Here is a 57,671-nt window from a genome sequence, read left to right as displayed (position 1 = left end):
GCGATGACTGTTGGGCTTAATAGCGCTTGCGATAGCTTTTGGCGCGCTGAACTCTTACGAGCGTGGCTGTTTGTTAAGTGGCAGTCTGTTACGTGACAGGCAGTTAAGTCGCTGCGAGTGAACTGAATAGGGTTCGTCTTGATGAACATTCCTTGATCCTTGTTTTTATAATGAATGTGACTCACAGCATACTAGTGGCGATGGCTTTTTAACCGCAACGGCCTGCATACGTATTCACCCCATTAAGGCATGGTGTGACAAAAGTGACGTGAAGCTCTGCGAGGGAATGAACAAAAGGTGTGGTTTGGTTTTGACTCGGGTAAAATGCGCGCTTTCTTTTTGCTTAAAAATGCAATTTAGCGCGGGATTCACAGCATTAAAAGCCGTAGCAGTAAGGTCAAACCGTGAAAATTAGCCAACGTTTACAACAGATAAACAACATGATCAGTGGTCATTACGATCATATTTGGGATTGCTGCTGCGATCATGGTTTACTCGGTATGCTGTTGTTAGAAAGGAGCGCTGCCCGCCACGTACACTTTGTCGATTGTGTGCCTTCGCTAATGCAGGCGCTTGAACTGCGTTTGCAGCGTTTCTTCCCCGCTGACGTATCAGGCCTTAATCCACACTTAGACCCACACTTAAACCCAGACATAGACCCCAATTTATGTCGTCATACTCAGTGGCAAGTCCATTGCCTTGATGTTGTGGCGTTACCACTCGCGCAAACCAGTGACAAAGATAAGCAGTTGATTATCATCGCTGGTGTGGGTGGTGAACTGCTGGTGGAACTAGTGCGGGCAATTGTCGTTAAGCATCCAGAGAGGCGTCTTGAGTTTATTTTGTGCCCCGTTCATCATAATTACTATGTTCGCCGATCCCTTGCCCAGCTAGGGCTGATACTTCAAGCTGAAATGCTACTAGAAGAAAATCAACGTTTTTACGAAATTCTCCATGTTATCAATAACCGCAATGACGATGGCCCTAGTATCAGTCCAACGGGATCGTTAATGTGGGAGGATCTTCGGGGAGAGGAACTCGCTTTAGCTAAGCGTTATCTGCAGAAAGTGATCAACCATTACCAACGTATACCCGAAGATAAACGCCCCCACAGCATTATCAACGCCTATCAACACCAGCTTGGGTGTGTCACTGGCACCATTCTTTCCTAGGTGTGATTTATTCGGATCTTTATACTTTGTTATCGCTCGCGTTTTCATCAAAAAATGCTAAGTTTAGCTTGGTTAATAAGACTAAATATGTCGCCACCCGTTTAGTGGTCTCCCTCGTTTAGATGGATAAATTAGCACAGAATATACAGAATATGAGGAGACTACTGGATTTCACGCTCCCTTAATTAGATTTGGGCAGCAACTCGATTAGTCGTACAGACGATGAAGGAATCATCAATAATAGTTGAGTTGGGGGATATCTAAACGATGCATAATTTTTCTCGATTCCAGTTCGTTGTACTTGCGGTTGCAAGCTATGCTCTATTAGCCTTAGGTTGGATTTATTTCTCCGATCAACTTCTGCTATTTATGACCGATCAGGAAACGGTGTTCCGTTTTTCCCTCGCTAAGGGGATATTTTTTGTTTTCACATCGGCATTAGTATTTACTTATGTGTTAAATGCGGTACCCGATCGCCATATCGCTCCGTCCCACAGCGCCATCGAACTGACCTTTTCCCATTCAATACTGTTAGGACAAAGCCTGTGGTTTAGTTATTGTGTTGCAGTTTTACTCCCATTGCTCACCCTATGGTTTGTTCAGTATTTACCCCTTGAATTGCAGACGCGGTTGCTCCTGTTGATTTTTACGTTACCTATCTCCTTAAGTGCCATTATCGGTGGCTTTGGCCCTGGCCTATTGACGACATTTATATCGACATTGAGTGTGTATCTATTAACTATCAATGCAGATAAACCCCAGAACGAGATGATCTTCACTTGGCTTCCTATTGTGAGCCTGAGTATTAATGGCATTATCATCAGTGGGTTAAGTGGTTATTTAAGGGCGTCCTTACGTAAATCCGATTTAAATCATCAGTTGCTGGAATCTATGGTATCCCAGACGACAGATGCCATTTTTGTGAAAGATTTGCAGGGGCGTTATGTAATGGCGAACCAAAGAGCTGCGGCGTTTGTAGGCAAGTCGACAAAGGAAATGATTGGCCAGAATGATGAGGCGTTATTTGAACCCGCATCGGCGGCCTTGATCCGTGTTAAAGATGAACGAGTGCTTAAAGATAAGGGGGTGACAACCCATAAAGAGCACTTACTCCTTAGCACTGGACCGGCGGTATTTCAGGTGACAAAGGGTCCTGTGATGGATTCAAAAGGACTGGTCCGGGGCCTCTTTGGTATCGCGCGCGATATTACTGCGCAGGAACAAAGTGCCGAGCGTCTGCGCCAGAGTGAGACCAGCCTGAAGCAGGCACAACAATTGTCCGGTATCGGCAGTTGGGAGTGGGATACAGTGACTAACACCCATACTTGGTCAGAACAAGTTTTTGCCATTTATGGATTAACCCCAAAAAAAGCCTTAGATTTTGAGCAACTCCAGTCACTCTTTACGCCCGAAAGCTGGCAAAAATTGAACCAAGCGGCCATGCGCTGTTTAGAAACGGGCGATCCCTATGAATGCGAGGCCGAGCTAGTTGAGACTGAAACTTCCGTTTCTGCATGGATTATGGTCCGTGGTCAAGCGACGCTGGATGAGCAGGGTAAAGTGATAAAACTCCATGGCACAGTGCAGGACATTACTCAATCTCGTATGTTGCAACAGCAAATTGCCGCCCAAACGGCGCTATTACAACGGGTGATCCAGGGCTCGGAGCAGGGATACTGGGACTGGAATGTCGCAACGGGTGAGGTGCAGGTCAGCCAAAAATTTGAAGCGATTTTAGGTTACTCAGCGGGTGAGATCCAACTGACTGTGCATAACTGGACCCATTTTGTGCATGAAGATGATTGGGCGGATGTGAAAAGGATCGTGCGACAACATTTACGACACCGGAGTGCGAGCATAGAACTGGAAGTGCGTTGCAAGAAAAAGTCCGGGAATTTTTGCTGGGTACTCTGTAAGGGGCGCGTGGTAGAGGTGGATGGTCGTGGTCGCCCCTTGATGATTTCGGGGACTCAAGCGGATATCACGCAGTTAAAAAATCACGAGGCAGAACTCGATAGGGTGGCAAACTATGATGTGCTCACCGGGTTGCCTAATCGGCGGCTATTACTCGACAGATTTAACCAGGCGATTTCACGGGTAAACCGTAATGGCAGCCTTTGCGCTGTGTGCTTCCTCGATCTCGATGGTTTTAAAGTGGTTAACGATCAATATGGCCATGATGTGGGCGATCAATTGCTGATCGCGATAGTCGAGCACCTTTCCTACATCATGCGCGAGCAAGATACCTTGGCGCGGGTGGGGGGCGACGAATTTGTTGCATTATTTGAAATTGATTCAGAAACCGAAGGTACACAAGTCCTAGAACGAATGCTGGGGGCGATAAATCAAACGATTTATATTGGGGATAAGCCGTTGCGCTTAACGGCGAGCATTGGCGTGAGTTTATATCCTGAGGACAATGTTGATCCCGATATTCTGCTGCGCCATGCCGATCACGCCATGTATATGGCCAAAGCGGCGGGTAAGAACTGTTTTCAAATGTTTGACCATGATGTTGAGCGAAAAGTGATCGCGAAAAGACAATGGTTAGAAGAGTTAAAAGCAGCCTTTGCTAAGCGGGAGTTTGTTCTTTTCTATCAACCTAAGGTCAATCTTGCCACGGGAGAAGTCATAGGGGCGGAAGCATTAATACGCTGGTTACATCCACAACGGGGTATCTTGCTGCCGAGTGCCTTTTTACCCGATATCGAGGGCAGTGAACTTGAAATTCCCTTAGGGGAATGGGTCATTAATACGGCGCTTGCACAACTACAAGCTTGGCATAAAGAGGGGCGAAATATTAAAGTCAGCGTCAATGTGAGCGCGCGGCAACTCCTTGCCGATCACTTCTATGATTTTTTGAAACAAACCTTGACTGATCACCCCGATGTGCCAGCATCAGCCCTTGAACTCGAGATCCTCGAAAGTGCAGCCATTAAAGATATGGCCCTTGCTATTGCGATTTTAAATGAGTGTGTCAGCCTAGGTGTGCATTTCTCCCTCGATGATTTTGGTACGGGTTATTCCTCCTTGACTTACCTGCGAAAACTACCTATTTCAACTCTTAAGATAGATCAGAGCTTTGTCCGTGACATGCTGGAGGATCAGGATGATCTACGGATTGTCGAAGGCGTAGTTAGGCTTGCGACTGTGTTCAATTTAGCCGCGATTGCCGAAGGGGTTGAGAGCATTGCCCATGGCATAAAATTGGCCGAACTTGGCTGCCAGATGTGTCAGGGCTATGGTATTGCACACCCTATGTATGCCGATGACTTTATAAACTGGTATGAAAATTGGCCCTTACAGCATGCACAAATGCAGCTGGGTTTAATGCATATAGCTGAGCCAATCTCTGTAAATAGCCGTTTCAAATGAGAGATTATTTGATCTGCTTTTAAGAGAATTTCATTTATGCTTCGACTCTTTTAGATAATGGATTAGCTATGCGCCTGCTGAAATCGACCCAAAACCCCACCGTAAATTTACTCACGGCTCGCGTGTTTTACCGCCGAGCTGCCCGCGCGATTGTGTTATCGGGTGAAGATATTTTGCTGCTCTATACCCAAAAATACCGTGACTATAGCTTACCCGGTGGTGGAATTGATGAAGGTGAGAACTTAGAAGACGGGCTGATCCGGGAATTACGGGAAGAAACGGGGGCAATTAAGGTTCAAGTGGGCGCGCCATTTGGCCGTTATGAAGAGTTTCGTCCTTGGTATCGGCAGGGGGCAAATGTCGTGCATATGGAGTCTTATTGCTATCAATGTGAAATTGACACTGACTTAGGAATAAGAGGGCTGGGTGAACCTAGCTTTGAGGACCATGAAATTAAAAATGGCATGAGACCAGAATGGATTAATATTCATCGGGCCATTGCCCATAACGAAGATATTCTGCGCCATTTCCCAAACAAGGGGCAATCGATAGAGCGGGAAACATTCCTGTTGAAACTGATCGTTGAAGAACTGCTATAGAAGTGTTGAACCTAATGGCCTTAGCCTCCCATGAAGCGATGCACTCTCGCATCGCTTCAGTTAAGGACAGAGGTAAAGCGTGCTAAATGACAGTGAGATAGATGCAGATAAAATGGCTCACCGCCCCAGCGAGTACAAATAAATGCCAGATCGCATGATTGAAGGGGATGCGTTTGCCCACATAGAAAATCACCCCTAAAGTGTAAAATAGTCCACCTAAAATCAATAAGTTAAACCCCAGTTCTGTCATCGATGCCGTCAAATCGCCTATCACAGTGACACATAACCAGCCCATGATCAGATAAAGCCCGAGGCTGAGTTTTTTAAACTTATGAATAAAAAGGGTTTTAAATAAAATGCCCCCAATCGCCAGTGACCAAATCGCCGTGAGAATAACGGTTGATTGCGTCCCCTGTAGGCTAATTAGCATCAGAGGCGTATAAGTGCCCGCGATTAAGCAATAGATGGCACAGTGATCGGCAATCTTAAGTTTATGTTTCCATCTACTATTGGTCACACTATGGTATAAGGTTGAGCATAAAAATAGCACTATGATACTGGCGCCATAAATAATAACGCCTGTAAGTTGAATGCTGGAAAGATGCCCCGCACCTTTTAACAGCATTAAGATTAAACCGACTACACCTGCAATAACGCCAAGAGAGTGACTAATACTATTGGCAATTTCTTCATTTAGGCTGTATTCATTGATATGTAATGGTTTTTTTCTGTTGACCTGGTGTTCGGTTATACCCTGACTTGACATAGTAAATATTCACTCAATAGCGATAATGACCCAGTCTAACAGCTGATCAAATTGAAAGCCATAATTAGCTTACACGTGTAAGCTAAAATGATTTTTGTCCGCAAGCATTTTGATGAAAACATCCATTCAGTGACTATTGTTCAACGCCAAAGTGTTACCACAGTGGCTTGTTAGCTATGTCAATTAAAGCAAAAACCTACGTCAATTAAAGCAAAACCCTTGGAACTTTGCCCGAGTCATTTTCTCTAATTTGCGTTAGAGATAAATGGAATAGTTCAGTTCTAGGGGATGGATGTTGCCTTTTCAATCTTATTTAGCACCAAGTGATGCCACGAAATCCAAAGCAGATAACATATCCGCGGCGGAGGGCTTCAAGCCCATTATAGGCTTTTCCCACAGCGCCTCAGGAATGCCATTCAATACGCTATTGCCACTCGATTTGATTGATAAGCAAGATAATGGAGGGATGACTGTATTTGAGGGAAAACAGAGTCTTGGTTGGGGATATCGACTTAGCGCTTCGAATATAACCCTATTACTTGGGGTGCTACTCGGCCACGGTTTATTGTTATTCCTTTTGGTTTTTTATGGCGCAGTCAACAGAGTGAATCAGGTTTATCCCAAGCCGATCGGGGCCCAAAGGTGAGCGCACTCAAGGCTTACTTTATATACGCCCCTTCAACGCAGCCAAACCTTAGTAATAGTGCGACTTTCAGGGCAGAAGCGTCCACACAGACTGTGACTATTCAGCCAGTCAAGGTGTTGCAGGATAAAATAGTCGAGTCAGCGGTTATACAATCTAAACTTGCACCTAAGCCAGTGCTTAAGCCTGCAACAACCACTGAAACCGAAGCTGTGCAGGAGCCTCAGTCTGCAGATGCAACAGCGGTTAAATCGGTTAGCACGACAAAGGCGTCTGCTCGGCCAGCGCAATCGCAAATACTAGAGTCCAACCAGGAAGGAATAGGTGCTCAAGGGAAAAGTGATCAGGGATTTGAAGCGTCAAGCGCGAGTGTTGGCCTATTCACCCAGCAATATTTTGAACGTCAGCGTGAGCAAGCGCTCGATGATCTCGTCATTGAGCAGGCCGATAAATTCACCCGGAAATCGAACATGAGCGAAATGAGCCCAGAGATGGAGGTGTTATTTGTCCCTAACGCCGATGATTTTGGTGGCACAACGAGTCTAGATTTACCCTTAGATCCAAATCGTATTGTGCGTAAAGGGGACACTTGTTATCGCGTCGTACAAGTCGGCACTCAAGTTAATCCTTACGCCGAAAATTTAGGCTTCCCATTTGATTGTAGTGGCAAGAAAATCAATCAAGCTATTGATGATGCCATCCAATCTCGATTAAATAAAATGATGCTCAAACCCCATCAATAGTGACTTTGTTTGATGATTTGTTTTCACACTAATTATAATTTAATTGGTTTAATTTAATTTATTTAATTAAAAACAATAAATTATGAATCTTTATTTTGGATTGGTAGTTAAGATTTTTAATTGCTTTTTTCCTTGTTTGTTGCTGCCGCTTCTGTCTATACTGCGCACTCATCTTGTCGGAGTGCCTCTTGGCTGAGACCGTTTATTCGGGATCCGTTGAACCTGATCAGGTTAAAACCTGCGAAGGAAACAAGCGTAATAACACACATTAAATCGCGAAAATAGCCGGCTTTAACACCTATTTACTCAGCAGTGTTTTAAGCCTTAATGTTTAGATTTAATTGTTATTGAGCAGGGTAACTCAATTTTTGAAGCCAGTGTTGGCCACAAAAATTGATTGCCATGTCCAGCTATCAACAACGCAATTCTCCAGACAAGCAACTCCATTTTTTAACGTGAGATTGCTTATGTCCAGTTCAAACCAAAACCCAGCTGTAGCTGCCAATGCGATAGACATCACAGCGCCTAAGGCGCCGAGTCGCCGCGAAACCCGCGCGCAGGCCCAAGCCTTTATCGATACGTTAGCACCACTGCAACGTCCTAATTCACAAAAGATTTATCTCGAAGGTTCCAGTGCCGATATTCGCGTTGGCATGCGGCAAATTCTGCAGACTGACACCCTTGTCGGCGGTACAGATGATGCGCCTATCATGGAAAAAAATCCGCCAATCCGCGTGTATGATTGCGCCGGCCCCTATTCCGATCCCGAGGCTAACATCAATGTGCGTCTCGGCCTTGGTAAATTAAGACAAAACTGGATTCTAGCCCGTAACGATACGGAGCAATTACCCTGTGCCACCTCGGATTTCACCCAACAAAGACTCGCCGACGACGGTTTAGACCATCTGCGTTTTGAGGCGGGGTCGAGTGCCATTGTCCGCCCACGCAGAGCGCTGCAGGGCAAGCGAGTCAGTCAATTACACTATGCCCGTCAAGGGATTATCACTCCCGAAATGGAATATGTGGCGATCCGCGAGAATATGGCACTCGCCAAAGTACAGGATGAAATCCTCAATCGTAAAGCCAAGGGCGAGGCCTTTGGTGCCCTAGTTGGCGAGCCGATTACCGCCGAATTTGTCCGCGCCGAAGTCGCCCGTGGCCGCGCGATTATTCCGCTGAATATTAACCATCCCGAAGCCGAACCTATGATCATTGGGCGTAACTTTCTGGTAAAAGTGAACGCCAATATTGGTAACTCGGCGGTGACGTCTTCCATCGAGGAAGAAGTGGAAAAGCTCGTCTGGTCAACCCGTTGGGGCGCAGATACGGTCATGGATTTATCCACGGGGCGTTATATCCACGAAACCCGCGAATGGATCATCCGTAACTCGCCAGTGCCCATTGGCACAGTGCCGATTTATCAAGCGCTGGAGAAAGTGAACGGCGTGGCAGAGGATTTAACCTGGGAAGTGTTCCGCGATACCTTGATTGAACAAGCGGAACAAGGTGTTGATTACTTTACGATTCATGCTGGTGTGCTGCTTCGTTACGTGCCGATGACGGCTAAACGCGTTACTGGGATCGTTTCCCGCGGCGGTTCAATTATGGCGAAATGGTGCCTGAGTCACCATAAGGAAAATTTCCTCTACAGCCATTTCCGTGAGATCTGTGAGCTTTGCGTCGCCTACGATGTATCCCTGTCTTTAGGTGATGGTATGCGTCCAGGTTCGATTGCCGATGCCAATGATGCAGCCCAATTTGCAGAGCTTGAAACCTTAGGCGAGCTAGTCAAAATCGCGTGGGAATACGATGTACAAACCATTATCGAAGGGCCGGGACATATCCCGATGCAGCTCATTAAAGAGAATATGGACAAGCAGTTAGTTCACTGCGACGAGGCGCCGTTTTACACCCTTGGCCCACAAATTACCGATATTGCCCCTGGGTATGATCATTTCACCTCCGGCATAGGTGCGGCCATGATCGCTTGGTACGGCTGCGCTATGCTGTGTTACGTCACGCCAAAGGAACACTTAGGATTACCGAATAAACAAGATGTTAAGCAAGGCTTGATCGCTTACAAGATTGCCGCCCACGCCGCAGATGTGGCAAAAGGCCATCCGAGTGCACAAATTCGTGATAATGCGCTGGCAAAGGCGCGGTTCGAATTCCGCTGGGAAGATCAATATAACTTAGGGCTCGATCCTGAAACCGCCCGTGCTTATCACGATGAATCTTTACCGCAGGAATCGGCTAAGGTCGCGCATTTTTGCTCTATGTGCGGCCCTAAATTTTGTTCGATGAAAATCACCCAAGATGTGCGCGCCTATGCCGCTGACTTAGAGGCGGCACAAGCGAAGACCGAGCAAGTTGAAGCGACTGCGCAAGCGATGCAAGTCACAGTCAAGACGCCGCAGGAGTTGGAAGCGGCAATGGCGCTAAAATCGGCACAATTTGCTGCCTCGGGCGCCGAGATCTATCACGTGAAAGACAAGCTTGTCGCCGAAGCTGAGGAAGCCTAATTATGCAGGATATTCATGGGGATAAATTGCCCATGAATACCGAGCGCCCCGCGCTTGTTTGGACCATAGCCGGTTCAGACTGCGGCGGCGGTGCCGGTATTCAGGCGGACTTAGCGACAATTCAAGATTTGGGTTGTCATGGTTGCAGTGTGATCACCACAGTGACGGCGCAAAGCTCAGTGGCGGTCACCTTAGTCGAACCCGTATCAGCGGCGATGCTATTGGCGCAGCTGACGACTTTACTTTCCGATTTGCCGCCCAAAGCGATCAAAATCGGCTTACTGGCGGATCAAACTCAAGTGGGATTGCTGGCAGATTGGATCGCGAGTTTTAAAATCCACTATCCAACTGTGCCTGTGATTGTCGATCCTGTGATGGTCGCCAGCTGTGGTGACGCGTTAGCAGCAGATAACCGTCTGGATATAAAAAATACGGCTAAATCAGCTTTAGATTTCAAACCCTTCAGAGGTTTAATCGACCTTATCACACCCAATGTGCTCGAACTTGGACGGTTAACTCACAGTGATGTTTCGACTAAAGCGCAATTCGCAGCCGCGGCATTGGCTTTATCCCAGAGTCTTGATTGCAGCGTGCTCGCCAAGGGAGGGGATGTGAGCTTTCAGGCTAACGCTCACAATATCGCTCACGATATCGCTCACAAGAGTAACAGCTGGGATAGTGAGCTTGCCGAGGATTATCTGGTTTGCCATCAAGTGCGCGCGAGCTCAGAGCTTCATCAAAATGGGCGTTTCTGGTTAGCAAGTCAGCGGGTTAATACCCGTCATAACCATGGTAGCGGCTGTACTTTGTCATCGGCCATTGCCGCCGTGTTAGCGCAGGATTTTGTATTACAAGATGCGGTGGTTGTTGCGAAAGCCTATGTGAGTCAAGGCTTAAGCGCGGCGATTGGCCTAGGGCAAGGTCCAGGGCCGCTGGCCCGTACGGGTTGGCCTAATGATTTATCCCGCTATGCCAAGATAAATCAGTGTGATGGCAATTTTATCAATAATCACCTCAACCAACACCTTGATATTGTGAGTGATTTATCTGCAACAGATCAGGCAACCGCTCAGGTAAGAATAACCTCGACGCCACCTCAAGATATTTCATCCCTCGGCTTTAAAGTGCTCGAGACCGATCTCGGTGTTTATCCCGTGGTGAGTGACTTAGTCATGCTGGAAAGTTTGTTAGCTGCCGGCGTTAAAACCGTGCAGTTACGGATAAAAACCGATTCCAGCGAGTCAACCGCTGCAGAACTCGCTGAATCTGATTTAGGCAAGTCTGCGCTAGTTGGTTCTGATTTAGACGCAAAAATTCAAACGGCCATTGCCTTAGGTAAGCATTTTAATGCGCAGCTTTTTATCAATGATCACTGGCAGTTAGCGATAAAGCACCATGCCTTTGGAGTGCATTTAGGCCAAGAAGATCTCGCCGCTACTGACTTAGCGGCTATTCAAGCGGCGGGACTCGCGCTTGGTATATCTAGCCACAGTTATTTCGAGTTGCTATTGGCGCATCAATACTCGCCATCCTACATCGCCCTTGGGCACATATTTCCAACTACGACGAAGCAGATGCCTTCTACGCCCCAAGGTTTAGTCAAACTTAAACACTATGTGGCGTTGCTCCAAGACCATTATCCCTTGGTCGCCATTGGTGGCATTGATCTAGACAATCTGGCAGGCGTGAAAGCCACTGGCGTTGGCAATATTGCTGTGGTGCGTGCAATAACGAAAGCTAAGGATCCGTTCGCCGCCTTTGCAGAGCTTAGCCAAGCTTGGGCGCAACGCTGCGTGTCTGAGGTATTGGGTGCAAAACATGAGTTGGGTGCAAAGCATGGGTAAAAATCAATCGCTTGCTCACGCTGAAGTTCTCAGTGCTCATACAAACAGTGCTCATACAAACAGTGCTCATACAAACAGTGCTCATACAAACAGTGCTCATACAAACAGCGCTCATACACTCAGCGATGCTGATTTTATGCGCTATTCACGGCAAGTCTTATTGCCAGAAGTGGGGGAGGTCGGGCAATTGCAACTGGCCGACGCCAGTGTCGCGATTATCGGTCTTGGCGGTTTAGGGCAATTGGCTGCGCAGTATCTAGCCTGCGCAGGTATTGGCAACTTGACCTTAATCGATATGGACAAGGTTGAAGTCTCGAATCTGCCAAGACAATTGTTATTCAGCGATGGCGATATTGGGCTCAATAAGGCGAGAGTTGCCAAGCAAAAGCTCAATCGTTTAGCGCCGCAGTGTACTGTGACTGCCCATGAAACAGCATTTAATACAGAAACTGTGGCTCATCACTTGGCTAGTATTTTACAGGCAAAGCAACAGGGTAAAAGAGTGCTTGTGCTTGACTGCACCGATAACTTTGCGACTCGCCAAGCCATTAATCGTAGTTGTATCGAAGCTGCTTTGCCTTTAGTCAGTGCATCAATCACGGCATTTAGCGGCCAGTTGTTCGCTGTTGATCAAATGCAGTTCCCCTCAGGTGGTTGTTATCACTGTATTTTCCCCGCACAGACTCGAGTGTCGCAGAGCTGCAGTACACAAGGTGTACTCGGCCCGAGCGTGGGCGTGATGGCATCAATGCAATCCTTGGTAGCTATGCAACTCTTGCTGAGTGTGGATAGCCGTTGTGATGAACCTAAAAACGCCCTGTTGGGGCGTTTTTGGCGTTTCGACGCTAAATCACTTTCATGGACTGCTGCTGCGTTAACGCGGGATCCCCATTGTGATGTGTGTGGTCCAAAAGAGGTTACCCCATCAACCAAGATGCATTGGTTTGAGGTTTGATATGATTTTAATTCACATAAATAATGTCCCACAGTCGTTAACTGAACCGACGTCACTCGCGGCGGTGATCCTCGCGCAAGATATCGCCCTCGATTCGGTTGCTATCGTGCTCAATGCAGAGGTGGTTCCGCGTAATCGCTGGCAATCGATTCTCTGCCAACATGAAGATAAATTAGAGCTTTTTTCAGCTGTAGCGGGAGGTTAGTATGTTAACGATTGCCGATGTGGAGTTTGAATCTCGGTTATTTACCGGAACGGGAAAATTCAGCAACAGCCAAGTGATGCTCGAGGCGATAACGGCTTCAAAATCGCAGTTAGTGACAGTTGCGATGAAAAGAATTGATTTTAAAATGGGGCTTGATGATTTACTCACGCCGTTACGCCAAACGGGAGTAAGGCTATTGCCTAACACCTCGGGGGCGAGAAACGCCAAGGAAGCGGTGTTTGCGGCCGAGCTTGCCCGTGAAATGCTGGGCACTTCGTGGATTAAGCTCGAAATCCACCCGGATCCTAAGTATCTGATGCCCGATGCGATAGAAACCTTAGAGGCGGCCAGAATCCTCTGTGAGAAAGGCTTTATCGTGATGCCCTACGTGCATGCCGATCCTGTGCTGTGTCGTCGCTTGGAAGACGTGGGCTGCGCTGCGGTTATGCCACTGGCGAGTCCGATTGGCAGTAATCAAGGTTTAGTCACTGAAAGCTTTTTAAAAATCATCATAGAGCAGGCGCGGGTGCCAGTGGTGATCGACGCAGGCATTGGCGCACCTTCGCAGGCTGCGCGGGCAATGGAGTTGGGCGCCGATGCGGTGCTCGTCAACACCGCCATCGCCAGCAGTGCGTCGCCGATAGTGATGGCCGAGTGCTTTAAAAACGCGGTGCAATGCGGTAGACGGGCCTTTGAAGCGGGGCTTGGCCGAGTGCAAATGGGCGCGGTACATACTAGTCCTCTGACAGGATTTTTAAACCAATGAGTTTTGTAGCGGAATTTGTCAACATCCCACGGGATAAATTGTTACTCGATTTGTATTCTTGTACAGCCCAAGATGTTGAGCGGGCGTTAGTCAGTCCAGCAGGGGATTTACGCAGCTTAATGGCCTTGTTATCACCTGCGGCTGAACCTTATATCGAAACCATGGCGCAGCATTCTGCGGCGCTTACGCGGCAGCGATTTGGTGCGAATCTGGGCATGTATTTACCGCTATACGTCTCGAACCTCTGCGCTAATGAGTGTGATTACTGTGGTTTTAGCATGAGTAACAAACTCAAACGCAAAACCTTGAATGAACAGGAGTTGATGGCCGAGATGGCCATTATCAAAGATAGGGGGTTCGATTCTATTTTACTGGTGTCGGGTGAGCATGAAACTAAGGTCGGCATCGATTATTTCAAGCAAATGTTGCCGCTGGTGAAGCAGCAATTTAGCCATGTGGCGATGGAGGTCCAGCCCATGAGTGAGGACCATTATCGCCAGTTAGTCACACTAGGTTTAGATGCTGTGATGATTTATCAAGAGACCTATCAGCCAGAGACGTATGCAAGTCATCATTCCCGAGGTAAAAAAAGGGATTTTGCCTATCGTTTAGCAACACCGGACAGAATCGCGGCGGCGGGCGTCGATAAAATTGGTCTTGGGGTATTACTGGGGCTGGATGATTGGCGTTTAGATGCGTTAATGATGGGTTATCATCTCGACTATTTAGAGCGCCGCTATTGGCGCACCCGCTTTAGTATTTCGCTGCCCAGACTAAGGCCTTGTACTGGCGGGATCACCCCAAAAGTGATGTTATCGGATCTAGGTTTAGTGCAAATGATTTGTGCATTTAGACTTTTTAATCAACAGCTTGATATCAGCATGTCCACAAGGGAAAGTCCTGAGCTGAGGGATAATCTTATGCCACTTGGAATAACTCAAATCAGTGCGGGCAGTTCGACGCAACCGGGTGGCTATCAAGCGCCTGACAGTCAACTCGATCAATTTGAGATAAGCGATGATCGCAGTGTCGAGCAAGTTATAAAACAGATGCGACTACAGGGTTTTAATCCCGTATTTAAGGATTGGGAAGCCAATTGGATCACAGGATAAATCAGGTCGTAAATAAATGGTTAGAATGCGGATAAAACCTGTACTTTTACTGGCGGCTGGTCAATAATTGACCCATTAATCACCGCGTGCAGGATACCGTCATGCAAATTCAATCTGCTTATTCATCCGGTCTGCAGGGTTTGCAAAGTGCTCAATCTGGGTTGACTCAAGCGACGATCGATGTGGCTAAACCGACACCGACTCAGAGTTCGACACCTACAGAACCCAGCCAAGAGGTGGCTCAAACCGATAAAACCTCGGCATTGCTCGCCGCAAATGAGTCATTAAGGCAAGGTGAAGCATCAGCCGAAGTGCTTGAAACCGATTCAGAAACTATAGGCTCGATCATTGATATCAAGGTATAAGTACTATGTCTGTCGTGGCGCTATCATCCAAGGTTGGAGCGCCATCCTCTTCGTTTTTAGGGCATGATAAGCCGCAGCATCAAACTAAGGTTTATCAAGGAACGAGTGATCAGACGGTATTAACACAAACCGCTGTAACCTCACTATCCAGCTCCCCTAGAATTGAAGCGAGTGGGCCGATTGAACCCCTTTTGTTCAGTGCCGCTGGAGAAGTTAGCGCTGCCTCTCTTTTTGCATCTAAATCAGTTACTTCGATTCATCCCACTGTTTTAGCGACTGAGAATAGCTCTGTTGTCAGTAAGTCATCGGGCGTTGGCACTGGAATAACGACGTTTTCTACTTTAGCTTCATCTGATTTGACTGTTCTCCCCAGCCCAAATGGCCCGAGTTTCGATTCCCTACGTAGTGCGGCCTTACATTCTGATAGCGCGAGTTTCAGTTTACTGACGGGCCCGCGTTCGATTGCTGGCATGCGCGATGGGCAGATTGCCGCGCCGATGTCGACATCTGTGGCACTTGGGGCGCAATATTCCCCATCAATTGATACTGCGGCCTTAGAGCCTTTAATCACCGCCTTCACTGGTATCGGGGGAAATTCCTCCGCGATAGGTGTTCCTCCTTTGCCACTCAGCCCAATGGACGGCGCCTCTTCCCAAATGAGCGGGCCAATCGTTTCAGACATAGTGCCCGCACCGGATGTCTTCGCTGATATTTCTAGGGAGGAGATAAAGAGGAATGATGTCGCTTTCTCTGGAATTAATCCTTCCGTACAGAATGAACCTCCTTTGACTCCTGTTGAACAAAAGCCACATAGCAAAGAACAAAAGACGGTGCAGGAGCAATTTAACTCATTGTTTGGCCAGTCTTTAATCGATGAAAAAGACGTTAAGACACAAAAGGATAAAGCCGCGCAAGCGGAAGCCGCCCGTGAGCAGGAGGAAAAACAGCAAGCATTAGCTGCGATATTTGCGGCGCAGAACAGCCAAGCCAGGGTGAACGCACAGGGGGAAGAAGAACCTAAAAATGCAACACAAGCGCAATCCTCCGAAATAGCTAAAGAGAAACAACAGCAAGTCGAAGAGCAAGAGGCAATTAAACAGCAAGAAACACAAGTAGCAACGCTTAAGTCAAGGGATTTAGAAGTAAAAGCCCATGAACACGCCCATGCGACCGTCGGTGGACAGTATGCCCAGAGTCCCAGTTTTAAATACCAAAAGGGCGCGGATGGGCAACGTTATGCGATCGATGGCGAAGTTCAAATTGATGTGTCCGCTGTGCCTGGTGATCCCCAAGCAACAATCAATAAAATGAAGCAAGTCTATGCGGCGGCAATGGCACCAGTGGATCCCTCTAGTGCAGATATTCGTGTTGCCACAGAAGCATTAAAGAAAATGGATGAAGCTAAGGCATTATTGGCCAAGGAGCGTCAGAAGCAAATTGTGGATCAAGAAACAGTCCAAACTTTGATAGGTGCCGATGCCCAAATTGATGAGTTGCCCCCCCTTAAGGAACATACTATTAGCATAGCGGGAGAAGTGGATGCATCGGGCAATATTATCCAGCCCCAAGAGTCGTCTTCAACACCAGTAACAGACGTGATTGATAAGATAAAACAAACAATAGCGAAGCAGATATCTTCACATTCGACAACCGAAGATGAGGCTATTACTGATAGCGCTGAACCTCCAATGGCGACATTAGCCTTTAATACTTTGCAAGCACCAAATAGCCAGGACCTATCTATGGCGGCATTACATCGTCAGGAGGCGCCTTCAACACAGATGGACAGCGGCGCAATGCGTTTTTACACTTCTGTTGGTCATCAAAAAGCCCATTTCCTTGATGTCAGTGTGTAGCGCTCAAATACTGACATACTGAGCGGGTTAAGCCTCATTCCACCGTTGTTATTCCGTGGTGCTTTAAGATCAATGCGGCGAGTAATTTTGATGCTGGCCCCTGTTGATCACGATTGGGGATCACTAGACTCAAGATGATCCGGCGTTTTTGGCTGCCCTGCAAATGCAAGCGGACTAATCCACCAGAGGCCAATTCCTCTTGAATTAGGAATGAAGGTATCCAGCAAAAACCAATTCCCTGCTTTAATATCACTTTTGCCTCATGGAAATTGGAGACAGTCCAGCGCTGCTCAGCCTTAAGCCAGCCGATATCGATATTGGATTGCACCCCTGTATCTTTGATGACGAGCTGTAGGTGTTGCGCCAGAAGTTTATCATCATCGAGGCTGCCTATTTCGGCGAGTGGGTGGCTTGGATGACAAACGAGGTGAAGTTCGTGTTCACACAAAGGCTCAGATAAATAGCCTTTGGGGGGAATACCGGCACAGATCGCAATATCCACTTTATTCTGTTGGATCAACTCTTGGGTTCCGGTGATGACAGAGTCCAACACTATGATACGAGTACCGCGACTATGGGGAAGAAAATCATTGAGGGCGCAGACTAGGCTCTCCATTGGATATACAATTTCGCGGGCGATAGTGAGTGTGGGTTCCCAGCCCTGCTCAAGATTGCTGGCAAGTTGTTCTAACTCGCTAACGGCTTGGGTCACATGGCGTGAACGGCGTAATAGCACTTCACCTTGCGGGGTGAGATAGGCTTTACGTCCCCTGACTTCGAGCAGTTCTATCCCAAGCTGATGCTGCAATTTGGCCACGGCATGATTGAGGGATGACTGGCTCTTGTTAAGTTTTTCTGCCGCTTGGGCATACCCGCCAAAATCGACGACGGCTTGCAAAATACGCCACTGTTCTAGGGTAGATTTAGCCCGAGTCATAATTGTCTCAAAAAAACGATAGATAGGGGCTTATAGTGGCGGGTAATTATCATTTTTTCAATTAAATCTGCATATTTACCGCTGGCAAAACACTGACTTATTGCGTTTGGTTTTCCCTTCACCTATGGCTCTGGTCATTCTCTGAATGAGAGACGCGGGATCGATGGGATCACCAAGGCAAGCGCTTAACTGGCCGCTCAAGGTGAGTGCGTCCTCATTGACCACAATAAGCTGAAATAAGCCGGGTTTATCTTGGGTGCGCAAGGTGGTTTGATAGACGAGCTGTGCTAATGCTGACTGCCAAAGGGACTGGTAATAGAGTGGTCCTTCATTGACTATGGCATTGAAGCTATATTGATAATGGCTGGATTGCAGCCAACGTTGGCCAAAACTCTTTTCGAATTCAGCACTGAGATCGGGGTAACTTTGGGTGCTAAAGGTCTGGGAAAAATGTAAAGCGACCTTAGCACGGAAGACTTTTAATTGTTTCTCATAGGCTTTGGCAAGATATTCCCGCTCATTAAGATAGTGTTCTGCAAACTGTGGAAAAAGCTGATGGCGTAGCACTTCGGCCAACCATAGGCTAGGTAGATGATTGCTATCCATGGTTGGAGCTAAGGTATTATTGAGGTAAAAGTGGCTACCCCGGGCAAGGGCGGTGATGGCCTTGGCAATGGCTTGGGTAAATTGCTCAATGTCTTTGTAACTGCCAAGTTGTGGTTTGAGATCTAAGGCCTGTTGACCAAATTGCTGACCGATGACACTTTGACGCAGTGTTTGTTGGGTATTGCGGTGATGTGTTTCATCGAAGGAAATATAAAGCTCACCCAATAATCTTTGTTGGTGGTAGACGCGAACCATTTGCTGTGTTGGCAACGAGCCCTGTTGCTGAGGGAGCAAGGGCTCAAACTCCAACCCAAAAGTGGCTAAATATGCAAAGCCTTGGGTGAGTATGGCCTGAGTCGACAATCTTGGGCCATTGGCAGTGTCGAGCGTTGCCAGATGTCGACCAAGATCCCAAGGGGCAACATTGATAGCCTCTGTTTGGCTGTCGAGAAACGCTTTAACTAATGCGGGGGAAGAGAGCTGCTGCGTATTCAAACGTAAACTGGCGTAATCGTTAAAACCTGCGGCCGTCGCGGCTTCTTGCCATAGAGCGGCGATGCGGCGTAGTGCTGTCTGATTATATTCGCTCGCCCGGCCTTGGTAGGCCTGCCACACGGTTTGGCGGCACTGTGGATCGGTTTGTTTCAGCAGATAATGGGCAATGGTGCCTGAAAACGACTCACTCTTAGGCTCGTTTGTTTGCTCATCTAAGTCGATTTCCCCTGTGCTGTACCGCGTTTCACTGGGGAGCCGACATTGAACATTTTGAATATCGAGACTCAGTTGCTGGCTTGCCAATCCCCGTCGAATACTCGCTTGGGCTGTGTGCAGTTTGGCTTTATCGCTAAGCTCCCAATGTTGATCTAACAATGACTTAAATTGTGAACTCAGTAATATTTGCTCGCTATTACCTTGGCTTAATGCATCGGAAAGTTGCCTAAATTTAGTCTGGTTCAACAATTGGCTGAGCGTATCGGCTAAGTGTAACTGACATTGCAATAGCCCCTGTCGTTCCTCGGCAGAGAGGTTGAAGCCGCGGTAATACTTCAACCTGTCATTGACATTATTCAGTCCTATGGTCTGTTGTTCTAACACTAGGGCTTGCTCTGCCAGTGACAATTCCTGTGGTGTCTCAGATGCTAAAGTCCCAACTTTGCGAGCCTTGAGAATGGCAAAGGCGCTTGTCAGATCGATACTGGGCAATCGCAGACATTGTTCTACTAGCAGTGGTACTGGGCTTGGCGCGGCATATACCGCAGCAGTCGACAGTAAGCAAAAGCTAAGTAGGCTAGTGGTTAAGGTGGTTTTTAGCATAGGCAATGGGGTCTGCAACTGTCATAAAAAACCATGGTTTATCCGCTAATTGAGATCAAGATTTGGCTGGTTTTTCACCGCAATAATAGTGGCCCGCTTGGGCGCCGGATAACCTTCAATCGTTTTAGTGATATCCGTTGGGTCTAAGTATTCAACCAGTGACTCATTGGGCATCCAGTCGGTACGCCGCTGCTCAGCAAGCGCGGTGACATCAATATCGACACAACGTATATTGGTGAAATCACATTTCTTTAACCAGAGCATCAAGGCTGCGACGGATGGAATAAACCATACATTATTCATCTTGCCATATCTATCCTGGGGAACGAGCACGGCATTTTCATCGCCATCGATGACTAAGGTCTCTAACACTAACTCACCTCCCATGCGTAATTGATCCCGCAATTGCAGCAAATGATCGATAGGTGAGCGTCTGTGATACAAAACTCCCATGGAGAAAACGGTATCGAAGGCATCAAGTGGGGGTAATTCTTCAATCCCCAGTGGTAAAAGGTGCACGGGGTGATGGTTACCCGCTAATCGTTTTACCGCCTCGAATTGGCATAAAAACAGTGGTGAAGGATCGATACCCACCACCCGTTGTGCCCCTGCGCCCAACATGCGCCACATGTGATAACCACTGCCACAGCCGACATCGAGCACAGTTCGATTATGGAGCGGTGAAATATGTTGTTTTACCCGATCCCATTTCCAATCGCTGCGCCATTCGGTATCGATATGAATACCGTGGATATGAAAAGGCCCTTTACGCCAAGGCATAAAGAGGCGTAACAGATTTTCTAGCTTTTCTTTTTCACCAGAACTGAGTTGCTCGCCTGTGCCGACGGTGACGCTATCGATAAAATCCACTTGGTCAGGCGCTGGGTAGTGCAGCTTATTGAGCACTTTCTCCCATTTAGGTAAGTTGCCGTGTTTATGCTCCCGTTGCCATTTACCCAAAATACTGGGGAGGGTTTCGAGCCAATGTTGCAGATTTGAATCGGCGATTTGTTGGTAAAACGAGCTAAAACTGATCACTTGATGGCTACCATAGATGCAAAATTAAAACATTGAAACCAAAGGCTAAAGTGGCTAAATCCTTGGTTGATGAGGCGTTGCTGGTGTGTGGTTAAGGTATCGGGCTTCATCACATTTTCCAGCGCGCTGCGCTTTTGGCTAATTTCGAGTTCGCTATAGCCGTTGGCCCGCTTGAAATCTAAATGTTGCTCTTCAAGTAAGGTTTGGATTGGGGCGTCCTCGAAGCGAATTTTTTCCGATAACACGAGTATTCCACCGGGATTGAGGCCACGATAAATTTTTGCGATCAGTGCATCTCTATCTTCTGGTGGTAAAAATTGCAGGGTAAAATTCAGCACGACCAAAGAGGCATTTTGAATATCGATATCACGGATATCACCACAGACAAGGTCGACATCGGTATCGCTCACATAGGCGTTTAAGTTTTCTTGGCAGCGCGCCACCATAGATTCACTATTATCTACGGCAATGATACGACACTGACGGCCTTGGATCTGACGACGGATACTTAGGGTCGCGGCACCTAGGGAACAACCTAAATCATAGATTTGCGTATTTGGTATGACGAAACGATTCGCAAAATCGCCTATGGTATTGATAATTTGCGTGTATCCAGGCACCGAACGACGGATCATGTCACTGAAGACACCTGCCACTCGATTGTCAAACTGGAAATCGCTAATGTGTTCACTCGGTTGAGCGTAGATCGTATCTTGAGAAGCGTTCATCTGGGTTTATCTCGGAAATTCAACCCGGCATTTTAACGAATCCCATTGATTAGCAGCAAGTCTCAGGCTAGTAATTTGTGATAAATTTTTGTCTAATATGCCACGGATAACAAAATTGCTACATGTACATCAGGTACTAGGGACCCAACTTGAAGTTAGTGATCCATTTAATTGTGATCTTGTGTTGCTGTTTTTGGAGCATGGCTGGACAGGCCAGTAATGCGTCATCTATGCCACTTGTGGTGGTAATGGGAGAAGATAGCTTTCCCTATCAGTATGTCGATAGTGACGGTGAGCCTACTGGTTTATTAGTGGATCTCTGGAAAGAATGGGCTAAGCAGACCCATACTGACGTCGTCTTTGTTGCGCGCCATTGGCATGAATCACTCGAACAACTGCAGCAAGGCAAAGCCCAAGTCCATTTAGGCATGGGGAAAACCCCTGAACGTGAAGCGATATTTGATTTTGCCATCCCGATTGCTGATGTGAGGACTTATTTATATTTGCACAAATCCTTGCAGGGTAAGAAATCGATCAAGGAGCTGGTTCCCTATCAAATTGGGGTGGTCGCAGGCTCTTCCCACGAAGCGGAATTGCACCGACTCGAGCCAAAGTTAGTCTTTAAACGTTATGAAAGTCGTGAAAAACTGCTCGCGGGTGTCTCATCGGGTGAGACTGTGGTATTTGCAGGGCTTGAGGGATACTTGAAAGACCCTTCGTCATCCCAAGATATTTCGGCCAACTTCCCTATTACTGCACGGCTCGAAATTAAAGCGATGCAGTTTGTTCCTGCCGTGCTCAAAGGTAATAAAGCCCTGCTCGATAAGATTAGCCAGGGTTTTACGACGTTAGATCCTCATTTTATCCAGCAGACTGAACGTCGCTGGCTTGGCTATCATAGTCAGAAAAACGGACTAGTGATCGCGATGCAGCTTGGCGTCGAGCCCTTTGTGGATCTCGGTGTTGATGGTTTACCCCACGGTTTATATGTCGACATGTGGCAATTGTGGTCTGAAAAAACCGGTATCGATATTGATTTTATCCCCGGTGATATGAATGCCAGCGTGAATGATGTCCGCCAAGGCTTGGCCGATGCACACATTGGTTATCCTGAAAGTGATGAGCTTAAAACGGGGCTCAGTCGTGCATGGCAACTCTACACGGTGAAGAGCCGTTTATTCCTCTATCAACAGCAATTAGCGGATTTACGCCAGTTAAAGGGCAAACGCATAGGGGTTGTGCCGACGTCACCTTACCTTGTCGCCCTGAGGAAATCCTTGCCAGAGGTGTCATTACGTTATTATGACACTATGGATGCGATGATCGCGGGAGCGAGGGCAGGCGAAATTGTTGGATTTGTGGCTGCGGGCGCTTGGACTTCGCATTATTTGCTGCTCAACAAAGGATGGTCCGAATTTTATCAATATCCCGATCTCGAGTTCTCGACCAATACCTATGTGTTAGCGCGCAGTGATGATCCTGGGCTGATTCAGCGGATAGCAAATGGTTTTAGCAGCATCAGTTCCCAAGAGTTTGCCAATATTGAGCAAAAATGGATGCTCAATCCCAAAGATCATATTTTCAATGAAGCTACCCATAGTCGCATCACCTTAACCCCTGCCGAACGCGCTTACATCGAAGGGCTTGGGGAAGTCAAAATAGGTTATCTCAAGCAATGGTCTCCTATGGAATTTACCGATGAGGTGGGGGGCTTTGCAGGGATCAATAGTGATGTGGCCAAGCTGTTGCAAGAACAATTAGCGCTTAAGCTGACTGCCGTCGCCTTCAATGATTGGCATGGTCTAATTCAGGCTCTGCAGAAGGGTGAGATAGCCATGGCGGGCAGTGTGGCTCAAACCGCGGAGCGTCAACAAAGATTGGCCTTCAGTGATGCCTATTGGCCATCACCTTGGGGGCTAGTGTCCCAACTAGAACAAGTGTCAGTTTTTAATATTGCCCAATTAGCAGGACAAAGGGTTGCAGTGGTGGAGGGCTATCACCTTGTCGCCCAACTTATGGCGCTGCAGCCTTCACTTAAACTTGTGCTTGTCTCTGATACTCAAGCTGGGCTTGCCGCCGTGGCAAATGGTCATGCCGATGTGTTTATCGATAAAGTCGTGGCCTTGGCCTCTGAGCTTAAAGCGGGCCAATACCCTTCACTTAAGATGTCACTTCTGAGTGACTTAGCCGATCAGCACAGCCACATTGGTGTTTACCCTAAGTTTAAGCCATTAGTGCCACTTATTAATAAAGTGCTTGCGCAGATCGATGCCAGGCGCCAGCAACAGATCTACTCCCATTGGGTGTCTTTCGCAGTGGAGACTGATAACAGCCAATATGTAAAATGGTTGCGCTATTTACTCTTCGGGGTGTTGGCATTATCTGTCGTAATGGTTGCGGTGTTGGCTGTTAATCGAAGGCTCAACCTTGAAATTACCCGTCGTCTTGCGGCGGAAAAGCGCCTGCGGTATGTTGCGAGCCACGATGCACTAACTCAGTTACCTAACCGTGCCTTACTCGATGATCGTTTATCCCAGGCATTGTTATCACACCAAAGGGAACAGATCCATTTCGCCCTGTTATTTGTCGATTTGGATGGATTTAAGCTGGTCAATGATCATTACGGACACCCAATTGGGGATGAGCTGTTAGTGCGAGTCGCGCATTTGTTGAGCAAGGCGGTACGCGGCTCTGATACGGTTGCGCGTTTTGGTGGCGATGAGTTTGTGATCCTACTAAATCGTGTGCAAGATCTCGATGCGGCTACCCAAGTTGCTGATAATATTCTGCAGTCACTCTCAAGTCCCTTCACCATAGAAGGGGTCAATGTTGACATTGCCGTTAGCATAGGCGTGGTGATCTATCCCCGTGATGGCGATACTGCTATCGGATTGTTGAAAAAGGCTGATCAGTTAATGTATCAGGCCAAAAGTGCGGGCGGACGTTGCTATCGCCTCGGCTGATGTTTTTTTGAACGCTTATTCGTCGACAGTGCGTTCGCTACTAGTCAAGGGCGTAAAACTGTTTGATACTTCACCGCCTAAGAGTGAAGTACTTTGGTAATCGGCATTATTTGACTATAATGCCGCTTTTATCTCGTTTTGATTATTTCCAAAGCACCGGTTTCCGGATAAAGGATAGAGTTAGATGCGCAGTCATTATTGTGGAGACGTCAATAAGTCTCACGTTGGACAAGAAGTTACCTTGGTAGGTTGGGTTAATCGTAGCCGTGATTTGGGTGGCGTTGTCTTTTTAGATTTAAGAGACAGAGAAGGTCTGGTCCAAGTGGTTTATGATCCAGACTTGCCAGAGGTGTTCGCTGTCGCTAGCACGCTGCGCGCCGAGTTTTGTGTTCAGGTAAAAGGTCTCGTTCGTGCCCGTCCTGACAGCCAAGTCAATGGTCAAATGAAGACGGGTGAGATTGAAGTCTTAGGTACGGCCTTGACGATTATCAATGCTGCCGATCCACTGCCACTGAGCATGGATAATTATCAGAACAACAGTGAAGAGCAACGTCTTAAGTACCGTTATTTAGATTTACGTCGCCCAGAAATGGCGCAGCGTTTGATGTTCCGTGCTAAGGTGACGAGCGCTGTGCGTCGTTTCCTGGACTCAAACGGCTTCTTAGATATTGAAACGCCGATCCTGACTAAGGCGACCCCAGAAGGCGCCCGCGATTATTTAGTCCCGAGCCGCACCTACAAAGGTCAGTTCTTTGCTTTGCCACAGTCACCACAACTATTTAAACAGTTGCTGATGATGTCAGGTTTCGATCGTTACTATCAAATCGTTAAATGCTTCCGCGACGAAGATTTACGTGCCGACCGTCAGCCAGAATTCACCCAAATCGATATTGAAACTTCATTTATGACGTCTGAGCAAGTGATGGCGAAGACTGAAGAAATGATGCGCGGTCTGTTCCTTGAAATGCTGAACGTCGATCTCGGCGAGTTCCCTCGCATGACCTATAACGAAGCGATGCGCCGTTTCGGTTCAGATAAGCCAGATTTACGTAACCCATTAGAGTTGGTAGATGTTGCTGACTTATTGAAAGAAGTCGAATTTGCGGTATTCGCAGGTCCTGCTAACGATGAAGAAGGCCGAGTTGCTGCACTGCGTATTCCAGGTGGCGCTGCACTTTCACGTAAGCAAATCGATGATTACACTAAGTTTGTTGGCATCTATGGTGCTAAAGGTTTAGCGTGGATGAAGATTAATGACCTAAGCCTTGGCTTAGAGGGCATTCAATCACCTGTGCTGAAATTCTTAAACGAAAGCATAGTCAATGAAATTGTGAGCCGCACTGGCGCGCAAACTGGCGATATTATCCTGTTTGGTGCTGACCAAGCGACTGTGGTTGCCGAGTCTATGGGCGCACTGCGTCTTAAAGCGGGCGAAGATTTTAGCTTACTGCAAGGTGAGTGGCGTCCACTGTGGGTGGTTGACTTCCCAATGTTTGAGAAGATCAACGGTAGCTTCCATGCGGTTCACCATCCGTTCACTGCACCACGCGGTGTAACGGCGGCAGAACTGGAAGCTAATCCAGCAAATCGCGTTTCAGATGCCTACGATATGGTATTAAACGGCTGCGAATTAGGTGGTGGCTCGGTACGTATCCACAATCAAGAAATGCAGTCTGCGGTATTCCGTATTCTGGGTATTACCGACGAAGAAGCCAAAGAGAAGTTCGGCTTCCTGTTAGAAGCGCTGCGTTACGGTACTCCGCCGCATGCGGGCTTAGCATTTGGTTTAGACCGCATCATCATGCTGATGACCAAAGCGACGTCGATTCGTGATGTGATGGCTTTCCCAAAAACGACCACAGCCGCTTGTCCGCTGACCAATGCGCCAGGTTTTGCTAATCCACAGCAGTTAGCTGAATTAGGTATTGCGGTAGTAGAGAAAACCGTTAAAACGGAAGCATAGTTTTTAGCTTGTTGTTTCAAAAACCGAGGCGCTGGCCTCGGTTTGTTTTATCATCTTGTCATTTCATTTCTTATCAATATCTTGTGTTATCGAAGCCTAATGGGATCTTTGCCAGTCAGTAAGATATTCGGCTATTGATAAGATGTGCAATGGCTATGACTAAAGGAGATCTCCCATGGCAGGTCATAGTAAGTGGGCCAATATTAAACATCGCAAAGCGGCACAGGATGCCAAACGCGGTAAGCTGTTCACCAAATTTATCCGTGAGCTAACGGTTGCCGCCCGTGAAGGCGGCTCAGATCCCGATTCCAATCCACGATTGCGTGTTGCCATCGATAAAGCGCTGGGTGGCAATATGACCCGAGACACGGTGGAACGTGCGATTAAACGTGGTGCCGGTGAGCTAGAAGGTCAGCAACTCGAGACTATTATCTACGAAGGTTATGGCCCTGGTGGCACCGCTGTGATGGTCGAAACTATGACGGATAACCGCAATCGCACCGTCAGTGGTGTGCGTAATGCCTTTAGTAAATCCGGTGGTAATTTAGGCACCGATGGCTCAGTGTCTTATCTGTTTACGAAACGCGGCGTGCTTTCCTATGCGGCGGGAACCGATGAAGATGCCCTGATGGATGCGGCCCTCGAGGCGGGTGCCGAGGATGTCGTGAGCTACGATGATGGCGCTATCGATGTGTTTACCGATCCTAATGAATTTTACGCGGTAAAAGATGCCCTCGATGGGGCGGGTTTTACCAGTGAGAATGCGGAAATTTCGATGATCGCTTCGACCAAGGCTGAGCTTGATGCCGAAACCGCGGAGAAATTTATGCGCCTTATCGATACACTCGAGGAGCATGATGACGTGCAAGAGGTGTATCACAATGCCGAGATTTCCGATGAGGTCATGGCAAGCTTAGGTTAATCCCGATCGTGTGACATGTTAGCATTGGATCACTTTGGCATTTTTCTGTCCAATATAAGGCACATAATGGCAATTATTTTAGGTGTTGACCCAGGTTCACGGATCACAGGCTACGGCGTGATCCAGTGTCAGGGGCGACACCAGATTTATTTAGGCAGTGGTTGTATTCGTACATCGGGTGAAGAATTACCCCAAAGACTCAAGCAAATTTTTGATGGCATAAGTGAAATTATCCGCCAATATCAACCGGATGAATTTGCCATCGAGCGGGTGTTTCTAGCAAAAAATGCCGATTCGGCGTTAAAGCTGGGCCAGGCAAGGGGGGCTGCCATCGTTGCTGCTACCGTGGCGAATTTGCCCGTGGCAGAATACAGTGCCACTCAGATTAAAAGTGCCGTGGTGGGGACTGGACGGGCGAAGAAAGAGCAAGTGCAGCATATGATCCAGCAGTTGCTGAAATTACCCGCCGCACCCCAGGCTGACGCTGCCGATGCACTTGGCGTTGCAGTGTGTCATTATCACACCAGTCAGAGTTTAATCGCATTAAGTGGCCGAGCAACGGCGAGAACATACGGACGGTACAGATGATAGGTCGTTTACGTGGCGTGTTAGTTGAAAAACAAGCACCCGAAATACTGATTGATGTCAATGGTGTGGGTTACGAGTTACAAATGCCCCTCACCAGTTTTTACGAATTACCTGAAATTAACCATGAAGCTGTGATCTACACCCACTTTGTGGTGCGCGAGGATGCCCAGCTACTTTACGGTTTTATCACTAAGCAGGAACGGGCATTATTTCGCTTACTGATCAAGACCAATGGTGTTGGGCCAAAACTCGCCTTAACTATTCTTTCTGGCATGACGGCATCGGAGTTTGTCGGTTGTGTTGAGCGTGATGATATAGTGACCTTAGTTAAATTACCGGGAGTAGGTAAGAAGACGGCCGAGCGTTTATTAGTGGAAATGCGTGATAAGCTCAAGAGCTTGATGGAAGCCTCCGCTGGTTCTGAACGGGAATTTGTGCTGCAGTCGAATTATTCTCCTGCACCCACGGTAAATAGTGCAGAAGAAGACGCTATCTCAGCCTTAATTTCACTGGGTTATAAACCTGTGCAGGCGAGTAAATCCGTTGCTGCAGCCTATCAAGAGGGCATGGATTCAGAGACCCTGATTAAGGCTGCACTAAAGTCGATGCTTTGATGAGGTATGTCATTGGGTTTCACAACCGCCATATTGTCGATCTGGTAATAGGAAAATGTAGATGATTGAGGCAGATAGACTGATCCAGCCACAGTTACAAGCGCAAGATGATGTTATCGATAGGGCTATGCGACCTAAATTGCTCGATGAGTACACGGGGCAGGATGACACTCGGGCACAGCTGAAGGTCTTTATTCAAGCGGCGAAGAATCGTAACGAAGCCTTAGATCATATGTTGATCTACGGCCCACCGGGACTCGGAAAAACTACCTTGGCAATGATTGTCGCCAATGAAATGGGAGTGAATATCAAGTCGACCTCGGGTCCAGTGCTTGAAAAGGCGGGAGATCTGGCGGCGCTACTTACCAATCTCGAATCCGGTGATGTGCTATTTATCGATGAGATCCATCGCTTAAGTCCCGTAGTGGAAGAAATCTTATATCCGGCAATGGAAGACTATCAATTGGATATCATGATAGGTGAGGGGCCTGCGGCGCGTTCTATCAAGTTGGATTTGCCCCCCTTTACCTTAGTGGGCGCCACCACCCGCGCCGGTGCTTTGACCTCGCCACTGCGGGCACGCTTTGGTATTCCACTGCGATTAGAATTCTATAATATTAAAGACCTCAGCACGATTGTGGCGCGCTCTGCACAGGTGATGGGATTGGAAATTGATAAAGAAGGGGCGCTGGAGATCGCTAAACGATCCCGTGGGACTCCTAGGATTGCCAATCGTCTACTTCGCCGAGTTCGGGATTATGCCGAGGTACAACATGATGGTGCTGTGACTCAATATGTGGCAGAACAAGCATTGGATTTGTTAGACGTGGATAACGAAGGTTTCGATTATATGGACCGTAAACTGTTACTGGCCATTATCGATAAATTTATGGGCGGTCCTGTGGGGTTAGATAACTTAGCCGCCGCCATTGGTGAAGAGCGTGAAACCATTGAAGATGTACTAGAACCTTTCCTTATTCAGCAGGGATTTATTCAGCGAACGCCCCGTGGTCGAATCGCTACGGCGCGCGCTTATCAGCACTTTGAAATGATAAAACCAACATAATGATAATGTATTGTTTAGAAATGGCGGCCTCGGTCGCCATTTTTTTATCTTAAATTTGATGGTGCTTTTGCGAATAGAAAACTTGTTTATTGAAATACTGTTTAATATTCCAACTCAGCAATAAATATTGATTAACATTTATTAATGAATGACGGTGAATGATGAAATAAATTTAATATTGTAGGCAAATATTTTGAGATGAATGTGCTGTTGATTTATTTGTGTCTATTTCCCCTCCATAATTAGATTGAAATTCAACCATTTTAATCTGTGATTTTTAGAGCTTGCATGCTGTTTAATTTGAATCTTAATTGTTAATGACTTGTTTGTCGCACTTTTAGGGTGCATAAAAATTACAAATTATTCATTTTGTATCATTTTCCACAGGCTTTTTCCTTTGTGTGTATGGCTTTCTCTGAGTGTGGATATTTTTATATGCATAAACACCTAATAAATAATCGAGATTATGTGTTGTGGACTCTATACCTTTAAACCTTAAAAGTGTGATCGATGTCACATTTTTGAAGTCTTTATATGTTTATGGAATGTTATGTTATTAACAGATTTAATCACTAGTATTGTGGTTTTTTGACAGTTTAAGAATCTATAAAGGATTTATTATTGGTGTTTAGACTTTTGTTGAAACACCAAATTAACAATAGGCGTTATTCATTGTAACAATAAAAATATTTAGGTTAAAAAATTGAGCGTTGACGGAATTAAAGTGAATCCTCAGTATCAAGCGCAACAGTCGTACAGCAAATTGTTGTACAAGCTGTAAGCATAAAAATAATAGTAAGATCTAGGGAGCATTCATTCATGATCAAAAGAACCAAAGTTGCGTCGGCTATTAATTTAGCTGTCGTTAGCTCAATTGCCGCTGGTACCTTTGTAGCGTCAAGCGCATTTGCAGCAGAAGAGACTGCAAAAGTTGAGCGTATTGAAGTCACGGGTTCACGTATTCAACGTCAAGATATGGAAACAGCTTCTCCTGTTACCGTGATTGATGCTGCAGCGATTAAAGCCGAAGGCTTCACCTCTGTAGACCAAATGCTACAAGTTCAAACCTCAATGGCAGGTGCTGCGATTGGTTCAACCACTAACAACGGCGCAGACGGTGTTGCTCAGGTTGACTTACGCGGTATGGGCTCACAACGTACTCTCGTACTATTAAACGGTCGTCGCATGGTGAACTCCGGTTCAGGTGCCGACAGTTCAGTGGATTTAAACTCTATCCCTGTTGCTATGATCGCTCGCGTTGAAATCCTGAAAGACGGTGCTTCTGCGGTTTACGGTTCTGATGCGATCGCCGGTGTAGTGAACATCATCACTAAGAAAGACTTTGAAGGCTTCCAGTTCGATATGAACGGCAGCGGCACCGACAAAGGTGACGGCCAAAATGGTGATGTCAGTGCATTATATGGTTTCAACACCGATGGTGGTAACTACACCTTTGGTGCAGCTTACTCAGACCGTCGTAGTGTGATCCAAGGTGATCGTAGCTGGACTGAACCTGGTTCAAGCTCATTTATTCCTGAAGGCACCTTAGGCGGTAAAGTTCAAGATGCTAACGGTAACTGGGTACCTCGTTCATACGGTTATGACTTTACCCAAGACAGTTATTATCAAACGCCGAGTGAACGTCGTAGTTTATTCGCGAATATGACTCAAGAGTTAGGCAATGATGTGGTATTAACTGCTGACGCTATTTATACCAACCGCCGTTCAAATCAGCAGATGGCTGCGCAACCTGCTGATATTATGCTAAATGTATGTGGTGCTGCTGGTGTTCCTGCTGGGGCTCCTTGTGTAACATTAGACAGTGCTATGATTGCGGGTGGCATTGCAGCGGATGAAAAAGGTCTAGTTAACTACCGTCGTCGTACTAACGATGTAGGTCCTCGTATTTATACTCAGGACACTGACACTTGGCGTTTATCTGGTGGCTTAGCGGGCACTTTAGATGTCCATACTGGTATGAACTGGGATGTGACTTACACCTATGGTAAAAACCAAGCGAAGACTGCGGTAGAAAACTCTATCAACGCTTCAGATATGACGACTTCTATCTATGCAAACCCAGATGCTTGGTTTAGTGGTGATCCATTAACGCAGCAAATGATCAATGACATAAGCTACACCGAAGATGCTAAAGGCGGTAACGAGCAGCAAACATTGTCTGCTGGTTTAAATGGTGAGCTATTTGATCTGAGCGCGGGTGCTGTCGGTTTTGCAATTGGTGCCGAATATCGCCGTGAAAGCGGTTTCTACACGCCGGACGAAGTGGTTATTGCAGGCGAGAGCACATCAGCTCAGCAAGATCCTACAGATGGTAACTATAATGTTATCTCTATTTTCCAAGAAGTGAGCGTACCTTTTACTGAAAAATTAACCGGTGAATTCGCGCTGCGCCTAGACGATTACTCAACGTTTGGCAAAGCAACCACTTGGAAAATCGGTTTAACTTATGCAGCAACCGATGACTTGATGCTTCGTACTGTAGCGGCAACAGGTTTCCGTGCGCCTAGCGTAAGTGAACTCTACGGTGGTAACTCAGGTTCATACGATTATTTAGACGATCCATGGGGCAATGCTCAAGATCCACAGATCCTCGTGAATCGTACATCAGATCCAGACTTAAAACCTGAAGAGTCAGAGTCATACACTGCTGGTTTAGTATACTCACCAAGCTATGTTGACGGTATGTCAGTGACATTAGACTACTGGCGCTTTAAAGTGGACAACGCGATTGCGCGTATGGACACGCAAGCTGGTTTAGATGCTTGTTATGCTGGTGATGCAACAGCTTGTGAGACTTTCAACATCGGTGCTGGTGGTGATTTAGAAAACTTGACTAACGCGTTAACCAACGTAGGTACACAGGACACAAGTGGTATCGATTTCAACTTAGCCTATAGCTTCGAGCTAATTGGTTTAGATTGGAAAGTGAATAACGATACAACGTATCTGGTGAACTTCGAGCAAGATGGTGAAGATTACACAGGTACTATCGATGGTAACTTCGGTGCCTATGCCCGCGTTCGTAACAACTTCAGTATCTCTGCAGGTCAAGACGACTGGAGCGTAATGTACTTTAACCGTTACATCGGCGACATGCGTGATCTGGCTGAAGGTAATAATGTTGGTGATATTATTTACCACAACGTTTCTGGTACTTACCACATCAACGACATGGCCAGTGTTAGCTTAGGTGTTAAGAACTTTACTGATGAAAAACCACTTACTGTATCTAACGGTAGTGATGGCGGTACGGTTCCAGAAGTTTATGACACCATTGGTCGCACCATCTACGGTGGTGTAACTGTTAAGTTTTAAGTTTCGGTCAATCGACTTAACTTGATAAAAAGCGCCCTCGGGCGCTTTTTTTATGGGACAAAAAGGGACTGAGTTCCTATTTTGTCACTTGAGCTGTAACTAAGATCACAATTTAGCGGAAACTTATTTTTACTCTTGTATTAGGGCTAGAGTCATCATTATAGTCGTGTTAATATAAATGATATCGATTCTCGTTTAGGTAATAGGAATGAGTAAAATATTGCTGATCGATGATGATCCCTTATTCAGAACTTGGCTAACGGATGCTCTGATGGCGCAAGGTCATATCGTGGAATGCGCCGTTAACGGCCTTGAGGGGCTTTCGGGCATTCGTGCCTTTAATCCCGACATCATCATGCTCGACTTAGTTATGCCACAGATGAATGGCTTTGATCTGTTAAAGGCTAGGGAATGTTCAACCCCTGTCATCATGATCTCGGCGCGTGATAATGAGGATGACCGCATTAGAAGTTATGAATTAGGTGCCGATGACTATCTCTGCAAACCCTTTAGTATTAAAGAGCTTATTGTTCGATTACATGCGCTCGAACGCCGAATATCCGCTCATTCAAAGGCGTCACACCTTGAGCCGACAGCGGCGAGTGCGGTGAGTTTTGATGAGTCTAGTTACAGGATCACTATCGGTCACCGCACGGTGGATTTAACTCAAACAGAGTATAGAGTGTTTAAATATTTATTCGAGCGAAAGGGGCAAGTGATCACTAAGCAGGAGCTACAACGTTCTGTATTGCAAAAAGATCTGGGTCGCTTTGATCGTAACTTAGATATGCATATTAGCAACACAAGACGCAAATTAGCCAATACAAGTTTACCGCGTAATTTAATTAATACCGTGCGCGGGCAGGGGTACAGTTTTACGGTGTGAGGGATATGACTTGGCAGATGTGCCTTGGTTGCTCAATAAAAGGTCGACTGATTTAGCCTTTGCCGAATTTTATGGCTTTCGTTTTCCCCTGATGCGCTTTTGGTTTATTCTATCGGCCATAAAATAAGATGTGCTCAGTGCCATCTCGTGCCCTTACTTGAATAACCTATTAGGAATCATTATGCGGATCAGTGCCAATTTTGATGGCGGAAATATCCAAGTCGTCAACCTTGATAATAAAGATGATATCCAACTTGCCATTCGTCCAGATGCGGGCGGTGAGTTTTATCAATGGTTTAATTTTCGATTTGAAGGTGAAGTGGGTAATCAATACACCTTAAATATCATTAACGCAGGCACTGCATCTTACCCCAAAGGGTGGCAGGACTATCAAGCAGTTGCGAGTTACGACCGCCAGCATTGGTTTCGCGTACCGACACAATACCAAGATGGCACATTAAGTATTCAGCTTGAGTTAGAGTGTGATGCCATCCAAATCGCTTACTTCGCACCCTATAGCTATGAGCGTCACTTGGACTTGCTCAGCAGTGCCCAGTTACACCCTGATGTGACTTTAGAACACCTAGGTCTGACATTAGATGGCCGCGATATCACTCTGATGAAAGTTGGCGATGGTAATCCGGATAAACGTAATATCTGGATCACCGCTAGACAACACCCCGGTGAGACCATGGCCGAGTGGTTAGTCGAAGGGCTAGTGAATCGCTTGCTCGATAATGATTGCCCAACGGCTAAGGCTCTGCTCGATAAAGCTAACTTTTATATTGTCGCTAACATGAATCCCGATGGCAGTGTCAGAGGCCATCTACGGACCAATGCCATTGGCATTAACCTTAACCGTGAATGGCAAAGCCCAAGCTTAGAAAAAAGCCCCGAAGTTTACCATGTCGTCAATAAGATGCAGCAAACGGGCGTGGATTTATTTTACGATGTGCACGGGGATGAAGGTTTACCCTATGTGTTTCTCGCCGGGTGTGAAGGTGTGCCTGCCTATAACGACAGATTGGCACAGCTACAAGCGAATTTTAGCCAAGCACTCACCCTAGCCAGCGCCGATTTTCAAACAGAATTTGGTTATGCCAAAGATGAGCCCGGCCAAGCAAATCTGACGGTAGCGTCAAATTGGGTTGCACAAACCTTCGATTGTTTATCTAATACGCTGGAAATGCCGTTTAAAGATAATAACAACCTACAGGATCCCTTCGTGGGCTGGTCACCTGAGCGCAGTAGCTATTTAGGCGAAGCCTCGTTAATCGCCATGCTGGCGGTTGTTGATAAGCTGAGATAGGTGAGGCGGATATGGCATTAATTGAATGTCCAGTGTGTCGCAAACGTATGTCGAGTAAGGCATCATCCTGTCCCCACTGTCAGGCAAAAACCGACGGGGATAATGGGTCTTTAGCGCGTATTAGCCATATACAAAAATCCAGCAGTTTAATGAATCAAAGCTTTGTTGCTATGACGTTATTTATCGCTGGGGTGGTGATTTGGTTTTGGGGCGGTGAGCCCGCCGAAGGCCTGCGGGCGAATATCGCTGGAGTGTGTTTTGTGTTCGGCTTTGTGGGTTATCTTATCACGCGCGTAAGAATCGTATTGCATAAGCGGAAAAGTGTATGACAGACATTAATCAAGTAATCGACCAAATGCCCCTCGAAGTCTACGAAAGGCTGCGCAGTGCCGCCGAGTTAGGCAAGTGGGAAGATGGCAGTGTATTGAGTGAGGCCCAGCGTGAATCAACGCTGCAAGTGGTGATGATGTATCAAGCGCGAAAGCTCAATCAGACCGAGCATTTCACCATTGCCGCGGGTGGGAAAATCAATGAGCTATCAAAAGCGGAATTGAAAAAGCAATTTCGCGGCGAATCGATAGCCGAGTTTAAAGCGGAAGAACTGTAAAACGAACTGACGCAATGTTTAAAAAGCCCATATAAATGGGCTTTTTTGCTTTGGAATACATGCGTTAAATTAAGCTATCGCCCTTAATCAGGGCTCAGCTCTCCCACTAAATTTTGCAACATAGCGGCCTTGATTTCATTCGGTTGTAGATTTTTAGAGAGTAAATAATGCAACTTAGCCAAAGCTGCTTCTATGGTCATATCGGCACCACTAATCACACCCGCTTTGGCCAGTGCATTACCCGTTGCATAGCCGCCCATATTGACTTTACCTTGGAAACACTGGGTGAGATTCACTAATACTATGCCGCGCTCATCCGCTTGTTTAAGGGTTTTTAGTAACGCGGCATCTTGAGGTGCATTACCCACACCAAAGGTCAGTAATATGAGTGCCTTAACGGGTTGTTGAAGGATGTTTTCGAAAATCTGAGTTGAGATCCCTGGATATAGCGTCACCACCCCTACAGGTTGTGGACTGATATTGGCGACCTCTAAGGGTTTATCACTGGGGACGGCAATTTTACCTGCACGTAGATTAATTTTAATGCCTGCTTCGAGCAGCAGCGGAAAATTAGGTGAGGCAAAGGCATCGAACCCATCGGCGTGGGCTTTAGTCGAACGATTCCCGCGGAACAATTTATTATTAAAGAATAAGCACACTTCTGCCACCGGATAATTGGCGGCGATATACAGGGAGTTTAACAGATTGGTTTGCCCATCCGAGCGCAACTGGGCGAGGGGAATTTGCGAACCAGTGACTATCACAGGTTTAGATAACCCCTGCAGCATAAAGGATAATGCAGACGCCGTGTATGCCATGGTATCTGTGCCGTGGAGGATCACAAAGCCATCGTAGTCTTGATAATTGGCTTTAATATCATCGGCAATCATCTGCCAGTCTGTTGGCGCCATATTCGATGAGTCGATTAGCGGACAGTACTCGTGGATCACGAATGAGGGCATTTCATCATGGTAAAACTCAGGCATGGATTGCACACACTGAGTCAGGAATCCTGCGACGGGAACAAAGCCGTTATCGGTTTTTTGCATCCCGATAGTGCCGCCAGTATAGGCGACGTAAATGGAGCGTTTAGTCATTCTTATCGTTATCTTAGCTTCAAGTGGGTTAATTATACGATTTAACAGGCATAAACCCAATAAAAAAGCCCGAAGGTTCGGGCTTTTATCACAGTGGTTTACTGTCTTTTGGCTCAAACAACGGGATCAATTGAGCGCGCAGTTATCGCAATAAACATAGACATGATTTGGATCGTTAAATGAAACGATGGTTTTTAAACTGCCAGTCCACTGTGCCAACATGCGTTCGAGTATTGAAGACTGGCCCAGTGAAGCGGGTAGGTGGCTCGACACTGAGGCAAACATCTGTTGTATAAATAGCTGCTCAGGGGTTAATTCCTGTTCAATAATCCGGGTATCGAATAGGGTTAGATCCGCCAACTTTGCCGCCTTGGCAATCGCTTGATCTAAGTCACCGAGTTCATCGACTAGCCCGAGTTCTAGCGCCTTTTTACCACTCCAAACTCGACCTTGGGCGATAGTATCAACTTGTTCTAACGTCATTTTACGTTCTTTTGCCACCAGTGAGATAAAGTCTAAATACCCCCGCTCTATATGGCGCTGGATCACGGCTTCAATTTGTGGTGATAGGGTGCGAGTAACCGATAATCCGGCCCATTCCGATGTCGATACGCCATCGGTGTGCACACCAAGGCTTGCGAGGGAATCCTCAAACGTAGTGATCATACCGAAGATCCCAATCGACCCCGTCAGCGTGGTTGGCGTGGCGAAGATATAATCTGCACTGGCCGAAATCCAATAGCCACCGGAGGCGGCAAGGCTGCCCATGCTCACGACGACAGGTTTACCCGCGGCTTTTAATGCCAGCAGTTCTTGTCGGATTTGCTCAGAGGCAAAGGCGCTACCGCCAGGGCTATCGACTCGTAGGACAAGTGCCTTGATATGCTTATCGAATCTGGCTTTACGCAGTAACTCTGTTGTGCTGTCTCCGCCAATCTGTCCTGCGGGTTGGCTGCCGTTTAAGATAGTGCCGCTCGCCACGATAATGCCAACGCTGTCCTGTTCAACAAAGTTAGGTAGCGGGGTCACTAAGGCTAAATAGTCATAGAAGTTGACTTGCTTGAAGCTATCACCGCTTTTGGCTTTTCCAACGCTCTCAAGCATGGTCTTGCGGAATTCTTCGTCGGTAGCGAGTGAATCGACCCACTTCATATTGACCGCCATGGCGGCGGAATTCCCTTGGGCCTTATCGAGCTCACTAAGATAGGTTTGTGCATTCAGTGCAAGGCTATTGGCGTCGATATTGCGATTCGAGGCTACCGTTTGAGTATAACTTTGCCAAATGTCCGAGAGTAATACATTGCTGGCCTCCTTTGCTGCATCAGACATATCGTCACGCATATAGGGTTCGACAGCCGATTTAAAGGTGCCGACACGGAAAATATGTGCCTTGATTTTGAGTTTTTCGAGCGCCGATTTGAAATACAAACTATAGAGACTTAGGCCATCAAGGGAGACTGCGCCTTGGGGGTTGAGGTAAACCGTATCGGCAAAACTGGCTAGGAAATACTGGTTTTGCTCATAGTAATGACCCATAGCCACGACTTTTTTGCCGCTTTCTTTAAAGCGCTCCAGCGCATCACCTATGGATTGCAGTTTGCTTATCCCGGCACGTTTTAGATCGGCTAAATCGAGCACTATGGTGCTGATCCTATTATCCTGTGCTGCATTATCAATCACATATAACACATCTGCTAACAGGATTTCGCCATCGGCACTGCCGTTATTACTTTGTTTGAGGGCCGCCTCAATAGGATCAACCTGTTGCTTTTGATCGACAATAGTCCCTGCAAGGTTGAGCACCAGTGCCGAATTGTCTTCGACTTGAATATCTTCGCTACTGCTAATGGCCACCACAATAATGGCTAAAATACCAAAAAAGATTAAATTGAGGATAAGCTTGCGGGTCCCGTTAAGGATATTCCAGATAAATAAGCATATTCTCTTGAAAAACGATGGGTTAGCGGACATCTGCCACTCCTTTATAAGTCCAATAGGCTAATGCTAACTGAAAATGCCGCCGCAGGCTAAGTACAATTGTAAAGGTTTTTAACTTTCAGCGGTTAACCAACGGTTGAGCTTAGATTTGACTCAAGGTATGCTCATTTAAATCACTTGTTTAAAAAGGATGTTTGAATGTCGTTTCCCCATTTATTAGAACCCTTAGATCTGGGATTTACCCAGCTCAAAAACCGCGTGCTTATGGGCTCAATGCACACGGGCTTGGAAGAAGAAAAGGGCGGGTTTGAGAAACTGGCAGCGTTTTACAGAGAACGCGCTTTAGGCGGCGTGGGCCTGATTGTCACTGGCGGTATATCCCCTAATCTTCGTGGTAGATTAACCCCCCATGCTTGTCAGTTAAGTTTCCCTTGGCAAGTGGGTAAACATCGGATCATTACCCAAGCTGTGCATGGGGCTGGCGGTAAGATCTGTATGCAAATCCTGCATGCGGGCCGTTATGGTTATCATCCTTTTTCCCAAGCGCCGAGCAAGATTAAATCGCCGATCACGCCCTTTACGCCATCGGCTATGTCTAGCCGTCAAGTGCGCTCCACCATTAAGGATTACGCCAACTCAGCCGCGCTTGCGAAAAAAGCAGGTTATGACGGTGTCGAGGTCATGGGCTCTGAAGGGTATTTAATTAATCAATTTATCAGCTCACGTACGAATACCCGCAGCGATGAATGGGGTGGACGTTTTGAACAAAGGGCTAAATTTCCGATAGAGATAGTTAATGCCATTCGTGCCAAAGTAGGTCAGGATTTTATTATTATCTTCCGTCTCTCTATGCTCGATTTAGTCGATAATGGCTCCACCTGGGATGAAGTTGTGCAACTGGCCAAGTGGCTTGAGCAGGCGGGCGTGTCGATTATCAACACGGGTATTGGTTGGCATGAGGCTAGGGTGCCAACGATTGCGACTAGCGTGCCCCGTGGCGCCTTTGCTTGGGTCACGGAAAAACTAAAGGCATCGGTTTCCGTGCCTTTGATTGCCACAAACCGCATCAATACACCTGAGATTGGCGAGCAAATCATTGCCTCTGGTCAAGCGGATATGGTGTCCATGGCGAGGCCGTTCCTTGCCGATCCTGAGTTTGTGAATAAAGCCGCGGCAAACACGCCAGAGCTTATCAATACCTGTATTGGCTGTAATCAGGCGTGTTTAGATCATACTTTTTCCCTTAAACGTGCCACTTGCTTGGTTAATCCTCGCGCCTGTTATGAGACCGAAATTAATTTTCTACCGACATCCCATAAAAAACGTATTGCCGTCATGGGTGCGGGCCCTGCGGGGATGGCTTTTTCTGTGTATGCCGCCATGCGTGGCCATGACGTCGTGCTCTTTGAAGCGAAATCTGAGGTCGGTGGTCAGTTCAACTTAGCGCGTAGAATCCCAGGTAAAGAAGAGTTTAATGAAACTATCCGTTATTTTATCAACCAAATTAAGCTGCATAAGGTGGACCTAAGATTAAATACTCGCCTCGATGCTAGCGTGTTGGCGACCGAAAAGTTTGATGAAGTAGTGATAGCGTCAGGGGTTGTCCCACGGGATTTAGTGTTACCTGGTTTTGATGATCCACGGGTGGTCGATTATCAAAAAGTGCTCTCGGGTGAGGTGAATATTGGCCAGACAGTCGCACTGATCGGTGCTGGCGGGATCGGTTTTGATATGGCCCACTATTTATGTGAAACCCAATCAAGCACCCTTAATCCCGATAAATGGTTAAAGCAGTGGGGTATAGATAAAACCTACCAACATGCGGGTGGTCTGACAGAGCCTCATTCTGACAATGGTCTTCATCGTAAGGTGTATTTACTGCAACGTAAAACCTCAAAGATGGGCAAAGGTTTAGGTAAAACCACAGGCTGGATCCATCGCCTTGTGCTCAAACAGCATAATGTGAAGATGAAAACTGGCGTGAGCTACGACAAGTTTGATGATGCGGGTTTGCATATTCGAGTGGGTGACGTACCCGAAGTGCTTGCGGTCGACAATGTTGTCCTATGCGCAGGCCAAGAATCCAATCGTACACTGGTGGATGAGATGAATGCATCTGGACTACCTGTCCATTTGATTGGGGGCGTAGATGTGGCCGCTGAGCTTGATGCTAAGCGTGCCATTCGCCAAGGGGCCGAACTGGCAATGCGTTTATAGTCATTTGGAGAACCCATAGAGTATCTAAAGCCTGAATCTTACTCAGGCTTTTTTATTGCATTTCAACATTGTTGCTGCAAATACGCTAAGGTTAACATGCACTAAATAACTGACACTGGGGGAACTCGCTATGCAAATTAACACAGTCTTCAACACTAAGCTCACCATCAGCCTTATCACCTGTTTATTGTGTGCATTAATGGTGAGTTTTTCAGCTCACAGTACTCCAGAGTTTGACGAGCAGCGTGCTAAAAATGCCGGTGCCGATGAATATGGTATGAAGCACTATGTGATGGCATTTTTAAAGCGAGGCCCTAATCGGGATAGAACACAGGCACAGGCCGAGCAATTACAACGGGCGCATTTGGACAATATCACCCGCCTTGCCAATGAGGGCAAGTTAGTGCTGGCGGGGCCCTTTTTACACGATGGTGAATTACGCGGTATTTATGTGTTTGACGTTACTACGGTTGAAGAAGCAAAAGCCTTAACGGAAACCGATCCTGCAATTCAAGCGGGCAGCCTAGTATTGGAATTATTACCTTGGTATGGCAGCGCGGCGCTGACAGAGGTCAATGAGCTGCATCGGGTGATGGCGAAAAAAGACATTTAAAGGAGTACCACGAGGTTCAATTAACCCTTACCCCGCGAGAAGTTATTCTTCACACACTTCGGGTAACCTTGGAGATACTTGTTGCTTTGAGCTATGGGATAAAGTGCTGAGTGTCGGTGAATGGGGGCTGCGCGCCACGAGCTGTGACTCTTTAGCCTCATAGGTGACAACTGTGGCCCCTTCGGGGGATAAATCGAGTTCTAAATCCTCCGAAGGTACACAACAACAGGGTAAGCATTCGTCGTGAGCCAGTTCGGCTAAGGGCTCACTCAGGTAGCTGACTTTGCCACTGATAATCCTGGTTTTGCAGGCGCCACAGAAACCGCTGCGACATTCAGAGAACATGCTGACTTTCTTCGCTTCGAGAGCCTGTAACAAGGATCCCTGTTGCTCGGTAAAGAGCAATACAGCTTGGCCCTGAAGGCGCACTATAGGCGCCTTCGCAAAGGGGCTTTTGGCCAAATGGGGGCCTAAGTGACTCGGTTTTGTCACTGTATGTCTACCTAGAGATCGAAGTCGAGGAATTCATCACCATCGACCGCCGAGTCAATTTGCCCGACCAGATATGAAGAAACCTCCACTTCCTGGGGAGCCACTTGCACCGCGTCACTCTCCAACCAGTTTTTCATCCAAGGTAATGGATTCGTGAGTTCCGGGTAAGGTTGTGGCAGATTCACCGACTTCATGCGCTGGTTGGTAATGTATTCAACGTATTGACACAGAATTTGTTCATTCAAGCCAATCATAGAGCCATCTTTGAATAGGTATTTTGCCCATTCTTTTTCTTGCTCTGCGGCCTTGAGGAATAGATCGTAGGCTTCTTGCTGGCATTGCGCGGCAATTTCCCCCATTTCAGGATCATCTTTACCGCCTTGCATAATGTTTACAATATGCTGGGTGCTGTTTAAGTGTAAGGCTTCATCACGGGCGATTAAGCGAATGATTTTTGCGTTACCTTCCATTAGTTTACGTTCTGCAAAGGCAAATGAGCAGGCAAAACTGACATAGAAACGAATCGCTTCGAGGGCATTGACCGACATCATGCACAGATAAAGTGCTTTTTTCAGCGTACGAGTATTAACGACTAATTCTTTGCCATCGATAACATGGGTACCTGCGCCAAATAGGTTGAATACTTGGGTCAGCTTAATCAAGTGGTCATAGTATTCGGCAATGTCAGTTGCACGACGTAAAATTTCTTTGTTTACCACTATATCGTCAAAAATGACCGAAGGGTCGTTAACGATATTGCGAATAATATGGGTATAAGAGCGCGAGTGAATGGTCTCTGAGAAAGACCAAGTTTCAATCCAAGTTTCTAGCTCAGGCAGCGACACCAGTGGCAAAAAGGCCACATTGGGCGAGCGACCTTGAATCGAATCGAGCAGGGTTTGGTATTTCAGGTTAGAAATAAAAATATGTTTTTCGTGATCCGGCAGGGCGTTGTAGTCAATTTTATCGCGGCTGACGTCCACTTCTTCGGGGCGCCAAAAGAAAGATAACTGCTTTTCTATCAGTTTTTCGAACACTTCATATTTTTGTTGGTCGTAACGAGCCACATTGACCGATTGACCTAAAAACATAGGTTCACGGGTGGCGTCGTTGGGTGTTTGACAGAAGGTAGAGTAGGCCATGATGCTATTTTTCCAATGGGCAGGGACCCCATAGGGATCCCTGCAAAACCGTTAACGTTAAAGACTAGATCTTACAGGCGCCGCCGGCACAACCGTCGTCTTCTTTCTCTAGATTGGTGATGTCATCGTGTTGATCCGACGCCCCATCGCGAGTGTTATGGTAATAAAGCGTTTTTACACCTAACTTGTAGGCATTGAGTAAATCTTTCAGTAGTGTCTGCATCGGGACTTTACGGCCTTCAAAACGTGAAGGATCGTAGTTAGTGTTGGCCGAAATCGCTTGGTCAACAAACTTCTGCATAATACCGACTAATTGCAGGTAACCATCATTGCTTGGCATTTTCCACAGCAACTCATAGCTATCCTTTAGGGTATCAAAATCAGGTACAACTTGTTTTAGTTGACCATCTTTACTGGCTTTTACACTAATGAGTCCACGTGGTGGCTCAATACCGTTCGTCGCATTTGAAATTTGTGACGAGGTTTCTGACGGCATTAATGCTGACAAGGTCGAGTTACGCAAACCGTACTGCTTAATGTCACTACGCAGTGATTCCCAGTCTAAATGCAATGGTTCATTACAAATCTTATCTAAGTCACGCTTATAGGTATCGATAGGTAAAATACCTTGGGAGTAGGTGGTCTCGTTAAATAACGGGCAGGCACCTTGCTCCTTTGCCAGGTTCATTGACGCCTTAAGTAGATAATATTGGATCGCCTCAAAGGTCTTGTGAGTCAGATTGTTAGCGCTGCCATCAGAATACTTCATGCCATTTTTGGCTAAGTAGTTGGCAAAGTTAATGACCCCAATGCCAAGTGTACGGCGGTTCATCGAGGCAATTTGTGCCGCTTTAATCGGATAATCTTGATAATCCAATAAGTTATCTAGCGCTCGCACGGCAAGATCCGCTAAAGGCTCGAGTTCAGATAAGGTTTTTATCGCCCCTAAGTTTAGGGCTGACAAAGTACAAAGCGCGATTTCACCATTAGGATCGTCGATATTGTTCAATGGCTTAGTCGGCAGTGCGATTTCGAGGCACAGGTTAGATTGTCTGATCGGTGCGACTTTTGAATCGAACGGACTGTGGGTGTTGCAGTGATCCACGTTCTGAATATAGATACGGCCCGTTGAGGCGCGCTCTTGCATCATCAGTGAAAACAACTCCACCGCCTTGAGGGTTTTCTTACGAATGCTGCTGTCCTGCTCGTACTGCAGGTAGAGACGTTCGAATTCGTTTTGATCTTCGAAGAAGGCATCGTATAGACCAGGTACATCCGATGGGCTGAATAGGCTGATATTTTCGCCTTTGATCAGGCGCTGATACATGAGTTTATTCAGTTGTACACCGTAGTCTAAATGACGGATACGGTTATCTTCCACGCCGCGGTTATTTTTCAATACCAGCAGAGATTCGACTTCTAAATGCCAAATGGGGTAGAACAGGGTCGCTGCACCACCACGTACGCCACCTTGGGAGCAAGACTTCACTGCGGTTTGGAAATACTTATAGAAAGGTAAACAACCTGTGTGGAAGGCTTCACCGCCACGGATTGGACTACCTAGTGCGCGAATACGGCCTGCGTTAATCCCGATCCCTGCACGTTGGCTAACGTATTTCACGATAGAAGATGCAGTCGCATTGATTGAATCTAAACTGTCACCACATTCGATCAATACACAAGAACTGAATTGACGCGTTGGGGTGCGCACACCCGCCATGATGGGCGTTGGCAGTGAAATCTTAAAGGTCGATACCGCATCATAGAAATCTTTCACATATTTCAGGCGGGTCTCTTTTGGATAACGGGCAAACAAACAGGCCGCCACCAGAATATAAAGGAACTGGGCGCTCTCATAGATTTCGTGAGTCACACGGTTCTGAACTAAATACTTGCCTTCGAGCTGTTTAACGGCCGCATAGGAGAAGTCCATATCGCGCCAATGGTCGATATAGGTGTTCATAATATCGAGTTCTTCATGGGTGTAATCCTGCAGAATGTGCATATCATACTTGCCCATTTCCACCAGTTTAGTCACATGATCATACAGTGCTGGCGGCGAGAACTGACCAAAGGCCTTCTTACGTAAATGAAACACGGCTAAACGCGCCGCGAGGAACTGATAGTCCGGTGATTCTGGTGAAATTAAATCCGCTGCAGCTTTGATAATGGTTTCGTGGATGGCTTCTGTGTGGATACCATCGAAAAATTGCAGGTGCGAGCGAAGTTCAACTTCAGAAACAGAAACGTTTTTTAATCCCTTGGCTGCCCAAGTAATTACGCGGTGAATTTTTTCGAGATCGATGTTCTCACGTTCACCACAGCGTTTTGTGACTGTCATAGTGCTATTCATTGAAGAGAGGCCTTGGTTTTTTGATATCTATTGCGGTGAACGGATCACCGTACGTTTCCTTGTAAAACAATCAACAAACGTCCCTTAAATACAGCTAGCTCGTTAATACAGAGCCAATTAAGCGGGGAGTTTCTAGTGTGCCTGATTGCTACCGATACACAAGATATGGTGTTTAAAATAATCTGAGATACAAGATAGTGAGGTTTGAACGTATTTGCAAGTTAGAATTCAGGGGGTATCTTGTGGATATCTTGAGGATAAGCTTGAGTGTTAGTAATGGCTAACCCTGAAGCTCAATTTAGTACTAGTGTGAAAGATCCATGTGGACTTTTTGTGCGATCTCACTAAGGATCGCGATCGCTAAAATAAACAGCAGTCTCCATGGGAACAAACTATCTCGATGCAATCATCGTGTAGCCATCAAAGCTTCGAGTACGGCCAGCGGTGAAGCAAATTGCGCCAATGCGGGCCAGTTGTGTGGATTATCCTCTTCGCATAGATAACCCCATAATGCGATACCACCTAGCATGGCTGCGGCCTGGGCCGCGAGTAAATCCCGCTCGGCATCCCCTAAATACAAAATATGCTCAGGGGCGCAGTTAAGCTGCTGCGCGCCAAGGAGCATAGGGGCTGTATGGGGCTTAGCATAAAGGGTTGAATCGCCGCTGATCATCACCGCCATTCGCCGTTGCAAATTCAGTTTTTGCAATAGAGGCCGAGTAAAGCGCGCGGGTTTATTGGTGATCACGCCAAATGGCAGCCCCTGCAAATCGAGCCAATCGAGCAGGGCTGCAATGCCAGCGAATAACTGGCACTGGTCACCATTAATGCGTTGATAGTGGGCGAGTAGTCCCTGCTGAAGTTGATGGCGAAGGGCATCACTGGCATGGGGGACAGCCGCATCGACAAGGGCAAAACTGCCGTGGGATGCGGCGCTGCGAAGTGATTCAAAGGGTTTGGCTTCAATCCCCGCATCCTGCAGACTTAAGTTAAGTGCCTGCACAAGATCCGGTGCGGTATCGGCAAGCGTACCATCAAGGTCAAATAATACGCCTCTTACCTGTGCAAGGCTCATCTTAATCAGCCCTTTGGGTGGCGATCATATAGTTTACGTCCACATTGGGTGTGTACTTAAAGATACCCGTCAGTGGGTTATAGCTAATGCCTAGGGCATCCTTGCAGATCAAATCCGTATTATCCACTAGGGCGATCAACTCCGATGGTTTAATGAATTTATTGTGATTATGGGTGCCAATGGGCAGCATTTTCAGCAAATATTCGGCGCCGATAATGGTTTCTACGAAGGATTTGAGGTTGCGATTAATGGTTGAGAAAAACACAAACCCACCGGGCTTAACCATATCGCAGCAGGCTTGGATAACCGACTGTGGATCAGGCACGTGCTCCAGCATCTCCATGCAGGTAACGACATCGTAATAACCTTGATGGTCTTGGCTATGGGCTTCAGCGGTGTTTTTCACATAATCAATGCTAACACCCGTCTCTAATGCATGCAGACGCGCGACCTCAAGGGGATCTTCGCCCATATCGAGGCCATCGACCACTGCACCGATACGCGCCATGCTTTCGGATAAAATACCGCCGCCACAACCCACATCGAGCACTTTTTTACCAAAAATACCGCCTGCGGTTTGGTCGATGTAATTCAAACGTAGCGGATTTAATAGATGCAGCGGCTTAAACTCGCCATTGAGATCCCACCAAGTTTCGGCCATACGTTCAAACTTTGCGATTTCCTGCGGGTCAACATTGGTATTGTGTTGCATGGGATTACCTAAAGCGGACTGGATTGTGCGGCTATTATAACGACTAAGTTTGATAAACAAAGTATTGGCTGGATCTAAGTCTTTGTGGTTGAGTGAAATTTCAACAGTTGTCCTCTTTAAATGCTATTAATGTGCGCTAGGTTGGTGTATCCGCTTACAGATTAATCAAAGCTTTGGAATAAATAACCGCTAAAGGGCACTTTTTAGTATACACAATCTCCCAAATTAACTGTGTTTTCATCTATTAACTTGCTTCCTACTCAATTCAAGCAGGATAGGTCTGGCGACATTAAATAACTGTGTTAGAATGCCAAATCACGTTTTTGGGCCTGACAATGATACGGATTATGCGTTGTCGGCTATTTTTCAGGGGAACGAGCAGTTTATGACTGATCTGGCATCATCTATTTCGCCAATTAATATCGAAGACGAACTAAAGAATTCGTACCTTGATTACGCCATGAGCGTTATCGTGGGACGTGCATTACCAGACGTGCGCGATGGCTTAAAGCCTGTACATCGCCGCGTGCTGTTTGCCATGAGTGAATTGAAGAACGATTGGAACAAGCCGTACAAAAAATCTGCCCGTGTGGTAGGTGACGTTATCGGTAAATATCACCCCCATGGTGACTCTGCTGTTTACGACACTATCGTCCGTATGGCCCAGCCATTCTCATTGCGTTACACCTTAGTTGACGGTCAAGGAAACTTCGGCTCGGTTGACGGTGATTCTGCGGCGGCAATGCGTTATACCGAAATCCGCATGGATAAGTTAGCGCACCAATTACTGGCCGATCTTGAAAAAGAAACCGTCGATTTTGTCCCTAACTACGACGGCACCGAACAAATTCCTGCCGTATTACCTACACGCGTTCCCAACCTGTTAATTAACGGTTCATCGGGCATTGCCGTGGGTATGGCGACTAACATTCCACCCCACAACTTAACTGAGGTTGTGAAGGGCTGTTTGGCGCTGATCGCCGAACCCGCGCTGTCTATCGAACAGTTGATGGAATACATTCCTGGCCCAGATTTCCCTACCGCGGCAATTATTAATGGTCGCAAGGGCATTATCGATGCCTATAAAACCGGCCGTGGCCGCGCCGTAATGCGCGCCCTTGCCGATGTTGAAACGGAAGACAATGGTCGCGAACGTATTATCGTCACCGAAATTCCCTATCAAGTGAACAAAGCCAAACTTATCGAGAAAATCGCTGAGTTGGTGAAAGATAAGAAAATTGAAGGTATTAGCGGTCTGCGCGATGAGTCTGATAAAGACGGTATGCGCATCGTGATTGAGATCAAGCGTGGCGAAGTGGGTGAGGTAGTATTAAACAACCTTTATGCGCAAACGCAAATGCAGTGTTCTTTTGGTATCAACATGGTGGCCTTGACCAATGGTCAGCCTAAGTTGTTTAACCTTAAAGAAATGCTCGAGTGTTTCATCCTTCACCGCCGTGAAGTCGTGACTCGCCGTACCGTATTCGAACTGCGTAAAGCCCGCGAACGCGCCCATATCCTTGAGGCATTAGCGGTAGCGCTGGCCAATATCGACCCCATTATTGCGCTGATCAAAGCATCGCCAACCCCAGCCGATGCCAAGGTTAAATTGGTTGAGCAGGGCTGGGCCTTAGGCCATGTGCAGGGCATGCTGGAAAAAGCCGGTGATGATGCCGCGCGTCCTGAGTGGTTAGAACCACAATATGGGATCCGTGATGGTTTATATTACCTGACTGAACAACAAGCTCAGGCGATCCTTGAACTGCGTTTACATCGCTTAACGGGCCTTGAGCACGATAAGATCATCGCCGAATACGAAGAGCTGCTTGAATTTATCGCAGGACTGTTGTTCATTCTGCGTAGTCCTGAGCGCTTGATGGAAGTGATCAAGGAAGAGCTTGAGGAAATCCTCGCCGAATATGGCGATGCCCGCCGCACAGTGATCAACGCCAATGAAATTGATATGAGTCTTGAAGATCTTATCAACGAAGAAGATGTTGTGGTTACATTGTCGCATTTAGGTTACGCCAAGTATCAACCCTTAAGCGATTACCAAGCCCAGCGCCGTGGTGGTAAGGGTAAAGCGGCAACTAAAGTTAAAGACGAAGATTTCGTTGAAAAACTGCTGGTTGCCAATACCCACGACACCATTTTGTGTTTCTCTGACTTCGGTAAGATGTACTGGCTCAAGGTATATCAATTGCCATTGGCGAGCCGTACTGCCCGCGGTCGTCCAATTGTTAACCTATTACCTCTGGCCGAGGGTGAGCGCATTACTGCGATTCTGCCAGTACGTGAATATGCTGCGGATAAATACATCATCATGGCAACTTCACACGGTACAGTGAAGAAAACTGCATTAACCGCCTATAGCAACCCTCGTGCAAACGGCATTATCGCCGTTAACCTCAAGGACGGAGACCAACTGATCGGCGTCGATATCACCAATGGTGACGACGAAATCATGCTGTTCTCTAACGAAGGTAAAGTGGTTCGCTTTGGTGAGAAGGTACGTGATTCTGAAACTGGCGAAGTGAAGCTCGATCCTGAAACCGGTGAAGAAGTGTTGTCACTGCGCCCAATGGGCCGCACCGCCACTGGCGTTCGTGGTATTAAGCTGGAAGAAGGTCAAAAGGTTGTCTCGCTTATCGTGCCTAAGGGCGATGGCGCTATCTTAACTGTGACTGAAAACGGCTATGGTAAACGGACTCAACTGTCTGAATATCCAGCGAAGAGCCGTGCGACTAAGGGTGTGGTTTCGATCAAGGTGAGCGAGCGTAACGGCGCTGTTGTTGGCGCGGTACAAGTTGGTGGCAATGACGAAATCATGCTGATCAGCGATAAAGGTACGCTCGTTCGTACTCCAGCTAAGGGCGTGTCTATCATAGGCCGTAATACCCAAGGCGTGACTATTATCCGTACCGCAAGCGACGAGAAAGTGGTGGGTCTACAGCGTATCGATGAAATCCAAAGTGACGAGGATGAAGTTGAGCTGGATGAAAATGGTTTACCTATTGTTCCCGTCGTGATTGAAGGTGAGCTAGCCGATGAGCCTCTAGATGACCAGCTTGATGAAGAGTTGGACGATGAGGAAGAGCTGGACGAAGATGACGACGAGCTTGCCGATGAGCAAGACGAAGAATAACTCAGTGTCATAATAACGAGCGTCCAATTGGACGCTCGTTTTTTTGATGCCATTGTTTTATAAAACGAATACATAAATCATGGTTGGAATTAAGGAGAGTGTCAGTGAGCGCGATTTATAATTTCTGTGCAGGTCCTGCAATGTTACCGGTGGCGGTAATGAAAAAAGCACAACAGGAATTACTCGATTGGAATGGGCAAGGGGTTTCCGTGATGGAGATCAGCCACCGAAGTAAAGAGTTCATCGCGCTAACCAAGCAAGCCGAGGCCGATTTACGCGAGCTAATGCACATCCCGGCAAATTATCACGTGTTATTTATGCATGGTGGTGGTCGAGGACAGTTCTCCGCTGTTGTGAATAATTTTTTAGGCGATAATGGTAGAGCCCTGTATTTGGTCAGTGGCCAATGGTCTTCTGCGGCCTTAGCCGAAGCACAAAAGCTGGTTGGCGAAGCCCAAATTGACAGCCTGAATATCGTTGAAAAACACAATGGACTCAATGCGGTTGTCCTACCTGAGTTACATAAAATTGATGCCGATTATCGCTATGTGCACTATTGCCCAAATGAGACAGTAGATGGTATCGAAATTTTTGATGAATTGGATTCACCTTGGCCCATAGTGGCCGATTTATCATCCACTATTATGTCCCGTGAAATCGATGTCAGTCGCTACGGTTTGATTTATGCTGGCGCCCAAAAGAACATAGGCCCATCGGGCCTGTCTATCGTGATAGTCCGCGATGACATGTTAGCACTACCGAGCTTAGTGCAATCGTCCATCATGGACTACCGTTTAGCCGTTGAGCATGATTCTATGTTCAATACGCCACCCACCTTCGCATGGTACCTCGCCGCAGAAGTGTTTGCCTGGCTCAAGTCCATTGGAGGTATTGCGAGTATTGCAAAAATTAATCAACAGAAAGCACATATGCTGTACCAATGTATCGACAATAACCGTTTTTATCGCAATGGTGTTGTGGCTTCAAATCGTTCACAAATGAACGTCACCTTCCAACTTGCCGATGAAGCACTCGATGGCGAGTTTCTAAAACAAGCTCAAGCGGCTGGGCTCGTGGCCTTAAAAGGGCACCGCATCGTCGGTGGTATGCGCGCCAGCCTCTACAATGCCATGCCACTCGAAGGGGTAGAGGCATTAGTGAAGTTTATGAATGAGTTTGCCGCCCAGCATAGCTAGGCAGTGATATTCTCATTCTAAGGTGACTTACCGTTTCTTGTCAGGGTAAGAAGCCAGTGACGAGAAGATTACTAGCAGAAATGGCTAGTAGAAAGATTGGAAGCGAATGCTGCACTGGCATTCGCTTTTTTAATGGCCGTACATATGTAATCGCTGCGCAACCCAATAAAAAACGCGCCGAAGCGCGTTTTAGATACTGATCTGCCACAAAAGCAGTTTGATCAATATAAATTAGAAGTTTGCCGTGCGTGGTGCACGTGGGAATGGGATCACATCACGGATATTCGATACGCCAGTCACGTAGGACACTAAACGCTCGAAGCCGAGACCAAAACCAGCGTGTGGCACTGTGCCGTAACGGCGCAGATCGCGGTACCACCAGTAATCTTCTTTGCTCAGATCCATTTCGGCTAAACGCATATCCAGCACATCTAAACGCTCTTCACGTTGCGAACCACCGATGATTTCACCAATGCCGGGGGCCAATACGTCCATTGCGGCAACGGTTTTACCGTCGTCGTTGAGGCGCATATAGAAGGCTTTGATATCTTTTGGATAGTTCTTCACCACCACAGGGGCTTTAAAGTGTTCTTCGGCTAGATAACGCTCGTGCTCAGAGGATAAGTCGATGCCCCAAGACACTGGGAACTCGAAGGTTTTACCACATTTCTGCAGAATGTCGACCGCATCTGTGTAATCCACTTGCGCAAAATCGCTAGAAACGAAGGATTGCAGACGCTCGATAACCGTTTTATCCACGTGCTGGGCGAAAAATTGTAAATCGTCCATACGCTCGGTCAATACGGCATTGAAGGCGTATTTCAACATGGCTTCTGCAAGGCCTGCGATATCGCTTAAGGTTGCGAAGGCGACTTCTGGTTCAACCATCCAAAATTCCGCTAAGTGGCGGCTGGTGTTTGAGTTTTCTGCACGGAATGTCGGGCCAAAGGTATAAATTTTTGACAATGCACAGGCATAGGTTTCGCCGTTTAGCTGGCCCGATACGGTGAGGAAGGCTTCTTTGCCGAAGAAATCCTTATCGTAATCGACTTTACCTTCACTCGTGCGGGGCAGGTTTTCCATATCCAGTGTTGATACACGGAACATTTCGCCAGCGCCTTCGCAGTCAGATGCTGTGATCAACGGAGTCGATACCCAAATAAAGCCTTCTTCGTGGTAGAAGCGGTGAATCGCTTGGGATAAACAGTTACGTACACGGGCAACGGCACCAATAATGTTAGTGCGTGGACGTAGGTGGGCGAGTTCACGAAGGTGCTCAATCGAATGACGCTTAGCGGCCATTGGGTAAGTGTCTGGATCATCGACCCAGCCTGCGACTTCAAGTTCGGTCACTTGCAGTTCAAATGCTTGGCCAGCACCAGGGGATTCAACGATATCGCCCGTCATAACGACAGAGCAACCCGCAGTTAGCTTTAACACTTCGTTGTCGTAATTTTCTAAGCTATTTGGCACGACACCTTGAATAGGATTAAAGCAGGAACCGTCATAGACAGCCAAAAAAGAGATGCCGGCTTTAGAATCACGACGGGTTCTTACCCAGCCACGCACTGTGACCTTAGAACCGACCGCGTGCTCACCTTTAAATACAGAAGCGACAGATGCAATGCTCATTGTTGCTTAGTTCTCCAACGAAACGTTTTATATGAAAATTTTGGAGGTTTATATTACCTTGCTGGTGGCTTTTCTCAAGCTGAAAAAGGTATCCTGAGGTTAATATTGCTAATATTTGACGATATAGCGTGTGAAACGAAGGGAGGCGATATGAGTAAAGTCAGAACATTTCAAATTATCCTCGCAACTTTATCCATTTTGGGTTGGGCCTTGGCCGTTTATGCGTTATTAGTCTTTGGTGAAGCGAGGCCCGATCGCGAGGTCGGCACCTATTTGAGCCGTGGGGCTACCTTCAGGGTGTTTTGGGATCCGCATCGGACCCAATTATTGGAATATTTAATTTGGGCCTGTGGGGGGATTAGCTTGATCAGTTTGGCGTTTAACTATTATGTTGCCCATCACAGCAAACTCGGTTACTGGTTTAATATTCCCTTGCTGTTGTTAACGTCACTGGTCGCCGGTTTATATGTACACTTTGTGATTTAGCATGCACATTGCCATTACACTGCTGCAAAACTAGGCTAAATAATATCTTCGGGAATGCTTAAGTGCCGACAGAGGTGATCGATAATTGCCGCCGTTGCACCCCAGATAAAGCGTTGTTGGTAGGGGATAAAATGCACGCAGTAGTAACGACCCTGACGTAAAAAGCGCTTCTGATGACGATTGCCCGGCACAATAAAAAAGCTTAAGGGCACAGTAAAGCAATCGGCCACCTCACCGGGATCGAGTTTAAGTTCAAATGTCTGCTTAATAATGCCGACCACGGGGGTTATTTCAAACCCAGTAAAGGTATTGTGTGCCGGAAAGGTGCCAATCACATCCACATTCTGCCTTAAGAGGCCAATTTCCTCCTCAGCCTCCCGCAGCGCCGCCGCGATCGCATCTGGATCACTTGGCTCAATTTTACCGCCGGGGAAACTGATCTGTCCTGGATGTGCCCTTAGGTGCATGGGTCTCTGGGTCAAAATTAAATTCAGCTCACCGTTAATATCTAGCAGGGGGATCAGCACTGCGGCCTTACGTAAACCAAGGTGAGGGAAGGCCGCCGGATCCTGTGCGGCTAAAGGGTGCAGATTAAATCTGAGTCTAAATTCAGCTTGATCCATTTGTGTTCCGGTGTGTGATTGACCCCAATACTGGACGCGTTACTCGGCGCCAAGTAAAGGCAAAATTCGGCTGACTTTATCGAAGCTTTCCTGATACTCGGCATTCACGTCGGAATCCGCCACTATACCGCCCCCAGCCCAACAGTAGAGTTTACCCCGTTCGGCAACAATAGTGCGAATGGTAATACTGGTATCCATCTGACCATCTTGGGAGATATAGCCCATGGAACCACAGTATAAACTTCTACGGGACGGTTCCAATTCTTCAATAATTTCCATGGCACGAATTTTGGGCGCACCCGTAATCGAGCCACCGGGAAAGGCGGCGCGCAATAAATCGCAGGCGCTGTATTTTGTATCGAGTGTTGCCGTTACTGTGCTAACTAAATGGTGAACCGCAGGAAAACTTTCAATTTCAAACAAATGTGGCACCCGCACTGAGCCTGCGATGGCGACTTTGCCGATATCGTTTCGCAGTAAATCGACAATCATGACATTCTCGGCGCGATCCTTTGGCGAATTCGCCAAGGTACTGGCAGCCTTAGCATCGAGCACTGGATCGGCATGGCGTGGCAAGGTGCCCTTAATGGGTTTAGTTTGGATGTTATCCCCGCGAAGCTGAATGAAACGCTCGGGTGAAATGGATAAAATCGCGTTGTGTGGCAGGCGCATAAAAGCCGAGAAGGGGGCCTTATTAGCGTGGCGTAATTGGCAATAGGCGGTCCATTCATCGCCTTGGTAATGTGCTTCGAATCTTTGGGTTAAATTTATTTGATAGCAGTCACCACTGTGTAAATAGGCTTGGACCGCATTAAATTTATCGATGTATTGGGCTTTGTTGATTTGCGCTGCCCATGGGCTTGTGAGCCTGAATGGGGTAGTGATCGGCGTCTGGGTGATTTTTGCGTGAATTTTTTTCAATTCAGCATCGAGTGCCTCTTCCCCTAGATAATGCACTAAATACCAGTGCTGGTGCTGGTAATCAAAGATCAACGCCCAGTCATAGAAGCCGATATTCATCTCGGGTAACTGAATATCCTGCATGGCGCTTGAGGGAATGGTTTCGATACGACGGCCCAAGTCATAGCTAAAACTGCCCATGGCACCGCCGCTAAAGGGAAATTGGCTGGCAAATGAATGAGGGTACCAATGGGTTAATAGGGTACTGACTAAGGCAAAAGGATCATCGGTTGCATTGATATCCACGGGTAAATCCAGATGGGGGAGAACTCGTTGGATATCACTTCGCTCACCTTGGGTCACTAAGGTTGCGATGGGATTGGCGCAAATAATATCAAATCTGGCGTCCTGATGCGGTGCATTTGCCGAGTCTAATAGGATCGCCCAATTGTCTGCGGCGAAGTGTTGAAAGACTGCCGCTGTGCTTAATGTCCAGTCAAGTTGGCGTGATGCAAGCTGTTTTGACGCCCTAATTGCCATCGATTAACCCTATCTAAAATGTGATGTAGCCCAAAAAGATGGGAAAGAGTATCATATTGGCCCAGAAAGAATTAACAAAAAAACAAGTAAGGCCACATAGGCTGCTGGAGCGCTCCTACTATGTCATCTCACGATAAAACCTCTGAAAACACTGTGATTAAACAAGCCGACTTTATTGAAAGTGTGGCCGATGCCCTGCAATACATTTCCTATTACCACCCTAAGGATTTTGTCGATGCCATGAGCCAAGCTTATGAGCGTGAGCAAAGTGCGGCGGCGAAGGATGCGATCGCACAAATTCTGATTAACTCGCGTATGTCTGCCGAAGGTAAACGCCCGCTGTGCCAAGATACGGGCATAGTCACGACGTTTGTAAAAATCGGTATGGGTGTTAAATGGGACAAAACCGATATGACCATTCAGCAAATGGTTGATGAAGGGGTGCGTCGCGCTTATACCAATCCAGATAACCCACTGCGTGCATCGATTGTGGCCGATCCTGCGGGTAGCCGTAAGAACACCAAAGACAACACGCCATCCGTCGTGCATATCGATATGGTGCCAGGCAACCATATTGAAGTCGCCATTGCGGCCAAGGGTGGCGGCAGTGAGAACAAAGCTAAGATGGTGATGTTAAACCCATCGGACGATATCGCCGCTTGGGTAGAAAAAACGCTGCCAACCATGGGCGCGGGCTGGTGTCCACCGGGTATGCTCGGTATCGGTATCGGCGGCACCGCTGAAAAAGCGGCCGTACTCGCGAAAGAAGCGCTGATGGAAAGCGTGGATATCCATGAGTTAATGGCGCGCGGCGCGCAAACGACCGAAGAAAAACTGCGTTTAGATATTTTCGAGCGTGCCAATAACCTAGGTATTGGTGCTCAAGGTCTTGGCGGGTTAACCACAGTGCTAGACGTGAAAATCAAGTCTGCACCGACCCACGCGGCATCAAAGCCTGTGGTGATGATCCCGAACTGCGCCGCGACTCGCCACGTTCACTTCCACTTAGATGGCACGGGTCCTGCGGATTTAGCGCCTCCATCACTTAGCGACTGGCCTGAAATTACCCGCGAAGTGGGTAGCGATGTACGCCGTGTTAACTTAGACACTGTGACGCAAGCGGATATTGAACAGTGGAAGAGCGGTGAAACGATTTTGCTTAGCGGTAAAATGCTCACCGGCCGTGACGCTGCCCATAAACGTATCCAAAGCCTGATTGAAAGCGGCGAAGGTTTACCGGAAGGTGTGGACTTTACTGGCAAGTTTATCTACTACGTTGGCCCAGTTGATCCAGTAGGCAATGAAGTTGTGGGTCCTGCTGGCCCAACCACGGCGACCCGTATGGACAAGTTCACTGATCTGATGCTGGATAAGACGGGTCTGATGGGTATGATTGGTAAGGCCGAGCGTGGTCCAGCGACGGTTGAGTCTATCAAGAAGCACAAGGCCGTTTATCTGATGGCCGTTGGCGGCGCGGCTTACTTAGTGTCGAAAGCCATTAAGAAATCCCGCGTGGTGGCCTTTGCCGATTTAGGTATGGAAGCGATTTACGAGTTTGACGTTGAAGATATGCCAGTGACTGTGGCGGTCGACTCAAACGGCGTAAATGCCCATGAAACGGGCCCTGCGATTTGGAAAGTAAACATCGCTAACGCAAAAGCCTAAGTTGATGTCTCCCTTGTAAAACTCGGCGTTTTTTTAAGCGAAACC

The 57,671-nt window shown here is 47.2% G+C and carries 44 protein-coding genes, 1 pseudogene and 1 riboswitch (1 of these 46 cut by a window edge); of the genes and pseudogenes, 29 read left to right on the top strand and 16 right to left on the bottom strand.

Translation table 11 applies throughout. From position 1 onward, the window contains the following. Nucleotides 1-149, bottom strand: the 5' end (the start) of a protein-coding gene (locus tag SOHN41_RS08825; RefSeq protein WP_007647945.1) for a glycoside hydrolase family 97 protein. 2,014 nt of this gene lie to the left of the window's left edge; only the first 149 of its 2,163 coding nucleotides appear in the window; the start codon lies at nt 147-149; the stop codon falls past the left edge of the window. A gap of 255 nt (nt 150-404) precedes the next feature. Here SOHN41_RS08825 and SOHN41_RS08820 point away from each other — a divergent pair, with 255 nt between their 5' ends. From SOHN41_RS08820 to SOHN41_RS08810, 3 genes are all read left to right on the top strand, one after another. Further along, on the top strand, nt 405-1,172 hold the full coding sequence (locus SOHN41_RS08820; protein WP_007647944.1) for a tRNA (adenine(22)-N(1))-methyltransferase: 768 nt from the start codon (nt 405-407) through the stop codon (nt 1,170-1,172). A 267-nt stretch (nt 1,173-1,439) separates the two neighbouring features. Beyond that, entirely contained in the window at nt 1,440-4,547 is a 3,108-nt protein-coding gene (locus SOHN41_RS08815) for an EAL domain-containing protein (protein ID WP_007647942.1), read from the top strand. 68 nt (nt 4,548-4,615) lie between these two features. Next, on the top strand, nt 4,616-5,146 hold the full coding sequence (locus SOHN41_RS08810) for an NUDIX hydrolase (RefSeq protein WP_007647931.1): 531 nt from the start codon (nt 4,616-4,618) through the stop codon (nt 5,144-5,146). An 82-nt stretch (nt 5,147-5,228) separates the two neighbouring features. Here SOHN41_RS08810 and trhA read toward each other — a convergent pair whose 3' ends face one another. Further along, nucleotides 5,229-5,912, bottom strand: a complete 684-nt coding sequence (trhA, locus tag SOHN41_RS08805) for a PAQR family membrane homeostasis protein TrhA (RefSeq protein ID WP_007647922.1) — start codon at nt 5,910-5,912, stop codon at nt 5,229-5,231. 292 nt (nt 5,913-6,204) lie between these two features. Between trhA and SOHN41_RS08800 the strand changes: the two are divergent. The 9 genes and pseudogenes from SOHN41_RS08800 (at nt 6,205) to SOHN41_RS08760 (ending at nt 16,923) form a co-directional block, all read left to right on the top strand. Then, nucleotides 6,205-7,298 (top strand): annotated as a pseudogene (locus SOHN41_RS08800) (hypothetical protein). 167 nt (nt 7,299-7,465) lie between these two features. After that, a riboswitch (TPP riboswitch) is annotated at nt 7,466-7,564 on the top strand. 201 nt (nt 7,565-7,765) lie between these two features. Further along, entirely contained in the window at nt 7,766-9,820 is a 2,055-nt protein-coding gene (gene thiC / locus SOHN41_RS08795; protein WP_007647915.1) for a phosphomethylpyrimidine synthase ThiC, read from the top strand. A gap of 2 nt (nt 9,821-9,822) precedes the next feature. Then, nucleotides 9,823-11,664 (top strand): thiamine phosphate synthase, encoded by a 1,842-nt coding sequence (gene thiE / locus SOHN41_RS08790; protein WP_007647913.1) that lies wholly within the window; start codon nt 9,823-9,825, stop codon nt 11,662-11,664. Nucleotides 11,665-11,800: 136 nt separating this feature from the next. After that, nucleotides 11,801-12,619: a HesA/MoeB/ThiF family protein gene (locus SOHN41_RS08785; RefSeq protein ID WP_420705321.1), complete on the top strand. Its 819-nt coding sequence runs from the start codon at nt 11,801-11,803 to the stop codon at nt 12,617-12,619. Nucleotide 12,620: 1 nt separating this feature from the next. Beyond that, nucleotides 12,621-12,824 (top strand): sulfur carrier protein ThiS, encoded by a 204-nt coding sequence (thiS, locus tag SOHN41_RS08780; protein WP_007647909.1) that lies wholly within the window; start codon nt 12,621-12,623, stop codon nt 12,822-12,824. A gap of 1 nt (nt 12,825) precedes the next feature. Beyond that, nucleotides 12,826-13,590, top strand: coding sequence for a thiazole synthase (locus SOHN41_RS08775; protein ID WP_007647907.1), 765 nt, complete (start codon nt 12,826-12,828; stop codon nt 13,588-13,590). Beyond that, nucleotides 13,587-14,702, top strand: coding sequence for a 2-iminoacetate synthase ThiH (gene thiH, locus SOHN41_RS08770; protein ID WP_007647904.1), 1,116 nt, complete (start codon nt 13,587-13,589; stop codon nt 14,700-14,702). Before SOHN41_RS08775 ends, thiH begins: the two co-directional genes overlap by 4 nt. A gap of 101 nt (nt 14,703-14,803) precedes the next feature. Continuing rightward, entirely contained in the window at nt 14,804-15,067 is a 264-nt protein-coding gene (locus SOHN41_RS08765; RefSeq protein WP_007647902.1) for a hypothetical protein, read from the top strand. A gap of 5 nt (nt 15,068-15,072) precedes the next feature. Then, the gene (locus tag SOHN41_RS08760) at nt 15,073-16,923 is read left to right on the top strand and encodes a putative metalloprotease CJM1_0395 family protein (RefSeq protein ID WP_037458524.1); all 1,851 of its coding nucleotides are present in this window, start codon (nt 15,073-15,075) and stop codon (nt 16,921-16,923) included. 34 nt (nt 16,924-16,957) lie between these two features. Here SOHN41_RS08760 and SOHN41_RS08755 read toward each other — a convergent pair whose 3' ends face one another. From SOHN41_RS08755 to cmoA, 4 genes are all read right to left on the bottom strand, one after another. Continuing rightward, nucleotides 16,958-17,860, bottom strand: coding sequence for a LysR family transcriptional regulator (locus tag SOHN41_RS08755; RefSeq protein WP_007647896.1), 903 nt, complete (start codon nt 17,858-17,860; stop codon nt 16,958-16,960). 75 nt (nt 17,861-17,935) lie between these two features. Then, on the bottom strand, nt 17,936-19,780 hold the full coding sequence (locus SOHN41_RS08750) for a M3 family metallopeptidase (RefSeq protein WP_037458521.1): 1,845 nt from the start codon (nt 19,778-19,780) through the stop codon (nt 17,936-17,938). Between the two features lie 45 nt (nt 19,781-19,825). Beyond that, on the bottom strand, nt 19,826-20,818 hold the full coding sequence (gene cmoB / locus SOHN41_RS08745) for a tRNA 5-methoxyuridine(34)/uridine 5-oxyacetic acid(34) synthase CmoB (protein WP_007647892.1): 993 nt from the start codon (nt 20,816-20,818) through the stop codon (nt 19,826-19,828). Beyond that, complete coding sequence (cmoA, locus tag SOHN41_RS08740; protein ID WP_037458518.1) at nt 20,815-21,546, bottom strand: carboxy-S-adenosyl-L-methionine synthase CmoA; 732 nt, start codon at nt 21,544-21,546, stop codon at nt 20,815-20,817. Before cmoA ends, cmoB begins: the two co-directional genes overlap by 4 nt. Before the next feature lie 149 nt (nt 21,547-21,695). Between cmoA and SOHN41_RS08735 the strand changes: the two genes are divergently transcribed. The 11 genes from SOHN41_RS08735 to SOHN41_RS08685 all read left to right on the top strand — a co-directional run bounded on the left by SOHN41_RS08735 (nt 21,696) and on the right by SOHN41_RS08685 (nt 35,800). Next, nucleotides 21,696-24,509, top strand: coding sequence for a diguanylate cyclase domain-containing protein (locus SOHN41_RS08735; RefSeq protein WP_007647888.1), 2,814 nt, complete (start codon nt 21,696-21,698; stop codon nt 24,507-24,509). 184 nt (nt 24,510-24,693) lie between these two features. Next, entirely contained in the window at nt 24,694-26,472 is a 1,779-nt protein-coding gene (gene aspS / locus SOHN41_RS08730) for an aspartate--tRNA ligase (RefSeq protein WP_007647886.1), read from the top strand. Nucleotides 26,473-26,647: 175 nt separating this feature from the next. Then, nucleotides 26,648-27,394, top strand: coding sequence for a YebC/PmpR family DNA-binding transcriptional regulator (locus SOHN41_RS08725; protein ID WP_007647884.1), 747 nt, complete (start codon nt 26,648-26,650; stop codon nt 27,392-27,394). Between the two features lie 66 nt (nt 27,395-27,460). After that, entirely contained in the window at nt 27,461-27,982 is a 522-nt protein-coding gene (gene ruvC, locus SOHN41_RS08720) for a crossover junction endodeoxyribonuclease RuvC (protein WP_007647883.1), read from the top strand. Further along, nucleotides 27,979-28,596: a Holliday junction branch migration protein RuvA gene (gene ruvA, locus SOHN41_RS08715; RefSeq protein ID WP_007647880.1), complete on the top strand. Its 618-nt coding sequence runs from the start codon at nt 27,979-27,981 to the stop codon at nt 28,594-28,596. The genes ruvC and ruvA overlap by 4 nt, the downstream gene beginning before the upstream one ends. Before the next feature lie 61 nt (nt 28,597-28,657). Beyond that, entirely contained in the window at nt 28,658-29,662 is a 1,005-nt protein-coding gene (gene ruvB / locus SOHN41_RS08710; RefSeq protein ID WP_007647879.1) for a Holliday junction branch migration DNA helicase RuvB, read from the top strand. An 819-nt stretch (nt 29,663-30,481) separates the two neighbouring features. Next, the gene (locus SOHN41_RS08705; protein WP_007647877.1) at nt 30,482-32,998 is read left to right on the top strand and encodes a TonB-dependent receptor plug domain-containing protein; all 2,517 of its coding nucleotides are present in this window, start codon (nt 30,482-30,484) and stop codon (nt 32,996-32,998) included. 208 nt (nt 32,999-33,206) lie between these two features. Continuing rightward, nucleotides 33,207-33,884 (top strand): response regulator transcription factor, encoded by a 678-nt coding sequence (locus SOHN41_RS08700; RefSeq protein ID WP_007647876.1) that lies wholly within the window; start codon nt 33,207-33,209, stop codon nt 33,882-33,884. Nucleotides 33,885-34,065: 181 nt separating this feature from the next. Beyond that, nucleotides 34,066-35,193, top strand: coding sequence for a M14 family metallopeptidase (locus SOHN41_RS08695; protein WP_007647874.1), 1,128 nt, complete (start codon nt 34,066-34,068; stop codon nt 35,191-35,193). Between the two features lie 11 nt (nt 35,194-35,204). Continuing rightward, nucleotides 35,205-35,522 (top strand): hypothetical protein, encoded by a 318-nt coding sequence (locus tag SOHN41_RS08690; protein WP_007647873.1) that lies wholly within the window; start codon nt 35,205-35,207, stop codon nt 35,520-35,522. Further along, nucleotides 35,519-35,800: a YeaC family protein gene (locus SOHN41_RS08685; RefSeq protein ID WP_007647872.1), complete on the top strand. Its 282-nt coding sequence runs from the start codon at nt 35,519-35,521 to the stop codon at nt 35,798-35,800. Before SOHN41_RS08690 ends, SOHN41_RS08685 begins: the two co-directional genes overlap by 4 nt. A gap of 83 nt (nt 35,801-35,883) precedes the next feature. Here the strand turns inward: SOHN41_RS08685 and ansA are convergent, their stop codons facing one another. Continuing rightward, nucleotides 35,884-36,897, bottom strand: coding sequence for an asparaginase (gene ansA, locus SOHN41_RS08680; RefSeq protein ID WP_007647871.1), 1,014 nt, complete (start codon nt 36,895-36,897; stop codon nt 35,884-35,886). A gap of 126 nt (nt 36,898-37,023) precedes the next feature. Then, a complete protein-coding gene (gene sppA, locus SOHN41_RS08675; protein WP_007647869.1) occupies nt 37,024-38,868 on the bottom strand; it encodes a signal peptide peptidase SppA in 1,845 nt (614 codons plus the stop codon). Between the two features lie 165 nt (nt 38,869-39,033). Here sppA and SOHN41_RS08670 point away from each other — a divergent pair, with 165 nt between their 5' ends. After that, nucleotides 39,034-41,052, top strand: coding sequence for an FAD-dependent oxidoreductase (locus tag SOHN41_RS08670; RefSeq protein ID WP_007647867.1), 2,019 nt, complete (start codon nt 39,034-39,036; stop codon nt 41,050-41,052). A gap of 130 nt (nt 41,053-41,182) precedes the next feature. Continuing rightward, nucleotides 41,183-41,665: a YciI family protein gene (locus SOHN41_RS08665; protein WP_007647865.1), complete on the top strand. Its 483-nt coding sequence runs from the start codon at nt 41,183-41,185 to the stop codon at nt 41,663-41,665. A gap of 42 nt (nt 41,666-41,707) precedes the next feature. Here the strand turns inward: SOHN41_RS08665 and yfaE are convergent, their stop codons facing one another. The 5 genes from yfaE to ubiG form a co-directional block, all read right to left on the bottom strand. After that, on the bottom strand, nt 41,708-42,157 hold the full coding sequence (gene yfaE, locus SOHN41_RS08660) for a class I ribonucleotide reductase maintenance protein YfaE (protein ID WP_007647861.1): 450 nt from the start codon (nt 42,155-42,157) through the stop codon (nt 41,708-41,710). Nucleotides 42,158-42,168: 11 nt separating this feature from the next. Continuing rightward, nucleotides 42,169-43,299, bottom strand: a complete 1,131-nt coding sequence (nrdB, locus tag SOHN41_RS08655) for a class Ia ribonucleoside-diphosphate reductase subunit beta (RefSeq protein ID WP_007647859.1) — start codon at nt 43,297-43,299, stop codon at nt 42,169-42,171. 64 nt (nt 43,300-43,363) lie between these two features. Next, nucleotides 43,364-45,652 carry a class 1a ribonucleoside-diphosphate reductase subunit alpha gene (gene nrdA, locus SOHN41_RS08650; RefSeq protein WP_007647857.1) on the bottom strand — a complete coding sequence of 763 codons (2,289 nt, stop codon included), beginning with the start codon at nt 45,650-45,652 and terminating at the stop codon, nt 43,364-43,366. A 406-nt stretch (nt 45,653-46,058) separates the two neighbouring features. Beyond that, entirely contained in the window at nt 46,059-46,727 is a 669-nt protein-coding gene (locus SOHN41_RS08645) for an HAD family hydrolase (RefSeq protein ID WP_007647855.1), read from the bottom strand. A gap of 1 nt (nt 46,728) precedes the next feature. After that, on the bottom strand, nt 46,729-47,439 hold the full coding sequence (gene ubiG / locus SOHN41_RS08640; RefSeq protein ID WP_007647853.1) for a bifunctional 2-polyprenyl-6-hydroxyphenol methylase/3-demethylubiquinol 3-O-methyltransferase UbiG: 711 nt from the start codon (nt 47,437-47,439) through the stop codon (nt 46,729-46,731). Nucleotides 47,440-47,824: 385 nt separating this feature from the next. Here ubiG and gyrA point away from each other — a divergent pair, with 385 nt between their 5' ends. Continuing rightward, complete coding sequence (gyrA, locus tag SOHN41_RS08635) at nt 47,825-50,584, top strand: DNA gyrase subunit A (protein ID WP_007647852.1); 2,760 nt, start codon at nt 47,825-47,827, stop codon at nt 50,582-50,584. A 104-nt stretch (nt 50,585-50,688) separates the two neighbouring features. Next, entirely contained in the window at nt 50,689-51,780 is a 1,092-nt protein-coding gene (serC, locus tag SOHN41_RS08630) for a 3-phosphoserine/phosphohydroxythreonine transaminase (RefSeq protein ID WP_007647849.1), read from the top strand. 231 nt (nt 51,781-52,011) lie between these two features. Here the strand turns inward: serC and asnS are convergent, their stop codons facing one another. Further along, a complete protein-coding gene (gene asnS / locus SOHN41_RS08625) occupies nt 52,012-53,412 on the bottom strand; it encodes an asparagine--tRNA ligase (protein ID WP_007647847.1) in 1,401 nt (466 codons plus the stop codon). A gap of 150 nt (nt 53,413-53,562) precedes the next feature. Between asnS and SOHN41_RS08620 the strand changes: the two genes are divergently transcribed. Next, nucleotides 53,563-53,898: a hypothetical protein gene (locus tag SOHN41_RS08620; protein ID WP_007647838.1), complete on the top strand. Its 336-nt coding sequence runs from the start codon at nt 53,563-53,565 to the stop codon at nt 53,896-53,898. Between the two features lie 35 nt (nt 53,899-53,933). Here the strand turns inward: SOHN41_RS08620 and SOHN41_RS08615 are convergent, their stop codons facing one another. Together SOHN41_RS08615 and pabB are read right to left on the bottom strand one after the other, a co-directional pair. Further along, on the bottom strand, nt 53,934-54,521 hold the full coding sequence (locus tag SOHN41_RS08615) for a CoA pyrophosphatase (protein WP_007647832.1): 588 nt from the start codon (nt 54,519-54,521) through the stop codon (nt 53,934-53,936). Nucleotides 54,522-54,560: 39 nt separating this feature from the next. Further along, entirely contained in the window at nt 54,561-55,961 is a 1,401-nt protein-coding gene (gene pabB / locus SOHN41_RS08610) for an aminodeoxychorismate synthase component I (protein WP_007647828.1), read from the bottom strand. Between the two features lie 120 nt (nt 55,962-56,081). On the opposite strand from pabB, the gene SOHN41_RS08605 reads away from it, so the two are divergent. Continuing rightward, nucleotides 56,082-57,626 carry a fumarate hydratase gene (locus SOHN41_RS08605; protein WP_007647826.1) on the top strand — a complete coding sequence of 515 codons (1,545 nt, stop codon included), beginning with the start codon at nt 56,082-56,084 and terminating at the stop codon, nt 57,624-57,626. Nucleotides 57,627-57,671: the final 45 nt, after the last annotated feature.

It is taken from the genome of Shewanella sp. HN-41, from assembly GCF_000217915.1.
Lineage (GTDB): Bacteria > Pseudomonadota > Gammaproteobacteria > Enterobacterales > Shewanellaceae > Shewanella.
This window is presented reverse-complemented; position numbering and strand designations above follow the sequence as displayed.

Excerpts from the sequence above, each read along its gene's own strand:
- asnS (WP_007647847.1), bottom strand. The coding sequence starts at position 53,412 with ATGAGCATTGCATCTGTCGCTTCTGTATTTAAAGGTGAGCACGCGGTC.
- SOHN41_RS08810 (WP_007647931.1), top strand. The coding sequence starts at position 4,616 with ATGCGCCTGCTGAAATCGACCCAAAACCCCACCGTAAATTTACTCACG.
- SOHN41_RS08785 (WP_420705321.1), top strand. The coding sequence starts at position 11,801 with ATGCGCTATTCACGGCAAGTCTTATTGCCAGAAGTGGGGGAGGTCGGG.
- ubiG (WP_007647853.1), bottom strand. The coding sequence starts at position 47,439 with ATGCAACACAATACCAATGTTGACCCGCAGGAAATCGCAAAGTTTGAA.
- SOHN41_RS08690 (WP_007647873.1), top strand. The coding sequence starts at position 35,205 with ATGGCATTAATTGAATGTCCAGTGTGTCGCAAACGTATGTCGAGTAAG.
- thiS (WP_007647909.1), top strand. The coding sequence starts at position 12,621 with ATGATTTTAATTCACATAAATAATGTCCCACAGTCGTTAACTGAACCG.
- SOHN41_RS08815 (WP_007647942.1), top strand. The coding sequence starts at position 1,440 with ATGCATAATTTTTCTCGATTCCAGTTCGTTGTACTTGCGGTTGCAAGC.
- SOHN41_RS08620 (WP_007647838.1), top strand. The coding sequence starts at position 53,563 with ATGAGTAAAGTCAGAACATTTCAAATTATCCTCGCAACTTTATCCATT.
- SOHN41_RS08775 (WP_007647907.1), top strand. The coding sequence starts at position 12,826 with ATGTTAACGATTGCCGATGTGGAGTTTGAATCTCGGTTATTTACCGGA.
- cmoA (WP_037458518.1), bottom strand. The coding sequence starts at position 21,546 with ATGAACGCTTCTCAAGATACGATCTACGCTCAACCGAGTGAACACATT.
- SOHN41_RS08700 (WP_007647876.1), top strand. The coding sequence starts at position 33,207 with ATGAGTAAAATATTGCTGATCGATGATGATCCCTTATTCAGAACTTGG.
- SOHN41_RS08705 (WP_007647877.1), top strand. The coding sequence starts at position 30,482 with ATGATCAAAAGAACCAAAGTTGCGTCGGCTATTAATTTAGCTGTCGTT.
- thiE (WP_007647913.1), top strand. The coding sequence starts at position 9,823 with ATGCAGGATATTCATGGGGATAAATTGCCCATGAATACCGAGCGCCCC.
- trhA (WP_007647922.1), bottom strand. The coding sequence starts at position 5,912 with ATGTCAAGTCAGGGTATAACCGAACACCAGGTCAACAGAAAAAAACCA.
- SOHN41_RS08765 (WP_007647902.1), top strand. The coding sequence starts at position 14,804 with ATGCAAATTCAATCTGCTTATTCATCCGGTCTGCAGGGTTTGCAAAGT.
- ansA (WP_007647871.1), bottom strand. The coding sequence starts at position 36,897 with ATGACTAAACGCTCCATTTACGTCGCCTATACTGGCGGCACTATCGGG.
- SOHN41_RS08750 (WP_037458521.1), bottom strand. The coding sequence starts at position 19,780 with ATGCTAAAAACCACCTTAACCACTAGCCTACTTAGCTTTTGCTTACTG.
- thiC (WP_007647915.1), top strand. The coding sequence starts at position 7,766 with ATGTCCAGTTCAAACCAAAACCCAGCTGTAGCTGCCAATGCGATAGAC.
- SOHN41_RS08725 (WP_007647884.1), top strand. The coding sequence starts at position 26,648 with ATGGCAGGTCATAGTAAGTGGGCCAATATTAAACATCGCAAAGCGGCA.
- SOHN41_RS08760 (WP_037458524.1), top strand. The coding sequence starts at position 15,073 with ATGTCTGTCGTGGCGCTATCATCCAAGGTTGGAGCGCCATCCTCTTCG.
- pabB (WP_007647828.1), bottom strand. The coding sequence starts at position 55,961 with ATGGCAATTAGGGCGTCAAAACAGCTTGCATCACGCCAACTTGACTGG.
- SOHN41_RS08685 (WP_007647872.1), top strand. The coding sequence starts at position 35,519 with ATGACAGACATTAATCAAGTAATCGACCAAATGCCCCTCGAAGTCTAC.
- sppA (WP_007647869.1), bottom strand. The coding sequence starts at position 38,868 with ATGTCCGCTAACCCATCGTTTTTCAAGAGAATATGCTTATTTATCTGG.
- thiH (WP_007647904.1), top strand. The coding sequence starts at position 13,587 with ATGAGTTTTGTAGCGGAATTTGTCAACATCCCACGGGATAAATTGTTA.
- SOHN41_RS08695 (WP_007647874.1), top strand. The coding sequence starts at position 34,066 with ATGCGGATCAGTGCCAATTTTGATGGCGGAAATATCCAAGTCGTCAAC.
- aspS (WP_007647886.1), top strand. The coding sequence starts at position 24,694 with ATGCGCAGTCATTATTGTGGAGACGTCAATAAGTCTCACGTTGGACAA.
- ruvB (WP_007647879.1), top strand. The coding sequence starts at position 28,658 with ATGATTGAGGCAGATAGACTGATCCAGCCACAGTTACAAGCGCAAGAT.
- ruvC (WP_007647883.1), top strand. The coding sequence starts at position 27,461 with ATGGCAATTATTTTAGGTGTTGACCCAGGTTCACGGATCACAGGCTAC.
- SOHN41_RS08665 (WP_007647865.1), top strand. The coding sequence starts at position 41,183 with ATGCAAATTAACACAGTCTTCAACACTAAGCTCACCATCAGCCTTATC.
- ruvA (WP_007647880.1), top strand. The coding sequence starts at position 27,979 with ATGATAGGTCGTTTACGTGGCGTGTTAGTTGAAAAACAAGCACCCGAA.
- gyrA (WP_007647852.1), top strand. The coding sequence starts at position 47,825 with ATGACTGATCTGGCATCATCTATTTCGCCAATTAATATCGAAGACGAA.
- nrdB (WP_007647859.1), bottom strand. The coding sequence starts at position 43,299 with ATGGCCTACTCTACCTTCTGTCAAACACCCAACGACGCCACCCGTGAA.
- SOHN41_RS08605 (WP_007647826.1), top strand. The coding sequence starts at position 56,082 with ATGTCATCTCACGATAAAACCTCTGAAAACACTGTGATTAAACAAGCC.
- SOHN41_RS08645 (WP_007647855.1), bottom strand. The coding sequence starts at position 46,727 with ATGAGCCTTGCACAGGTAAGAGGCGTATTATTTGACCTTGATGGTACG.
- SOHN41_RS08615 (WP_007647832.1), bottom strand. The coding sequence starts at position 54,521 with ATGGATCAAGCTGAATTTAGACTCAGATTTAATCTGCACCCTTTAGCC.
- SOHN41_RS08755 (WP_007647896.1), bottom strand. The coding sequence starts at position 17,860 with ATGACTCGGGCTAAATCTACCCTAGAACAGTGGCGTATTTTGCAAGCC.
- SOHN41_RS08670 (WP_007647867.1), top strand. The coding sequence starts at position 39,034 with ATGTCGTTTCCCCATTTATTAGAACCCTTAGATCTGGGATTTACCCAG.
- nrdA (WP_007647857.1), bottom strand. The coding sequence starts at position 45,652 with ATGAATAGCACTATGACAGTCACAAAACGCTGTGGTGAACGTGAGAAC.